The sequence below is a fragment of the Spirosoma flavus genome (assembly GCF_054778555.1).
The window spans coordinates 1-57671 of record NZ_BAAGZL010000004.1; the positions used below are offsets into that span (position 1 = coordinate 1).

Genomic DNA, 57671 nt, shown 5'->3' on the forward strand with positions numbered 1-57671 from the left:
GTGAACACCTCTTCCATGTCGAACAGAGCCGTTAAGCCCCGTACTGCCGATGGTACTGCTGTCAAAGGTGGGAGAGTAGGTAGGTGCCACCGTTGATCTAACGAAGAGTCGTTAACCACGTGTTGACGGCTCTTTTGTTTTTATACGTACTGCATTTATAACCTAGTGAAACCTAAAAATTTAAGGGGTCTAGGTTTTTAAAATGTCCATTCATTTTGATACGTTGCTTGGTACGTTCTATATCCGAAACTACTGGCATTACTCTATCGATATGCTGAATTAAAAACAATTGACGTTCAGCTTCACTAGTTATAGTTAATAATTCATATTCTTGTTCAATGGATAACCCTACTTTATGAGCGACTTTAAAAGATAAATTTTCGGTCGATATCGAAAAGTTGTTCTCAATCTGAAGTAAGTTATACAGCCGCTTGAGCCGCTCAAGTAGCGCAACTGAATGGGCACTGAATCCATCGCCGGAACTTATCAACTCTACATCGCCACCTGCGTACAATTTATCTGCAAGAGGGTTTTCGAAATTAATAAGTCGGAAAATAGTAAGCCCTTTAGTTTTGATGTCCATTCGCCCGTCAGGATATCGCTTGTGCAGCGTCGTTACGTGCATTTCTGTTCCATAGCCGGGAAACTTGTTATTGATAAATGTTGGAATCCCAAAGGTTTTTTCGTCTTCTAAACACTCATTGATTAACTGACGGTAGCGAGGTTCGAAAATGTGCAGATTCAAATCTTCACCGGGATACACAATTAAATTGAGTGGAAATAATGATAGTTTCTTCTCCATATAAAAAAACAATAAGCTAGTTGAATATTGAAGCTGATTCCATGAAACGCACTTGTCTCAACTTTGCTTCAGCATAAATGGGTTCTCCTAAATAACCCAGTCCCGTTACGTCTGACATACAATCCGTTACAACAACAGTTTTTGCTACCAATTCAGGCGCAAAGTCTAAAAGTTGCTTCAGGCTATTCGCTACACAATGCGATTTAGCTTCACCCATTAAGTAAACTGTATCAAAGCGGTTTAAATCGTCAATAAGGGACGTATTTAGTTGAGTTTCCGCTACGTTTGGATCAGGTACTTGGGCCTGAAAAATTCCAAAATGTTCAGATAATGGATATAATCCCTTCTGCACGGCGACGTAATCCATGTTACGTTCTCGCGACCAATCTTTCAGTGCAGATAACAAGTCACCGTGCAAGGCCGCGCCTTTCGAACCAATTAAACAATGCTCGGGCCAGATGAAATGCGCAAACTGGCCGTCGGCTTCTAAATCAGCAATGTATTTGCGCGCTTTTTCCGCAGAAAATCGAGGGAGCCATTCCCCTGCTTCAACTTCAGCACTCGTTATTTGCGTAAACGGTTTGGGATGTTCGCCATATGGATTTTGCCAGAAAAGAGGGTGGGCAATATCCATAATGTGGTGCGTATCCAACGTAGCAACGATATAATCAATATCAGCAGTGTGTTTCCGAATTAGGGTAGCGATACGTTCTATATCCTGATCAGCTCCCGGTACAAACAAGGTTCCATCAGGATGACAGAAATCAAATTGTGCATCGATAATTAAAAAAGCATTTTTCATAAACAGCACCAACGTAGCATTTTACTATCTGGGAAAGGCAAAGAAACGAACTTGATGCGAGAAAAGAACCCCTGTAAATAAGTGTGCGCCCAGTAACTTTGTTTTTGTTACTTTGATACTATGAATTACAGTGAACTAACATTGCGTTTATCGCCCGATTACACGGAAATATTGATGGCCGAACTGGCGGAGATTGGCTTCGACTCATTTGTTGAGACGGACGAAGGACTCATGGCATATATTCCCGAGTCTGATTTGGACGAGTCCGTTTTACAAGAAGTAATTGCTAAATACAGCGCTCAGACTGCAATAGCCTATGAGCTCAGTTCGTTAGAAAAACGTAACTGGAACGCCGAGTGGGAGCGTGAATATGAGCCGATTGAAGTGGCGGGCCAGGTCCAGGTCCGGGCGTCCTTCCATGCGTTGGACGCCCGGTTTCGTTACGATATCATCATCAATCCAAAGATGTCGTTCGGAACGGGCCACCACGAAACTACGGCCATGATGCTCGAACAACAACTTGGCCTTGATTTTGCCGGAAAAACAGTACTTGATGTAGGCAGTGGTACCGGTATTTTGGCGATTCTGGCAGCGAGAATGGGAGCGAAGGGAGTTTTGGCTTTCGACATTGAGGAGTGGGCTGTAGAAAACGCCCGCGAAAACGCTGAACTGAATGATTGCCCACAAATCACTGTTTTTCAGGGCACAATTGACGATCTAAACCCACCGAAAGATTTACTGAACCAGACGCCCAAAACGTTTGATATAGTGTTGGCTAATATCAACCGCAATGTGCTTTTACGCGAGATACCAATTTATACGGATTTATTGCCGGCAAGCGGTTATCTGATTGTGAGTGGTTTTTACGAGCATGACGCGCCAGATATTGAGCAAAAAGCCATTGAAAGTGGTCTTGGAACGATAAAGACAATGTCAAATCGGGAGTGGACATCGCTGGCATTTCAGAAATTATAATTGAGCAGGTCAAACTGTTACGTTAACATTTTCACAACAAGTACGTGATGAATCGCATTTACACCATCGTTTTTATTAGTTTTCTCGGGCTCAATGCTACGTTCGGGCAGGCAGTTCGTATTTCGGACAAACCCGACCAATTTATGTCTGATGTTCAGAAGCTGATGGCTTCGGGCGGGGCAGGAGCAGCCAGAGTGGGCACGAATTTACAATCACTTTGGTCGGAGAATAAGCTGTCGGCAGCCCAGCAGGAACGCATCATGGCGCTGAGCCGTAAAATGAATCAGAAACGGTGGCAGCCGGCAACGCAATTTGCCCCACTTTATGAGTCACTCTATCAGGCCGTAAACTCACAACAGCAGCCTACTTCTCCTACAAGCGTCGATGAGATTTTGACGATTGCCGAAAAGCTGTTTGACGCAAACGACCCCAAAACGTTCTCGAAAAGTCTGGAAACGATACGTCAGTTTTTAGAGAAGCGGGAGTTGTACGCCAGCAAATACAACAAGTTATTGGCGAATGGAGGAACGTATCAATTTCGCTACGTTGAAGGTGGCCAACCAGTGAGCAAACCCGGCCAGCCGCAAACAACGGCCGATTCGCTAGCGTCGGCAAAAGCATCAGCTGAACGTTCTCGTTTCGATGGTTGGGATGTACCTGCTACGTCTGATTCAACTCAGCCGCGCCAATACGGTCCTCAGTACATTCCACAGCGTCGCCCAATTCCTTCGGTTTTCGGGCCGGTTATTACGTTGAAGGACGTATCGCTGGCTATCGTTGCCAACGGCGATTCAGCGATTCTCTCAAATACGTCGGGAGACGTAATGTTGAAAGATGGGATTCTTGTAGGTCAGGGGGGGAAATTTACCTGGGCTACGGCGGGCCGTCCTGACATTTTCGTTACGTTGAGTGAGTATGCACTGACGACGATGAATCCGCGTTTACAGGCCGACGACGTGACACTCACGTACGAAAGTCGTCCCGGAACGCCCACGAAACCTACCAAGGGGGTTTTCGAATATGTCAGTAAGAAAAAAGGTGGCCCCGTTACGTATCCTCGATTCATGTCATGGCAGAACGATGTCAAGTTACCTGATTTGGGCGCAGATATTGATTATCGGGGTGGATTGGCATTATCTGGAACGCAGATGGTGGGTGCATCAGCAAGTGGACAGCCAGCGCAGATAACTGTTAAACATAACGGCAAACCCGCGTTTAAAGTCAGCAGTCGCCGGTTCGATTTCAGCAACGATGCTACGTCAATGCCAGTCGATTCGACGCAGGCTGGATTGGCTCAATCGGGTTTTAATACGACAGAACCCGTAAAACAAACAAAAGCGGGTGCAGCTGCTAATCCAATGATTTCGGCAAATTCGGCGGCTTTCGTTGGCTACGTCGATACCGATTCCGTCAGCCATCCGTCGGTTAAATTCCGGTTCGATAAAAACCAGAAAATTGCCTGGCTCGATCGCGAGCAACGTACCGACTACGCCAGAGTTCCCTATGCTGATTCGTACCATAAATTTTACATCATGCCCGAAGTGGTACGTTGGGATTTGCCGCGTCGCAAAGTTGATTTTTATCAGGTGGGAGCTAAACGCGAAGTGCCGGTACGTTTCGAATCGTTCGATTATTTTCAGCCGCAGCGCTACGCGGATCTGACGGTCGATTACGGTTTTCACCCCCTGCAAATCGTAGCGAACTACGTAGCAACCAAAAAACAGCAGACGTTTCTGGACGAAGATATTATCCAGTTTGCCAGCGCCAATAAAGTAAGTCCGGTGGCACTACGTGGTGCGCTCAGTCGGATGGTGCTGGAAGGCTACATGACCCGCGATCCTAATACGCAGGTTATGCGGTTGAGTCGTAAAGGTATTCTTTACGTACTGGCTTATGCCGACAAGAGCGATTACGACAATTTTCAGATACAATCGCTCTTTGCTTCCAACGACAGCATCAAAAACGCGACTATAAATCTGGACGATAAAATGCTGACCATTCGGGGCGTTGAACGGTTCACGATTTCTGATTCGTTGAAAATCTTCGGATTCCCTTCCGATAAAGTGCTACGTGTTGGCAAAGGCCGTGATTTTGCTTTGAATGGCCAATTGAAAGCCGGAACGCTACGTTACGCCGGTCGCGATCTTAAATTCAATTACGACAAGTTCGCGATGAGTCTGAACAAGATTGACTCCATTACGTTCTCGTCGCAAAAATTGGCAGCTCAGGGTAAGGACGGCGAAGTTGGGGGCGATATCAAGTATGAAAATCCGGGTATGGTTTATCTGGCCGGAGCCGATAACAAATCGGGACGTATCGCCGGTAAGAAAACGACTCAGCGGCTAGTGATGCCCGAAGGCATGACCGTTTACTTTAATCAACTGGTTCGCGGAAATATTACATATAATGAGAAAGTCTATTTCAAAATTCCAGCAGTCGACAACGATAGTCTCGGTAAAGGCGACATCTCATTTATGGGTACATTCTATTCCGACGGTATTTTCCCACCATTTAAAGCTGAGTTGAAAACTATGCCCGACAATACGTTGGGTTTCGTTCATAAAGCGCCGGCAACGGGTTATCCAGTTTACGCAGGCAAAAAGGGCGGTGGCGCTTCAAATGTGAAGTTTACCGGTGATTTAACAATGGATAAAGGAGGTTTGAAGGCAGACGGGATCCTGAGCCATTTGACTGCCAGCCTGAATACAAAAGAAATACTGTTCATGACCGATTCGTTGTTGGCATCGGGTGAGAAAGGCGAAATTAAAGAAGGCTTGACGGGTAAACCCGGTGGCTCACAGATATATTTTCCAGCGGTGCAGTTGAACAACTATGCGTTGAAATGGTGGCCGAAAGCTGATAGCATGGTCATTTCGACGCAGAAGAACAATTTCAATTTCTATAACGCCACGACCAATCTCGAAGGTGGCCTGGTGCTACGTTCGGTAGGGTTGTTTGGAAACGGCACGCTACGTCGAAAAGATTCGGAAGCTATTTCAAACAGCATCAAGTTCAACAAAGACGGATTTATCGCGAGCAAAGCACAGTTTAAGGTTCTTTCCGATAAACAGGACGCCCGGCCAATTCTGCTTGGTAATGACGTGAATGTCGATTTCAATCAGGTTAAAGGGATCGTTGGATTGGCGATTAACAAGAAAGAAAGCCTGGATGATACGGTTAGTTCAAGCATGGAATTCCCGTTTGCGGCCTACAAAACCAGCATCAACCGCGCCCAGTGGAACCTGAATGCCAAAACGATTGCCATGAAAGGCGATGTGAAAACATCTACGTTTACGGCAACGGCGCAGGAGCAGGAAGGACTGACCTTCAATGGAGGATCAGCCCTCTACGACGTAGAGAAAATGATTCTTAACATCAGTGGCGTTCCTTACGTTACGTCGGCGGATGCACGGATTTACCCCGATAAAGGCGTAGTGACGATCAAACGTAACGGCGAAATGCTGGCCCTCAAAAACGCTCGCCTGGAACTGGATACAATCAGTTTGTTTCATAAGCTGAAAAATGGAAATATTCAGGTGCTCTCCCGCACGCGGTTTACGGGCGATGCTACGTATCAGTTCGCCACAGCCAAAGGCGATACGGCCAGCATTAAAATGGGTAGTTTCGAGTTGAAAGAAGCTCCCGCTTCGGCTTCTCCTGCGTTGACTGCCGATACCAAAAAACCAGCCAAGGGCAAACGGGGCGCTAATTCAGGCGCAACGACGACTTATTTTACCGTAGCACGAGCCGAAGTTGACGAAGCTGATAATCTGCAACTGGCCCCTAAAATGCTGTACAAGGGCTCTATTTCGATGCAGGCTCCGCAACCTGATTTAGCTATGGACGGATTTATTAAACCTGCTCTGAAGAAACGACAGGATTTGGTTGCTGGTTGGATTCCGTTTAAGGAAAAAGTTGAGGAACGGCTTGAAATCAAAGTTGATAAGAATCTGAAAAATGAAGGTGGTCAGCAATTAGTGGCTGGTATTCATTTACGATCCGATGGTTCGGGCCTTTACCCAACCTTCCTGTCGCCCAAAGAAGATTCGCGCGATCAGGATTTGTTTTCGGCGACGGGCGTGATGCGCTACGATGAAAAAGACAAAGTGTATCGCATTGCTTCGAAAGCCTCCGACCTTGCCACCACAGCCACCGCTTCGACCGATAGTACTGCGAAAGTTGATAGTAGCGATGCCGAAGCTGATGTTGAAAATGCGTTTACCTTCAACGACGCCCGTGGGCTGATGACGTTTAAAGGTAAAATGAATTTGCTTCACGCTGGTGCGAATGAATACCTGTTGTCGGCGGGTTCTGCACGGGTGAACATCGATAGCGCGCAGTATCGGTTCAATACGTTGCTGGCCTTTGCCTTCCCTATTCCTGAACAAATTAGTGCTGCGATTTCCGACAAAATCGTTAAAACGAATCTGGAAGAGAAAAACGACGAAGCGGCCGACGATGACCTGAATCGACTTTCGGACAAGCTGGTGCCTCTGATTGGACAACAAGCCGTAGATGCCTATCGGACAAAAGCGCAAAATTCACACGTAGCGCTTAATCTGGCTTCTCCGAAACTGAACGCGATGCTAGTACTGGCCAACGCCAATTTGCGCTGGTCGCCAAAATATAACGCCTTCTATAGCACGGGCCAACTGGGCGTATCGAACATGATGGCGACCGACATCAACGCCCAAATGGATGGTTTCGTCGAAATCCGCAAAACAGTTAATGGCGATGAGGCCAGCATTTACTTGGAATCGTCGCCGGACGTGTGGGTATTCTACGATTACAAACCGGGTAATGGTCCGAACGCTCTCGGTCAGTTAGCCATCATTACGTCGGAGCAGGACATTAACGACCGCCTGCTGGCTAGTTCGAAGAATTCCGGAAAAGCAACGTTAGAAGTTTTGGCCGCTACTGCCGACGAAAAAACGCTTTTCGTTGATCGCTATCTCGACCAATACAAGACCAAAGCCAAAACTCCGCCAAAGCCGAAACCACAACCAGGCCAGAAAGTGGTGAAGGAAGAGAAAAAGAAAGAGGAAAAGAAAAAAGACAAAGAAGCCGAGAGAGAAGGATTTTAATGACGTTTTTTGTTGTCCGGTGAGAGCCTACTTTCATCGGACAACGTAACACTACATGAAAGCCTTCTTGCGTGATTTGCGCGACCACTTTCGCGCTGCTTTTCAACTCAACCTCTACCTAGCAACCGGGCTCTGGGCTTTCTTACTGCTGGTTGTCAACTACACCTTCGACCTCGAAGATTCTTTCATTGATAGCTATCAGGGAAAACCGCTGTGGGGCGTTCTTTATTTTTGTCTGTATGCCACTGCCTACTACGTCAGCGTTGCTATATGGACGTATTTCAAGCGACGTACCGACATCTGGCGCAACCGCGAATTCTGGCTACGTAGCGGTATGGCACTGGTTTGTTACTCAGCCTACGCTGGTTTCTACGCCGATAGTGACTGGGCTCGGCAGCTTTTCGATGGGCAGATTTTTGTTTTCGCTTATTACTGCCTCCACAACCTGCAATCCGTTTTAACAATTGTCCTGCCGTTATTCCTTTTCTACAAACTGATCGAAACCCAACGTAACAGTTTTTATGGCATGGCACCGAAACGGAAAGGATTAATTCTCTACGTTACGTTGCTGGCCTTGATGATTCCGCTCATTACGTTGGCGTCGTTCCAACCAGATTTTCTAGCTTCTTATCCGACGTATCGCGACACCAACGCCAATGATTTTCTTGGTGTACCAGAGTGGGTTACTGTACTGATTTACGAACTCTGTTATGGATGGGACTTCGTTCCGACTGAACTGCTTTTTCGAGGGTTTCTGGTGATTGGCATGAGTCGCGTTCTGGGACCGGGAGCTATACTACCGATGGTGGTTTGGTACTGCTCCATTCATTTTGGTCGACCCTTGGGCGAGGCTGTTTCATCCATATTTGGCGGTTATTTATTAGGCGTATTAGCCCTGACAACACGTAGCATCTGGGGCGGTTTACTCATTCATATCGGGATTGCCTGGGGAATGGAAATAGCTGCTTTTCTTCAGAAGTGATACGTTGCTGACGCTGGTACGAAATGATGCTTGCATCATTCTCTGCGAGTACTACGTTATTCGAATGGACCCTTTCCAAATTATTTATCATGAGCCAGTATACTTACTCTGAACCACCTATTCCGTCAGGTAAAAAATTTGATGCTATTGTCGTTGGCTCGGGTATCAGCGGAGGTTGGTCGGCTAAAGAGCTTAGTGAGAGAGGGTTGAACGTATTGCTTCTGGAACGTGGTCGTATGATTGAGCACGTAACGGATTATCATACGGCTACCAAAGCGCCGTGGGAGTTTCCGCACCACAACCAGCAAATGCCGCTTGATCTGCTCAAAAAATATCCAGTTCAGAATCGCACCGGTTTTACCATAACAGAGGCCACACATCATCATTTTGTGAATGATCTGGAGAATCCGTACGTAGAAGAAAAACCGTTCGACTGGATTCGTGGCTATCACGTGGGTGGAAAATCGTTGATGTGGGGACGTTACTCCTTCCGGTTTTCAGATCTCGATTTTGAGGCAAACGCCAAAGAAGGCATCGGTACCGATTGGCCGATACGTTATAAAGACCTCGCTCCCTGGTACGATTACGTCGAAAAATTTGCGGGAATTGCTGGCGACCGCGATGGGTTGCCGCATCTGCCTGATGGTCAGTTTCAACCTGCCCTGCCCGACAATTGCGTAGAAATGCATTTCCGGAAAAGCGTTAATACGTTGTTTCCGGATCGAAAGGTCATTTCGGCGCGAGCGGCTCATTTGACGGCTCCTACGCAGCAGCAAATGAATTTGGGACGGGCTAAGTGCCAGTTTCGAAACCTATGTATGCGGGGTTGTCCGTATGGCGCATACTTCAGTACGCAGTCTGCTACGTTGCCAGCCGCTCGACGTACCAAACGACTGACGGTACGTCCGCACTCGATTGTCAATTCAATTATTTACGACGAGCAGAAAGGGCGTGCTACGGGCGTGCGAGTTATTGACGAGCAGACGCACCAATGGCATGAGTTTCGGGCTAATATCATCTTTCTAAACGCGTCGGCGCTGGGTTCTACGTACATTCTGATGAATTCAAAGTCGAAGCGTTTCCCGAATGGAATGGATGACAGCGGTCAATTGGGTCGCAACCTTATGGATCACCATTTTCACGTCGGTGCCACCGCCGATTATGAGCACGATCTCGATAAATATTACTACGGTCGACATCCGGCAGGTCTCTACGTTCCCCGCTTCCGAAACTTGCCCGGCCAGCCTAAGCAGGACTTTACACGTGGCTATGGTTTTGAAGTGTATACCAATCGCGAGAATTGGGAGCATGCGTTCGGAGAAGAAGGTTTTGGGGCTGACTTCAAAGAAAAAGCGACGCAGTTTGGCAAATGGAAAATCACGCTGGACGCGTTCGGCGAGTGTATGCCCTATGCAGATAACCGGGTTTATCTGACCGACGAACTGAAAGACAAGTGGGGTCAGCCGGTGCTGAAAATGGATGTGCATTATCGGGAAAATGAAATGCTTATGCGGAAAGACGCCCATGATCAGGCTGTTCAGATGCTCGAAAAATCGGGCTTTTCCAACATAAATGGTTTCGACGCGCAGGCACATCCCGGTTTGAGTATTCACGAAATGGGTACGGCTCGCATGGGTACAAGTCCAAAAAATTCGGTCTTTAATAAATTCAATCAGCATCACGTCGTGAAAAACGTGTTCTGCACCGATGGCGCCTGCATGACTTCATCTCCCTGCCAGAATCCATCGCTTACATACATGGCTTTGTCGGCGCGAGCGGCCGATTTTGCTGTGAAAGCCCTCAAACGGGGCGATATTTAATTCTTATAACAGTAAGAGTTTTAAGAAGCTATCTTTTGGTTTTACGCTTAACGTAGTAGTATGAGAAAGGTGAATGCCAGTCGGTTTTTCTTGACGATAGGTTTCGTAACGAGTGTTTCTGCTACGTTGTTGGGGCAGGCCAAAACTACGACTTCTGGTTTGCGCCAGGGGGCTTACTTTACGGAACAGCAAGGCGCTGAAGCACTCAAAACGTTCGCCCAGACGTTTCAGGATAAAGCTTCATGGGAAGCTCGTGCTACGTTAATTCGGCAGGGTATTCGCGATGGCATGACACTACCCGAAAAACCAGTCTTTGCCCCACTCGCGCCCATACGTCACAGTGTGCGCGAACTGAACGGCTATACGGTTGAAAACGTAGCGTTTGAGAGTTTGCCCGGCATCTACGTAACGGGTAATCTATATAAGCCACTCAACGTAACGGGAAAATCGCCGGGAATCCTTTGTCCGCATGGCCACATGCCTTCGCAGGATGCACGCCTGAAAGAGTATACCCAGCAGCGTTGTGCTACGTTGGCCCGTATGGGCGCGGTCGTATTTACGTACGACATGCTTGACTACGGCGATTCGAAACAGTGCAGTCATCAATTACCATCTGCGCTGAAACTCCAGACGCTCAATGGCCTGCGTTCGCTGGATTTTTTAACCAGTTTACCTGAAGTTGATACGTCGCGAATTGGCATGACGGGCGAATCGGGTGGCGGAACGCAGACATTTATTCTAACCGCCCTTGATCAACGTATTAAAGTTTCTGTGCCGGCCGTTATGGTTTCCTCTTACTTTTTTGGGGGCTGCACCTGCGAAAGTGGAATGCCCATTCACAATCGCCCTACCCACCAGACAAGTAATGTTGAGATTGCCGCGCTGGCTGCTCCCCGGCCTATGCTAATGATTTCGGATGGGAAAGACTGGACCAAGCACACGCCCGATGTGGAGTTCCCATACATCCAGACTATTTATAATTACTACGGGGCTAAAGAACAGCTTGAGAATATTCATATTCTCAACGAGGGTCACGATTATGGCCCTACCAAACGGGCGGCTGCTTATGCTTTTTTAGCTAAAAAACTGAATCTGGATGTAAATCGAGTACTCAGATATGGCCAGATTGATGAAAATCCGAATCAGATTCTTGAGCCTGCCATGTTGCAGGTTTTTAACGCAGAACACCCCCGCCCAAAGAAAGCTGTCATGGGCGATGAAGCCGTAATGCTTCTACTGAAATAGATAAAACGTTTAAACCTGAACTCTCCACTTTACCTTATGCACAATTTCAATATTAATCGACGACGTTTCTTAGAGGGATCTACCGCTGCATTGGCACTTTCTACGTTTGGCGCCAGAGGTATGGACCTTATTAATCCGCCAAAAGCCTATCGCGTGGCCCTGATTGGTACGGGTTGGTACGGCAAAAGCGATTTATTCCGTCTGATTCAGGTGGCTCCCGTTGAAGTTGTAGCGCTCTGCGACGTAGATAAGCGCATGATGGAAGGAGCCGCTAAACTCGTTAGCCAGCGCCAGAAATCAGGAAAGACGCCTAAACTATACGGCGATTACCAGAAAATGCTTGCCGAAAATCAGCTGGATATCGTGCTTATCGGTACCCCCGACCACTGGCACGCGCTGCAAATGATTGACGCCGTAAAAGCGGGAGCCCACGTCTACGTTCAGAAACCCATTAGCGTCGACGTAATGGAAGGCGAAGCGATGGTAGCTGCAGCCCGGAAATACAACAAAGTAGTGCAGGTTGGTACGCAGCGTAAAAGCACTCCCCACCTGATCGATGCCAAAAAAACGGTTGTCGATGCGGGGCTGCTAGGGAAAGTCTCACACGTGGAGATGTGCTGTTATTTCCATATGCGCAACAATGGCAATCCACCTGTGCAGGCTATTCCTGATTTTTTGGATTATAATATGTGGACAGGTCCAGCCCCATTACGTCCCTACGATGGCCTGCCGCACGTTCGCTGGTGGCGTACGTTTAAAGAATATGGCAATGGTATCACTGGCGATATGTGCGTACACATGCTCGATACCGTTCGCTGGATGCTAAACCTCGGCTGGCCCAAACGTATTTCGTCGGAAGGGGGTATTTACGTGCAGAAAGACGGAAAATCGAATATTTCCGATACCCAGTCGGCGGTGTTTGAGTTCGATGAATTAAACGCGGTCTGGCAGCACCGTACCTGGGGGGCGCCCAATAATCCAGAATATCCCTGGTCGTTTACGCTCTATGGCGATAAAGGTACGTTGTGGGGCAGTACGATGCAGGCCGATTTTATTCCTGAAGGCAAGGATGGCAAGAAAATTCATTTCGATGTCCTTTACGAAAAAGAAAAATATCCTGAAGACGTAACGGAACCCACAGAACCCAAAATTGAGCTAAATGCTGCGCCCGCAACACGTCTGCATATGCTCAATTTCCTGGATGCTATTGAGAAAAATAGTCGTCCGGTTGCCGACATTGAGCAAGGCCATATTTCTACCGCTAGTTGCATTCTGGCCAATATGTCGATGGATTTAAAACGGCCAATGGTGTATGACCCACAGAAACGGGAGGTTGTAGGAGACAAAGAAGCGACAAAGATGCTCGCTCGCTCCTACCGCGATCCCTACAAACATCCAGATCCAAATAAAGTATAGAACGTTTCGATAGCTGACTTGCCCGTTTTATCACTGATGGCGCTCAATGAAAATCCGAACAGGTTTTCGTTGAGCGCCATCGTTTTATGAGGAAATGGCCAGCCGTTCCAAAAAAAGCGTAAACAAAATTTAGGTAGGAGTATTTTAAAATAATGCTGTCTTTGGGCGGCATATTTTTTGACCTATTTCCCTGGAACAACAGCAAACGTTATGGAAACTATACATGTACTGGCAGAAGGGTTGAAATTTCCGGAAGGACCAACATTTGACTCCTCCGGAAACTTGTGGTGTGTGGAACAGGAAGGAGAAGGGCTATTTTGCCGAATGGCCGATGGAACAACCAAACGTATTCATACGGCTGGACGGCCCAACGGTGCTACGTATCATCAGGATTATATCTGGTTCTGTGATTCAGGAAATAATAACATCCGGCGCTTAAACTTAGCCACCGAAGAAATTGAAACCATCATTAGCCATGTAAGCGGGCAACCTCTCAATAAGCCCAATGACCTCCTTTTCGACGCGCAAAATAATCTGATCGTTACGTGTCCCGGCTCGCCCGACGATGGTCTTCAGGGGTACGTAGCCGTTTATTCACCCGATGCTTCGATTACTATTATTGCCGATGGATTATCGTATCCGAATGGGCTGGCTTTTCTACGTGATGGCCAAACACTCTTGATTGCTGAAACGCACGAGCAACGCATCTGGAGCGGTTATTGGGACGTAGATACCTTAAGTTGGGAGAGTATTCGCGTCTGGACAGACGTAATAGAAGCGCCAGATAAAGCCACAACACCTGGCCCAGATGGTATGACTTTGGGGCCAGATGGTAACTTGTATGTAGCCGTTTATGGCGCAGGAATCATCCGGGTTTTTTCGCATGAAGGTAGTTTTATTCGGGATATAAAATTGCCCGGTCAGAATCCCTCAAACTGCATATTTGACTCTACTGGAAAACTTGGATTAATAGTCACAGAAACCGAACGTGGTGAACTGCTAAGTATTCGAGTATAATATTTGCCCGGCTTCGTCAGCAGAACAAAAACAGAGTTCATGACTAAGAAATAGATAAGGGCTGAATTTGAACGTAGCATTTGCTACGTTTAAATTCAGCCCTTATTATCATTTCGGTACTTACTAAGATTCTGGCAGTTCAGCAATTACCGTTACGCCACCTCGTGTTACGTCGCCAATATTTACGTTGATTTTAGCATCCAATGGGAGAAATACATCAACGCGGGAGCCAAACTTGATGAAACCAAACTCCTCGCCCTGATTGACGGGTTGGCCTTCTTTTACGTACCAAATGATACGTCGGGCAACAGCGCCGGCAATCTGACGTAACAACACCTCTACCCCATTTTTTGACTGAATAACGACTGTAGTACGTTCGTTTTCGGTGCTCGATTTTGGGTGCCAGGCAACCAGGTATTTGCCTGGAAAATACTTGAAATAACGTACAATGCCCGAAATCGGATTCCGATTGACGTGCACGTTCAGGGGCGACATGAAAATGGAAACCTGCCGACGCCGGTCTTTAAAATATTCGTGCTCAGTCGTTTCTTCAATAACCACTACCTTGCCATCGGCAGGTGCGATTACTTGTAAATCACCTTGCGTCAACTGACGGTTTGGTACGCGAAAAAACTGAACGATAAGTCCAAATAGAATCAGGCTTACGACAAGCAATAGGCCAATGGCAACTGGGTTGTCGGAAAATAAATAAAAGTAAGCCAGCAAGTTGAGAGCTAGCAAAACCAGCCCTGTTGTTAGCATAATGGTATTCCCTTCGCGGTGAAAGCGCATAATTTGATGTATGATATATGAAGTATGATGTATTCTCGATGTATCAAGGACGAACAAAATTATACCTCATACACCATACATCATACATACAGGCTAATATCCTCCCCGGAATTTGTACGTACTGGCAACTTTATCGATGGCTACAATATAAGCGGCCAGACGCATCGGTACCTGATAACGTTGTGATGTTTCGAATACGCGGTCAAACGCATCTTTCATCACCCGGTCAGCCCGGCGGTTAATACGGTCTAGCGTCCATTTATAACCGATACGGTTCTGTACCCACTCAAAATACGAGACGGTAACACCACCTGCATTGGCCAGAATGTCGGGCACGACTAGAATGCCTTTGCTGTTAATGATTTCGTCGGCACTGGCCGATGTTGGGCCGTTAGCGCCTTCTACAATCATTTTGGCCTGAATAGACCCAGCGTTGTCATCCGTGATTACGTCTTCTTTGGCAGCTGGTACTAGTACGTCTACGGCCAACGAAAGCAACTCTTCGTTTGAGATTTTTTCGGCTCCGTCGAATCCTTCCAGCGTACCTTTGTTACCGTTCCGATAATTAACCGCAGCGGTAATGTCGATGCCCTTTTTGTTGTAATAACCACCCGAAATATCGCTGACAGCTACAACTGTAACCCCCCGTTCGTGTAGCAGTTCGGCAGCAAATGACCCCACGTTGCCAAAACCCTGAACAGCCGCTGTGGCTCGGTATGGATTCATTCGTAACTTATCCATAGCGGCTAGCGCGGCAACCGTAACCCCTCGGCCAGTAGCTTCGGTACGTCCTAATGACCCCCCAAGAACCAGAGGTTTACCGGTCACTACGTTGTTTACGGTCATACCTTTCGCTTTCGAGTATTCGTCGACAATCCACGCCATTTCGCGCGGGCCGGTACCCATGTCGGGGGCCGGAATATCACGATCTGGGCCAATGACGTCGAGCATGGCTACTGTGTATTGCCGAATAAGCCGTTCGATTTCACCGGCCGACATTTCGCGTGGATTACAGGCGATTCCGCCTTTTGCACCACCGTATGGTATGTCGACAACGGCGCATTTCCAGGTCATCCAGGCGGCCAAAGCACGTACTTCGTCGAGGTGAACGGCCGGATCGAGCCGGATACCGCCTTTGGCTGGACCGAGAATGTTGGAGTGTATAACCCGATACCCCTCAAATACTTTGATAGCGCCGTTATCCATCGTAACGGGCAGCCCGACAATAACCTGACGGGCAGGTACTTTGAGAATGTCGTACATCTCATCGGAGATGCCAACCAGTTTTGCAGCCGCGTCAAAACGCGACATCATTGATTCAAGCGGATTCTCTTTATCTTTTATTGGAGCTGGCTCAATATATCCCATGATTTTACCGTGTACTTCTGTCTAAAAACAATTTTACTGATAAAGTGTCCCGCAAACTTAATAAATCATATAAGATATTGCGAAAGGTATATTTTTTCTAAGATTAATATAATATTAATAATCAGTATAATCGTTTACTATACATGTTACCTACAGAAGACTTTTTTGTTGTAAATAACTTATTACGAAATATTCATTGGTGAAATTATAAATCGCCAGTTAGTCAAAATTTTACAAAATCAGATTTATATTTTAATCGGGGGTTGAAATACCGCTTAGAAAGCATTAATTTTGTGGCCAAAATAAAGCACCCCATCTTAACATAGTATTAGCTATGGTTCAGGAAGAAAAAAAGCGCTATTCAGAAGAGGATTTGAAAGAGTTCGAGGAGCTGATTAGTAAGAAACTCGACGACACACGTAGCGAGCTAAACTATATCAAAGAATCGCTCAGCAAGCGCAACGACAGTGGTACCGATAATACGTCGGGCAACTCCAAATTACTTGAAGATGGAGCCGACACCAGCGAACGCGAAAACCTAAGTCAATTAGCGGCCCGTTTGCAAAAATTCATTCAGCAGTTGGATGCAGCTATGGTACGTATCAAAAACGGAACTTATGGCGTCTGCAAAGATACCGGCAAGCTGATTCCGAAAGAGCGTCTGCGGGCTGTGCCTCACACTCAGCAGACTATTGAAGCAAAATTGCGGCAGTCGCGTTAGGTAAGGCTGCTGAAGTGAAAGTTAGTTCCGATATAAAGTTTTCTGAATGGATAAACTCTTTACCGGGTAGTTATTCTTGTGAGTACCAAGTACTACGTTCGAAAGCATGCATCAACAAACGTAACGTTGTGGCTTTTCTGAATCAGTAGAAAACACTACGTTGTTCGGCTTGAATAAAACAGCTCCGCACCTGCCGGAGCTGTTTTATTTTATCCTCTTTCTAAAACAAATCAGGCGTTTTTTGGTAAATAACGTAGCGTGAAAAATAAACATTAAAAATATGCTGGAACGCTTGGATGAAATTCGGGAAAATATATTCCGCTATCTGGAAGCCCGTATCGAATTATTTACGCTGGAAAGCCGGGGAAAAATTGAGGAGGGGGTTGTTATTGGTATTCATGGTATTGTGCTGGCCTTGCTGGGCACTATGACAACCTTATTTATTTTTATTCTGCTGGCCGCTTATATTAATGAGGTAACGGAAAGCCGTTACCTAGGTTTTTTAATTATGACCGGTTTCTTTCTTTTGCTGACAATAATTTGGGCAGCTGCGAAAGGCTTTTTTAAAGATAAGATTCGTGTGATGGCTTACAGCGCTATCAAGAAAAGTCAGGAAAAGAAAATTCATGAAAAGTCAGAAGCCGTTGAAGAGTTAATGGCACAAACCCGCTCGTCGATGAGTAACGCTGGCCGGGACGTTTCATAAATTTGCCAAACCGAGTAAAAACCTGATAGTTATTTCATATTAACGATTTATTTACCCACTTTTTAGCCAGATAAAAAATGGAAGATCCCAAAGTACCATTTGCTGATACGACGGCTCGGCGTGCCCAATTAATGGCTGCTACAGAGCGATTTAAGACAACAATTAGTGACAGTGTCGACAACCTGAAAGACGATGCCGTCGATGTTGGGAAAACAGCTGCATTTGTAGCGGGTGCTGCTTTAGCCGTATATTTGGTAGTTAATGCCATTCTGCCAAAGTCTGATGAGTATCGGTATGCCGAAAAATACGGCGAACCCGACGACTGGGATGATGTGTATGATGAAGAAACGTCATCCTATCACGAACCAGTTTCTTTGAAAGATCATTCAGAAAAGATACAGAAGGAAACAGCAAAAACGTCGGCAGCCGCGGGTTTGGTTAGTGGGCTCCTTACATCGGTTCTCACAAACATTGCTCGCGAGCAGCTAACTGGATTTTTAGCCCGCATCCGTACAAATAATGCCATCAATCCAACCGCTGAACCCACAGAATACCACAAACAAGCTCCCGTCGAGCCTGTTAAATATACTCCGTGATTTCAGACGCACTGGCCGGAAAGCCTTTGCCGTTCTCATCGACCCCGATAAAATCGATGAGAACGGCCTTTTTGATTTAGTAGCACGTACAAATAAGTACCCTGTCGATTTTTTCCTGGTTGGCGGGAGTCTGGTCACCGATTACGTTCACAAAGAGGTGATCGCTTTGATTCGGAAACACAGTCAGGTACCTATCATTTTGTTTCCGGGTAATCCGCTTCACATTGAGTCGTCGGCCGACGCTATATTACTTCTATCACTTATTTCAGGTCGAAATCCGGAATTTTTGATTGGTCAGCACGTTATTGCCGCCCCGCTTCTGAAAAAAAGTGGATTAGAAATTCTGCCTACAGGCTATATGGTTGTAGATAGTGGTACGCAAACCACGGTTTCCTACGTAAGTGGTACGATGCCCTTACCCCGTGATAAACCGGCTGTTGCTGCGTGTACAGCTATGGCGGGCGAAATGCTGGGGCTTCAGTTGATGTATCTGGATGCTGGTAGTGGCGCTCGTTGGCCTGTATCGCCGGAGATGATTGCCGCCGTTCGATCTGTGGTCGATGTACCCTTGATTGTGGGTGGTGGATTGAATTCAGGAGAACGCGCTTACGAAGCCCTCAAAGCAGGTGCTGATATGATTGTTGTGGGAAACGGTATCGAACAAAATCCTGAACTCCTGCCACAATTGTCGGCTGTGGTGCAGGAAATTAATCAATCGGTCGTGCAGGCCTAATCTATGAAACATCTTTTTTCTGTCGGGCTTGTCCTGGTTTCTATAGCAATTGCTACGTCGGTATATAGCCCTAAAGCTTTTGCCCAAATTGACAATCGCAAGGTATACACAGTCGTTGAGCGACAGCCCGAATTTCCAGGTGGGAGTGTTGCCCTAAGTAGGTATCTGGCGGCTACGATTAAGGTACCGAATTCACTGGTGCGGAAAAATAATAATACGGGACCAGTGGCGGCTAAATTTATCATTGACGAACTCGGATACGTCCACGATGTGCGCGTAACGACAAAGCCGCTCGATAAAAAAGCAAAGAAAGGAATGGAAGCCTTTATGGCGAATATTATTGCTGCCGTCGAACAAATGCCCCGCTGGGAACCTGGCCAGGTCGATGGAAAGCACGTAGCAGTATTTTATACGTTACCAATTGAGGTAAACATGCAGTAACTGATTCTAGGATAACGCAGATGAAAATAGAAATGGGGAAGGCTTTGACGTATCAAAGCCTTCCCCATTTCTATTTTTTAGAAAACCCTATACATTCATTAGCGACTCCCGACGGCGCATTTTACCGGCCGGAATACCGAACATCATTTTAAAGCGACGGCAGAAATAAGCCGTATCCTTATAGCCCACTTCGGAGCCGATGGCCCGAATGCTCTTCTTGCTGGTACGTAGCAAGCCAACGGCGGCTTCCATACGTTGATATTCAATGTAATCCTGTGGATTGATGCCAGTCAGCATTTTAAAATACTGACCTACGTAATCTTCTGATACGTTCGCTACGTTGGCCAACACTTTATTCGACAGATCTCCGCCCAGATTTTCCTTAATATAAGCGAAAATATCAATTAAGCGAGGGTCTTTAAAATACGTACTGTTCGTGACCAATTGCTCGACGAACAGGTGATTTTTAAGAATATACCGAACTACTTCGATAACGATTTCTTCCGTTTTGATCTTAATGATCCGGCCTTTGCCTGCCAAATCGGTCATATCTTCGGCCAGAATCTGGTCAATAGTCGTAGCCAGATGTTCTTCGCGTTTGATGATGAACGGTGGTACGTCGAGCGAATTGAAAAAGTTGACGGAATCGAAAACTTTTGCTTCGAACGATACGTAGCCAAATGAATTAGGCAAATGCCCAATCAATTTTGGATCGTGATTGCCCTCCCAATACGATTCGCGATGGGTCATAAACTCTTCGTTCGAGACCGTTTTTGCGTTCGAAGGGTCTCCGTAAGTGACTGTTACGTGTTTCCCGCCGGGAATAAACAACATGTCACCGACGTCAACTTTTATCTTTTCGTCACCAATAGATACTTCACCATTAAATAAAATCAGTAACGTATTTTCTACGTCATAGAAATTCTTTATCGTAATAGGCTGTAGAATCCGAATGTTACGGGCTTTGATAAATTTCACGCCCAGTGATTCGATTATTTTATTGTAATCTTCCATAGCTGAAAGGTTGTATCGCTAAAATATACGTTTTGCTCAAAGTTGCACAAAACTAATAATTTGTACAAAACTAATACAAGTATAAAAATTTCCAAAAAATAAAAAAAATAGTGCGTATTCAAGCTGAACACACACTATTTCTGTAGAAAAATTCTATTTTACCAAGAATTGCCTTATCGAATGAGCTCGCGGGCGATAACTAATTTTTGGATTTCGGACGTACCTTCATAAATCTGAGTAATTTTTGCATCACGCATTAGCCGCTCTACGTGAAATTCTTTTACATAGCCGTAACCACCATGAATCTGTACGGCTTCGGTAGTGGCCCACATTGCTACGTCGGAAGCGAACAATTTAGCCATTGCAGCCGCCTGAACGTAGTCTTTTTGCTCGTCTTTAAGTCGGGCAGCTTTATAAACTAATAAGCGGGCAGCTTCGATTTTAGTCGCCATTTCGGCCAATTTAAACTGGATAGCCTGGTGGTCAAATAGCTGTTTGCCAAATGCTTTACGCTCCTGACTGTATTTTAAAGCTAATTCGTAAGCTCCAGCCGCAATGCCCAAAGCCTGAGCCGCAATGCCAATTCGCCCGCCGTTGAGCGTCGACATGGCGAATTTGAATCCGAATCCGTCTTCGCCGATTCGATTGGCTTTAGGTACTTTTACATCCGTAAATAACAGCGAATGTGTATCGGAAGCCCGAATACCCATTTTGTCTTCTTTTTTTCCAACAACAAACCCAGGCGTGCCTTTTTCAATAATCAAGCAATTGATTCCACGGTGTTTTTTTTCACGGTCGGTTTGGGCAACGACAAGGCAAACCCCTGATGAGTTACCATTAGTGATCCAGTTTTTAGTACCGTTAACTAAATAATGATCGCCTTTGTCTTCGGCTGTAGTGGTTTGCGACGTAGCGTCCGAACCCGCTTCTGGCTCCGACAGGCAAAAAGCGCCGATGATTTCTCCGGTAGCCAAGCGAGTCAGGTATTTTTGCTTTTGTTCTTCAGTTCCGTAAGCCTCCAGCCCGTAACAAACCAGCGAATTATTAACTGACATGATCACCGAGGCCGACGCATCAACTTTCGATATTTCCTCCATCGCCAATACATAGGAAACAGCATCCATGCCTCCCCCGCCGTATTCGGGCGATACCATCATACCTAGAAAACCCAGCTCACCCATGCGCTTTACCTGCTCGGCGGGAAACCTGGCTTCGTTGTCGCGCTCGATAATGCCCGGCAATAATTCATTTTGCGCGAAATCGCGGGCGGCTTCCTGTACGGCGAGGTGTTCTTCCGATAAGTTAAAATTCAATCCCTGTAATTCAATTGCTGCTGATGCCATATCAATTGCCTTGTTTGGGCCTTTACGTTACGTTTGCAATACGAGGTAAAGATAAAAAATGCTACGTTAATAGTATGCATGCATACGGTATGCTACGTCTGATTTTTGCAATTTTACCGAATGAGTACCGAATCCATTTTCTCGTTTGAAGGTAATCAGTTTGCCTATCGCAAATTCGGGAATGGGCCATCAATTTTGCTGGCCTTTCACGGGTTTGGGCAAACTAGCCAGGTTTACTCACCTACAGCGAATCAGATTGGACGGCAATATTCCGTTTTTGCCATTGATTTATTTTTTCATGGTCAGAGCCAGTATGTTGTGAGTCAATTGCTTACAAAAAAAAACTGGAATAAATTACTCAAAGCATTTCTAGACGAACAAAAAATTCACCGCTTTTCCTTGATGGGATTTAGTTTGGGGGGTCGGTTTGCCTTGACGATGGCTGAGGAATTTGCCGACCGCTTAGATCAGCTTATTCTGATTGCCCCCGACGGTATCACCCGTAGCAACTGGTATGAACTGGCAACTAGCTCAGTTCTAGGCCGTAAAGCATTTCGCTACGTATTAGCGCATCTGCCGGTGCTTACTACGTTTGGTCATGCTCTAACACAACTTGGATTGTTAAACCGAACTGTGATGCGTTTTGCTGAAATCTCGCTCGGTACGTCGGCCCGACGTGAATTGGTCTATAAAAGCTGGACGCAGTTCAGGCTTATTCATCCTGATCTGAGTTTAGTTAGTAAATCATTAAATGATAGTGTAGTACGTATCCGGTTCTTCACCGGAGTCTACGACCGAATTGTGCCAGGTTCGTATATTCTTCCGTTAACCAAACGCCTTCGGAGATACGAATTGACGATTTTAGAGACGGGTCATAACCACTTGATAGAGATGACGATAGATCTTCTGTGAGTTGTTACAAAACAACTACTTCAATGATTTATTTATAGCATGCCAAAGGCCGGCAATGGAAACGATAACCAGCGCAATAACAATGATTTGCGTAGACGAACCCTGATTCGGGTTTTCGAGTAGTGTTCGAATTTCGCGGGCTTCGTGCCCCGTCCAGATAGCCAGGATTGTTCTTGGTGTCATCCCTAGAAAACCGCCCAGCAGAATATTTTTCAGCTTCGCCCCAGATAAGGCAAACAACAAATTAGTGAGACCGAAGGGGAGGATCGGCGATAGTTTGGCGAAAAAAATTACTTCCAGCTCGTTATTCAGGATACGATCCAATACCGATTGCGCTTTTGGATTTCGTTGGATGAACGCCAGCACTGAGTCATGATCGAGCCATCGAACCAAGCCATTGATAAATAGAATTCCTCCGAAATTGACAACAAACATAGGCAGAACGGCCTGCCACCCCAGAAAATAACCAAAAATCAGGGCAAGCATGGTCGGTGGCGTTAACCCAGCCGACGTAATTGCGCATAGCAACGTAATACCGGCCCACTGCCAGGTCGTAAATTGAGCGATTACGTTTTCGTAGACAATAGAGTAGTAAGTCAGTACGGACGTAAAGACAACGGGAGTTATAGAAAGGACGATGCCCGCAATGGCAGGGCCGGTAAAGGCTTTAGAAACGTGACTCTTCACATTCTATCAAACTTCGGGAGGGCGGTTGTGGTTTTCGGAAAGAACGTGAATCCCTATTTTCGCTACTTTTGACCATGAAATTTGGAACCAAAGCCATCCATGCCGGCATTGAACCGGACCCCACTACCGGCGCTATCATGACGCCTATTTACCAAACTTCGACCTACGTACAGGAGTCGCCGGGCAAGCATAAGGGATACGAGTATGCCCGCACGCAAAATCCAACCCGAACCGTTCTGCAAAATAACCTGGCTGCGCTCGAAAACGGAAAACACGGTATTTGTTACTCATCTGGCTTGGGAGCCACCGATGCCATTCTAAAACTGTTTAAACCTGGCGACGAGATCATTGCCAGCAACGATTTATACGGCGGTACGTATCGAATTATGGTACGCGTTTTTCAGGAGTTTGGCCTAATATTCAAATTTGTCGATTTATCGAACCCCGCGAATCTGGAGACGGCCATTACGTCGGCCACAAAAATGGTCTGGATCGAAACGCCGACAAATCCACTGCTACGTCTGGTTGATATTTCTGCGGTAGCCGCTGTTACAAAACAACGTAACATTCAACTCGTTGTCGATAATACGTTTGCGTCGCCGTACCTGCAAAATCCGTTGGATTTAGGCGCTGATATTGTGATGCATTCCGTCACCAAATATCTGGGCGGGCATTCCGATACGGTGATGGGAGCGATCATCCTGAACGACGACGACGTAGCGCAACGGCTGGCTTTCATTCAAAACGCTTGTGGTGCCGTTCCGGGTCCGCAAGACTGTTTTTTGGTGCTACGTGGTATCAAAACACTTCATGTTCGAATGCAGCGCCATTGCGAGAACGCCATGCACGTAGCAAAATACCTGCAACAGCACCCCAAAATAAGTCAGGTGTATTACCCTGGTCTGGAGTCGCACGTGGGTCATGAGTTGGCGAAACGGCAAATGCGGGATTTTGGGGGGATGCTTTCGTTTGAACTCAAAGGCGATTTGATGACCGATGCTGTTCGGGTTATGGAAAGTTTCGAAGTGTTTTCACTGGGTGAATCGCTGGGTGGGGTCGAATCCTTGTGTACGCACCCGGCTAGCATGACGCACGCCAGCATTCCGAAAGAAGAACGGCAACGGAACGGTTTGAAAGATACTCTGATACGCTTGAGCGTGGGCATCGAAGACGTTGACGACCTGATTCAGGATCTGGAACAGGCGATTGGGTGATACGTTAATTGAGTTAAAATTCTAGTCGAGACAGGACCTTTAGCCTAACCAAGTCGGCTTTGAAAATTAGATTTCACTTGAGGGAGATACATAGTTATGAGTTGACCGGTTCCCGCGTATAAGAGTCTAAAGTGTTAACTTACAGACCCGTTCTGACTGTAAATGCGCTTTATCTACTCGTTTTTACTTCTTTTCTGCCTCCATTCGGTACGGGCGCAATTACCTCCAGGTTTTGTGCAACGACAGGTAGCAACTAAGCTGAATCCAACCGCATTGACGTTTTCGCCGGACGGTCGCCTGTTTGTGGTAGAAAAAGATGGGAAAATTCGGGAAATCATAAACGACGTACTGGCACCCGACCCATTCCTGACTATTTCGACTATTGACGTAACTAACGAACGGGGTTTGTCGGGCCTATGCTTTCATCCCGATTTTCCACAGAAGCCCTACTGCTACGTCTACTATACCGTAAAAAATCAGAACCGAAATCGGCTGAGTCGCTTTCGGGTTTCAAATGGCGTCGCTGATCCGCAAAGTGAAACAATACTGATGGCGTTTGACCCGCTGCCGGGTACCATTCACAATGCGGGAAGTTTGAGGTTTGGATCTGATCGAAAATTATACGTAGCAACCGGCGATGGAACCAATGCCCGAGCCGCTCAGCAGCTGACAAGTTTATTGGGGAAAATACTACGTCTGAACGAAGATGGCAGTATTCCGACTGATAACCCTTTTGCGAGCCAGTTGGCGGCTCCCTATAGTGCCATTTATGCGCTGGGTTTGCGTAATCCATTTGCAATGGACATTGACCCCATAACAGGACGTATCCTAGTGGGCGACGTAGGTGGGAATAATTTTGAAGAAATTAATGAGATAAAACCCGGTCAGAATTACGGCTGGCCGCTTATTGAGGGGCATAAAACGAATCAGACGGCACCTGAACAGTACGTCGACCCAATTTATTGCTATAGCCATGACTCAGGTTGTGCCGTAACAGGTGTCGCTTTTTATAGCCCAGCTACTATCCGCTTCCCCGATGAATACAAGGGCAATATTTTCATCTCCGATTATTGCAACGGTACCATTTCAACCCTGAATCCTACGAATGGTCAAATAACCAGCACGTTTCTGACGAAGGTTGATCGGGCATTATCCATTGCCACTAGTCCTGATGGGTATTTGTATTATATCGCCCGAGGAGGACTTGGCAGTGGGAGTCAACAGGATAATACGTCAACCTGGAATGGCTCTCTGTATAAAGTATCGTTTTTTGATTCGGGAAGCCCCTATATCAGCAGCCAGTCGTCAGGAAAATTAGTGCCTACTGGCGAAGCCGTTACGTTCGATGTTAACGCTGTGGGCCAAAAACCGCTAACGTATCAGTGGTACCTAAATGGAAACCCGATAAACGGGGCTGACCAACGTAGTTATACAATTGGCGCCTGCGCCCTGGCTGATAACGGTGCTACGTTCTCCTGCAAAGTTGCCAATGGTTTAGGGAGTGCTACGTCGGCGAACATATCCCTGAAGGTGGTGCAGGCGCAGCGGCCCGTGGCTCGAATTCGTCAGCCCGTGACGAACACAACGTATCGAGGGGGCGATTTACTATTATTTGTTGGCGACGCACTTACAAATAATCAACAACCACTTGTTAATGCGAAGATGACCTGGTGGATCGATTTTCACCACGATGAGCACGTACACCCGGCACTTGATCCCATAACTGGAGTGAATGCAGGCAGCTATCGCGTACCGCGTGTGGGCGAAACCGCTACGTTAGTCTGGTATCGGGTACATTTGCTGGTTACGGACGTATCGGGGCTAACGAACGAGACGTTTGTGGACGTAAAACCTGAATTGGCAAGTGTTACGATTGGCAGCAGTTTAACCGGCGTGCGCGTCTATCTGGATGGCGAACCCAAAGATGCGAACGTAACATTCAATGCGGTTGTAGGCATGCTACGTCGGCTGGAAACCAAACCTTATCTGGCCGCGCCCGATGGTTTTCGTAAGTTTCTGGGATGGGGAAATGGGCAGAACGCACCTCTAGTCACGTATGAAGTACCAGCCGGGGGCGGCAAGCTGGATATGCACTATGAATCCTTACCCGCTTCTGCTGGCAATGGCCTCTGGGGCGAATATTATAAAAATACGGATGAAATAAGCGGAAGCCCAGCGCTCAGTCGCACAGATGAAACCATTAATTTTGATTGGGCCCAAAATGAACCGGCTCCAGATATTGGGTCAGATAAATACACCGTGCGCTGGACTGGTAAAATAATCGCCCCGCTTACGGATACGTATAGTTTTTTTACCGAAACCGACGATGGAGCCCGACTTTGGGTAAATAATAAATTATTGATTGACCATTGGACGTATCAACCTTCCAGAGAATGGCTTGGTCAGATTGATTTAGCAGAAGGCCAATCGTACGATATCCGAATGGAGTACTTTGAAAATGAAGGATACGCCAATGCTCATCTGTTATGGAGTTCACCCCAATTTGAACGGGCTATTATTAGTAAAACTCAACTGCTTAACGACAAGGTTGTTACGTCGATTCAGCCTGAAACAGAACGTAGCATAACCGTTTTTCCTGTTCCTGCTCATGATCAGCTAACCGTTCGCTACGTAGCAACAGCGTCTGGTAACGCCCAACTCGAAATTACCGATTTACTGGGACGACGTATCTACGAACGTCCGGTTCGCTTTATAATCGGCCAAAACGAATACCGAATAGAAAGTAGAGACTGGTCAGCGGGTTTGTATCAGGTTAACTTGAAATCTGCCGACCAGCCAGTGTTGTATCGGCGGGTGCTGATCCGTTGAAATGTCTGAACCGGGATTTAGCAGATTGATGGATTTTCTGGATTTTGTTTTTCGCTTCTTCGAAGCGCATTAATTTAATCACAACAAAATCGTGAAAATCCATCAATCTGCTAAATCCAGGTTTAGACGAGCTTCTTATACTTAATCCGCGTTGGTGTTGCGTCGGTACCCAAGCGTTTGCGTCGATTTTCTTCGTATTCCGAGAAATTACCTTCGAACCAGTATACTTGTGAATCGCCTTCGAAGGCCAGAATGTGCGTCGCAATCCGGTCGAGGAACCAGCGGTCGTGACTGATGACTACAGCGCAACCGGCGAAGTTTTCCAACCCTTCTTCCAAAGCACGTAACGTATTGACATCAAGATCGTTGGTTGGCTCATCGAGCAAAAGCAGATTAGCACCTTCCTTGAGAATCATGGCCAAGTGAACCCTGTTACGTTCCCCACCCGATAACGTACCGATTTTCTTCTCCTGGTCGGCACCGGCAAAATTAAACCGACTCACGTATGCACGCGCGTTCGATTGTTTGCCGCCCAGCATAATCCATTCATTACCGCCCGCAATCGTTTCAAAAACGGTTTTGTTGGGGTCGAGCCCGTCGTGTTCCTGATCAACGTAAGCCACTTTCACGGTCTCGCCCACGTCGAACGTACCGGTATTTGGTTTATCACGGCCCGTAATCAGCTTGAAGAGTGTCGTTTTACCCGCTCCGTTGGGGCCGATAATTCCGACGATACCGCCCTGCGGCAATCGGAAACCCAGGTGCTCAAATAGGAGTCGGTCGCCGAACGCTTTTGATACGTCCTCGGCCTCAATCACTTTCGCGCCCAGTCGTGGCCCTGATGGAATAAAGATTTCTAATCGTTCTTCTTTCTGGCGATTGTCTTCATCAAGCAGTCGTTCGTAAGCGCCCAAACGGGCTTTCGACTTAGCCTGACGCGCTTTGGGGGCCATACGTACCCATTCCAACTCGCGTTGCAGGGTTTTCTGGCGCTTCGATTCCGACTTTTCTTCTTTAGCTAAGCGCTGCTGTTTTTGATCCAGCCACGACGAGTAATTTCCTTTCCAGGGAATACCCTCGCCCCGGTCGAGTTCAAGAATCCAGCCTGCTACGTTATCCAGGAAATACCGGTCGTGCGTAACGGCGATAACCGTGCCGGGATATTGCCGCAAATGTTCTTCCAACCAGAGAACCGATTCAGCATCAAGGTGGTTGGTGGGCTCGTCAAGAAGTAATACGTCGGGTTGTTGAAGCAATAATCGACAAAGGGCAACCCGACGTTTTTCACCGCCGGATAGGTTATCAATGATCGCTTCCTGCGGTGGACAACGTAGCGCGTCCATCGCCCGTTCGAGTTTCTGGTCGAGTTCCCAGGCGTTGTAATGATCTAGTTTTTCCTGTACTTCTCCCTGACGCTCAATTAGTTTGTCAAAATCAGCATCGGGGTCACCGAAGGCTTCGTTGATCTCGTCAAATTCTTTCAGAAGGTTAACTACTTCCTGCACGCCTTCCTCTACTACCTCACGAACCGTCTTGCCCAGTTCGAATTTTGGCTCCTGTTCGAGCATGCCCACAGAATATCCTGGCGAGAAAACAACTTCTCCGGTATAATTTTTGTCTATACCTGCAATGATGCGGAGCAATGTAGATTTCCCCGAACCGTTTAATCCTAAAACGCCTATTTTGGCACCATAAAAAAAGGAAAGGTATATATTCTTTAGGATTTGTCGGTTTGGCGGAATATTTTTACTCACGCCTGCCATCGAGAAAATTATGGTTTCCTGACTCATTAATTTCTAATAGATTTGTGGTTGGCAACAATCCTCAAAATTAACCTACAGCGCAGCCTTAACCAAGTACATTAATGGAAAACGCTTCACTGGTAGACGAATACGGTTACGTCAAAGACGGAAAGGTATTTTTGAAAGGCTACCTGGAATATGAAGACCGCCAGATTGGCGAAGTAAAACGCACGGAGCAGGAAGCGCTCGATTATTTTAAGAACCGCTTCATCATTGCGGAGAACAAAGTTAGTCAGCTCGAAAAGGACATCGAAGAAGCCCAGAACAAGGGCTCTTATCTGACAAAACTGGTTCAACTCCGCAAAAAACTCATCGGCTTCGATGCGCTCGGCGACTTTTTGCCCCTGCTCGACCGATTGGACGAGCAAGAAAAACTGTTAGCAGATCTAATAACAGTTAATCAACGCAAAAATCTTGAGATTAAGCAGGCACTAATCGCCGAAGCAGAAGCCATTGTCGATAGCAACGACTGGCGACCAACCGCTGATGCCTTGCAGGAAATCAAGACGAAATGGATCAAGACGGGACCTGTTGAAAAAGCGTCGGATGCAGAAATTGAAGGGCGATTCCAGCAATTGCTGGACAGCTTTTTCCAGCGTCGGCGCGAGTTTTTCAATGAGCAGAACAAGATTATTCAGGAACGTCTGGATAAGTACGATGAACTGATTCGGCTGGCTTTCCGAGCGAATCGACTGGGCGATCTGGATGCTGCTTTTCAGGAAGTACGCCGGTTGAACAACGCCTGGAAAGCAGTGGGCGAAGTGCCCATTAAGAAAAGTGGCAAACTGTATAAGCAGTTCAAGAAAGCCACAACAATGTTCTACACGAAGTACAACGACGCGAAGGGCATAGTTATCGAGAAAAAAATTGACCCGCGGATCGAAGCGCAGATGAAAATGGCCGACGAGGTCGAAAGACTGTCCAAACAGTCCGACATTTTTGCGGCTGCCGAACGGGCGAAAGTGTTGCTCAATAGCTGGAAAGAGATTCGGGTTCCGTTCAAAATGCAGGATAAAAACCTGAACGAGCGTTTCCGAGCGGCTTGCGACAAGATTTTCGAGCTCAGCTATCTTGGTCGGGTCATTACCCGAAAATACCCTGCTTTCGAGCTTAAAAGCCAGAGCGAGCAGATTCGGACCAAAATTCGGGAAATGGAATACCTCGTCAGACGGGAGAAAAGCGACTTACAATTTGCGCTTCAGGATGCCGACGGCCTCGATCCGAACAACGATGCCGATAAGCAGGTGCTAAACAAAATTAATACCCAGAAACGTAAAATCGCGATGAAAGAAACTATTCTTCGCGAGTTGCAAAAACAACTGGAAACGGCTGGTTATTAGTCTATACGTATCAATAAAAACGAAACGTGCCACGTAGTATTACGTGGCACGTTTCGTTTTATGAACTTGTTATTGAGGTATGGAAACGAACCTGAATAACTTTGCTACGTTGCCTTCAGATGCCGATTTTCGTTCGGCTATTATTCCCGGCAAATTCGTCCGGCTTGAGTACCTAACCGACCTGAACGAGTTTATCAAAACAGACGTGCTGATTAAACAACTCACCTGGGCCGACGGTGCGGAATGGCTCGAACTGGCTACGGGCGAAACCATTCCGCTCGACCGCGTCATCAGTATTTCGGGTAAATTATCGCCCCGTTATCCAGGGTACGCAAATTACTCTTGTGATTGTTAGTCGATAACGTCAAATCCACAATAGGGCACCAGCACTTTCGGGATACGAATGCCATCTGGCGTCTGATTGTTTTCCAAAATCGACGCCAGAATCCGTGGCAGCGCCAGTGCTGAACCATTGAGCGTGTGCATAAGCTGCATTTTTCCTTCGATTTTAGAACGTAGCTTGAGCCGGTTGGCCTGATATGTTTCAAAATTAGATACAGAACTCACTTCCAGCCACCGCTGCTGAGCCGCCGACCATACTTCCATGTCATACGTCAGCGCCGACGTAAAGCCCATATCCCCCCCACAGAGACGTAGCACCCGATACGGCAATTCCAGTTTCTGGAGCAATCCCTGAACGTATTGACTCATTTCTTCCAATGCTGCGTACGAATTTTCGGGCTTCTCAATGCGAACAATCTCTACCTTATCAAACTGATGCAGCCGATTTAGCCCGCGCACGTGTGCACCCCAGGAACCCGCTTCGCGCCGGAAACAGGGGGTATAACCCACATTCTTAACCGGCAACTGGTTCTCAGGCAAAATGACGTCGCGATACAGATTGGTAATTGGAACTTCGGCTGTGGGAATCAGATATAGTTTGTCTTCAGTAACGTAGTACATTTGACCTTCCTTGTCCGGCAACTGCCCCGTGCCGAAACCAGAATCTTCATTGACAACAATCGGCGGCTGAACTTCAGCGTAACCCGCTTTCAAGGCTTCGTCCAGAAAGAAGTTAATCATGGCCCGCTGGAGCCGCGCACCTTTTCCCCGATATACCGGAAAGCCCGCACCCGAAATCTTAACGCCTAACTCAAAATCAATGAGTGGTCCGCCATCGGGTCCGTATTTTTTGATTAGTTCCCAGTGAGGTTGTGCGCCGTCATGAAGCATAGGTTTCTCGCCGTGCTCTAAAACAACCTCGTTATCATCGGCGCTATGTCCCGCTGGTACGCTGCTATGCGGAATGTTCGGAACGGTAACCAATACGTTCTGTAAATCAGCTTCTACCTGACGTAGCGATTCAGCGAGATCTTTAGAACGTACTTTCAATTCGGCTGTTTCAGCTTTAGTCGCTTCTGCACCAGCCTTGTCACCACTTTTCATCAGCGCCCCAATCTGGCTCGCCTTCGCGTTCGACTGAGATAATACATCGTCAAGTTCACGTTGGGTATCGCGTCGTTGCTGATCGAGCGTTAGTAGCTGCTCAACGACGTCGGGCGCATTGGCAAAGTTCCGTTTTTGAAGACCGGCCAATACGGTTTCTTTGTTCTCACGAATGAAAGCAAGTTGAAGCATCAGGTTGTAATGATAAGGCGTTTTATAACGTCAATAAATTCTTCGGCCTTGGGGTATAATGGTGTTACGTCTTCTTCGGTGAAGATGGCAAAATCTTCATAATCGCTGTCATTACGTTCATTAAATAACTCTGCGTAAAATTTGCCCCACTCAACCGATAGAAATCCAGTTTTAACAAAATGCAACTCCAGCATGGCTTTTGCCCCGGAATGTGCTCTTACTTTTATGTCATTCTTGAAAAGTAAAGCAGACACGGCGTGGAAAGCGGCATAATACAAACGATTAATGGCAACTTCCCAATCTTGAGCTGCCATCAACGTTTTAGCAGCCTTTAAATCTTTATCCGCTTTTATCAAGCGAAAGGCAATAATGTCATCTTTAGTTTTACTCATAATATCCGTCCATCTTGACTGACATTTTGATAGAGATGCGTTACTGCCAGATCGTTCCAAGCAGCTTTATTTTGAATGACGGTTCCAATGACACGTTCACTATTTAATCCCAAAAAAAACAGATTATCCCGAACAAGTTTTTTGTAGGATCGATTAACTGCTTTATTAGTAAGCACTAAAAAGTCCCAATCGGAATCTTTGCGGGCGTCGCCACGAGCTCGCGAGCCAAACAACCACACTTCGGCCTGTGGATCGACTTCCTGAACGTATCGCTTCACTTCCTGTAAGAACACTTCGTCAGTCATGCTTGTTAGGCTTTAATGAATTCACTAAGATAACCACAAGTGCTACATTACGTAGCAAATTTATACCGAAAATAAACCCTCATTCAACGCATTTAGCGCGTCGGCTTTATATTTTCCATGCACCAATAAGGACAGATTACTTTCGGTGCCGCCATACGAAATCATCCGAATCGGAATGTTTTCCAGGGCGTTAAAAACTCGAACAGCTACTCCCTGATTATCAGCACTAAAATTACCGACTATACAGATAATAGTCTGGTCGTAATCGGGTTCTTCGAGCGTACAGAACGTATTGAGTTCATCCGTAATTTCCTGAATACGTTCGGTATTGTCGATCGTTACGGATACCGACACTTCCGACGTAGTGATCATATCGACGGGCGTCTTGTACTTCTCGAAAATCTCGAAAATCCGACGTAGAAAACCATACGCATTCAGCATACGGGTCGAGTGAATGTACAGAGCCGTAATGCCATCTTTGGCTGCGATCGCTTTGAACACTTCGCTCGAGGTGCGGTCGGCAATTAACGTACCGGGCGCACTGGGCTCCATCGTATTTTTCAGACGTACCGGTACGCCAAACATCCGGGCGGGCGTAATCGTCGATGGATGCAGAATTTTTGCGCCAAAATACGCCAGTTCTGCCGCTTCATCGAAAGTCAGTTCACGAACCGGGAACGTATTTTTCACGATACGTGGGTCATTGTTGTGCATGCCATCAATGTCGGTCCAGATCTGAATTTCTTCGGCTTTAATAGCGCCACCAATCAACGAAGCCGTATAATCAGACCCCCCCCGCTTCAGGTTATCAACCTCACCACGCGGATTCCGGCAAATGAAGCCCTGCGTAACAATGATATGTTTATCAGCATGCTGCGATAATAATTCAGCCAGTTTATTCTGCGTAAATTGAATTTCAGGCTCATTATCAGCATCGATCCGCATGAATTCCAAAGCGGGTAACAACGCCGATGAGACGCCTTCTTCAACCAGATATGCCTGAAACATTTGCGTACTTAGCAGTTCGCCCTGCGCGACAAGTTCTTTCTCCTGCTTCAGCGTGAAGGGTTTGATCGTTGCCAGCGAGCGGATGAAAGAAAACTCATTCTCAATTATTTTCTGCCCGGCAGCCTTACCCGCTTCCGTTTTATATAACTCACCAATAAAATTATCGTAGTGAGCTTTCAACGTATCAATCTTGGCCTGAGCGTCAGCATCATTGTTCGCTTTCAACGATTCGCCAATAGCCAATAAAGCGTTGGTTGATCCAGACAGCGCCGACAGAACAACAATCTTGGATGTGCTGTCTTCAGTAACCAGACTACGTATCGACTGCATGCGCTCGGGCTTTCCGACCGACGTACCACCAAATTTCCAGACTTGCATTTCTAAAGAGTGAAAGAGTGAATGAGTGAAAGAGCGAATGAGTGGTTGGCATCTAAACGCTCTTTCACTCTTTCGCCCTTTCGCTCTTTAAAACTTACTATAAACCTGTTGTTGTAATCCAATCATTTTGATGGCGGTAATGGCCGCTTCATCGCCTTTATTTCCGTGAATACCGCCCGCCCGGTCAAGAGCTTGCTGCTGGTCGTTGGGGGTTAAGACACCAAAAATGACCGGCTTTCCAGTTTTTAATCCAACATTCGTAAGCCCTTGAGCTACAGCATGGTTTATATAATCATTATGCTTTGTTTCTCCCTGAATGACGCAACCAATAGCAATCACGGCATCAATATCATCGCGCTGAGCAAACCACTGCGAACCAAGACTTAATTCATAACTACCCGGTACGTTACCCCGAATTACGTTCTCAGGCTTAGCTCCATGTTGAAGCAACGTTTGATATGCTCCCGAAAATAGCGCTTCAGTAACTTCACTGTTCCATTCGGAAACCAGTATAGCAAACCGGCGATCACTGATATCCGGTAATTCGTCCGTTGAAAAGACACTCAGGTTTTTTTGGGCAGAAGCCATAATTCTGAACCGCTCCGGCGGCCCGGCGGGATTTTAAGGATTGTAATGATTTTCAGGATTGTCTGAACCGGGATTTAGCTGATTTAAGGATTTACACGATTTTGTTTTTCGCTTCGTTGAAGCGCAATAATTGTAGAAGGCAAAATCTTTTTTAATCCTTAAATCAGCTAAATCCCGGTTCAGAAATGAAAAAAGGACAAAACCGGGGTCGGCTTTGTCCTTTTGCAGTATTGAAAGTTCAAGTACGCTTACGACTCGCCGACCGTTGCTTCGAGCATGGATTTATACTTCTTGGCATTGACCGCTTCTGACGACTGGCCGTACTTTTCAATGATTTCGTCGTAAGCCTCGATAGCTTTGTCATTTTGCTTGGCTTGCTCATAAGCAACCGCCAGTTTCAACAAATAGCCGGGCGTAAAATATTTATTAGCTTTATAATCAGCTGCTTTGCGGTAGTAGCTGGCCGCTTCTTCGAAGCTTTTCTTCTCCATGTTGGCATCGCCAATAAGGGCATAGGCACGTGCCTGCACCAGCAGATCCGACGAACTGAAATCACTCAGATGAGAGATAGCGTCGTCGTATTTACCTTGTTTAAGCAAGGCAAGGCCAGCGTAAAACTCAGCCAGATTACCACCGGGGGTAGAACCGTAATTTTCAGCTACTGAAAGTAACCCCGCCGTTTTGCCATCGCCATTCAACGCTTTCTTAAGCGAGTCGGCTTCGAGTTGGTAAACCGCTGGGAACATTTCGGTTTGTGCAGTTGAATCCTCAGTACTGATGTAGTAGCGATAGCCAAAGAAGCCAACAACCAACAGCACAATACCACCCAACACGCCTAAAACGATATTTCGGTTCTGGTCAAAAAAATCTTCAGCCCGCTCAAACTGGCCGGCTAATGCATCCGGATCTTCCAAAAACTCCAATCCGCTATTCTTCTTGCTCATGCTTTTGCAATTTGGACTGCAAAATTAGGAATATTTACTTTCGTGAAAAAGCCTAAGTCTGAAATATTTACGTTTTTTAGTCGGCATATACCGCCATATCGCGTACTGCCAGCACCTCAGAAGCTCGCACAGGTCTGATTTGGCTAGCCAATAACGTTTCAATGGCAATAGCTTCGCCCGTAAGCGTCACAAACTCAACCTCATACGCCTGACCATTATTATATACGGTCAGAATAGTACCTACGTCGCCTACTTTCAATCGTCCGTTGGCGATATCTTCCTGTAATACAACCAAATCAAATTCGCTCATACGTAGTGATAGGTGTTTAATAAAGTAACGGTCGATGTCTGGACTTGTTTTGTTAAAAATAATTTACCTTTGCCGCAGCTAATCTTCTTAGGGGTGCCCTAAAACAACGGGCTGAGATTATACCCATTGAACCTGCGCGGGTAATGCTGCGAAGGGAAATGTGCTCACAGATGTAACTCTATGAGCTTTTGCAAAAACTATACCAACCAAAGGTAGGTTTGGCCCCTTGCCTATCGTAACTCTTTTTCAATGATGAAAAAAGGTACGATTGCGCGATTTTTCGCTTATTTATTGCTGACGGGCTTATTTAGCCTGTCGACACTGCCCGCCTGGGCGCAATTAACCATTTCCGGTACGGTCAACGATGCTGATGGCGGTACGTTGCCCGGTGCCGCTATTGTTATCGAAGGAACATACAAAGGCACGTTTACAGATGCCAGCGGTACGTTCCAACTCACCAATCTGAAGCCGGGGAACGTATCGCTACGTGTGTCTTTATTAGGTTACGAGCCGCAAGTGCAGGTCGTCGATCTCACACAAAATGCTACGTTGTCAGTTAAATTGTCCAAAACGGCGGTGGCTGTCGATGAAGTAGTAGTTAGCGCCACGCGGGCCAATCAGAAGTCGGCGATTGCGTATACCGACGTAACGCGGCAGGAGTTGAACAAACTGAATCTGGGGCAGGATATTCCGCAACTGCTCAATTTTACGCCGTCCATCGTCACTACGTCCGATGCGGGGGCGGGTGTGGGCTACACGGGAATCCGGATACGTGGGTCCGACGCGACGCGGGTTAACGTAACGCTCAACGGTATTCCGTATAATGATGCCGAATCGCAGGGGACGTTTTTTGTGAACATGCCCGATTTTGCGTCGTCAGTCAGTACGGTGCAGATTCAGCGGGGCGTCGGTACGTCGACGAACGGGGCGGGTGCGTTTGGTGCATCCGTAAACATTCAGACTAACAAACTAGAAGAAAAGCCGTATGCCGAAACCAACGTATCGGTCGGTTCGTTCGGTACGCGAAAAGTGAACGTACTAGCCGGAACGGGGCTGCTGAATGGACATTTTGTGCTGGATGCTCGCCTGTCAAAAATCCACTCCGATGGCTACGTTGACCGCGCTTTCTCTGATCTCCGTTCGTTCTATATTTCAGGCGGTTATTACACCAAAAAGAGTTTTTTCCGGTTAAACGCTTTTTCGGGACAGGAGCAAACGTATCAGTCGTGGGGCGGTGTGCCGGAAAGTTTGTTAAAAACGAACCGTACGTATAATGGTTACACGTACGACAATGAAACCGATAACTATCAACAGGATAATTATCAGCTCATTACGTCGCACGAACTGAGCCGAAACTGGCGGTTGAACGTATCGTTTTTTTATACGAAAGGCCGCGGTTATTATGAGCAATTCAGACCCGACGACAGCTACAGTAAATACGGCCTGCCGAACGTAGTAATTGGCGATTCAACTATCACCAAAACGGACTTCATCCGCCGTCGCTGGCTCGACAATAATTTCTACGGGACCGTTTTTTCGCTCGATTACAACAGCTTCGGTAAACTAACGGCCAACATCGGCGGTGGCTGGAATCAATACAGCGGAAAACATTTCGGCGAGATTATTTGGGCACGGGTGGCCGGAAATACCAACATCCGCCAGCACTATTACGACGATGACGCGCTCAAGACAGATTTTAACCTCTACGCAAAAGCTTTTTATCAGTTCAGCAATCGTCTGAACAGCTTTTTGGATGTGCAGGTACGTAGTGTGGGGTATTCATTTCTGGGATTTAACAGTCAATTGCAGAACGTACAGCAGGAGGCTAACCTAACGTTTTTCAATCCCAAAGCGGGTGTTACGTATACCCTGAACGACCAGGCGACTCTTTACGCTTCGGTAGGCGTGGGCCACCGCGAACCCAACCGAGATGATTATACCCAGTCGACACCGCAAAGCCGACCCAAAGCAGAACAACTCATTGATTACGAAGCTGGCTATAAACTACAGACGGAAAAACTGGCGTTCACGGCCAACCTATATTATATGGACTACAAAAACCAACTGGTTTTGTCGGGTCAGCTGAACGACGTCGGTGCGTATAACCGCATTAACATTCCGGTGAGCTACCGGGCTGGAATTGAACTGGAAGCGGGAGTCCGATTAGCTAAACAACTCCGCTGGAACGTGAATGCTACGTTCAGCCGCAACCGGGTGCAGAATTTCACCGAATATCTGGACAACTATGATGATGGAACCCAAGTGGCTCGCCAATACAGTCAGACGGATATTTCGTTTTCGCCAAACTTGATTGCTGGCTCGCAACTAATGTACACACCCGTTAAAGGGCTGGAATTGAGCTTGTTGTCGAAATACGTTGGCAGGCAATATCTGGATAATACGTCGAATGAGGGACGTATTATAAACGCATATTTTACGAACGACATTCGGGCGATTTATACCCTAAAGCCATCCTTCGCGCAGGAAATCGCCGTTACGTTCCTCTGCAATAACGTATTGAATACGTTGTATGAATCGAATGGCTTCGCATACACGTACTTCTCCGAAGGAAAAGTGGTAAACGAAAATTATTACTACCCCCAGGCCGGACGTAACATTCTGGTGGGACTGCGTTTGCGATTTTAATGAGTGTTGATCAAAGCGTACAACGAATGCCATTTCGGGGACGTAGTGGCATTCGTTGTTTGTACCGATTTTAAACGATTGAAATTCCGGGCGTTCCATCCATTTGACGTACCTTTGCCGCTGAATTGATAGACGACGTATTATGTATTACGGCTATTTCAACGGCACAATTGCCCCAACTGATCAGATCGCGGTGGGCATCACAGACATCGGCCTGCTCCGCGGGTATGGTCTGTTTGATTACTTCCTGACCTATAACGGCAAACCGTTTCAGTGGGATTGGTACTGGGAACGTTTTCAGAATTCAGCCATGCGGATGCATTTGCCCCTGCCCGTTACCAAAAATGAAACCTTCGGAATCATCATGGACCTTATCGAACGTAGCGCCGATGCCGGGGCTCCTGCAAATATGGCGTTTCGGTTTGTGATGACAGGTGGGTATTCTGCCGATGGAATAACTGTCGAACGGCCGAACCTGCTCATTCTGGCCGAAACCATCCACCCGGTTCCGCCTATTCAATACGAGCAAGGTATCAAGGTGATTCTGGACGAATACGTGCGCGAGATGGCGGAGGTAAAAAGCACAGATTACAAGCGCGTTATCCTGATGGCCGAAGCGATACGAGCTGCCGGTGCGTCGGATTTATTGTATCAGAAAGGGGGCGAAATCAGTGAATTGAGCCGTAGTAATTTCTTTATTGTTAAAGGTAATCAGCTCGTTACGCCCAACCGGTATATTCTTCACGGTATAACTCGTCGTACGGTGATGCAGCTGGCACAAGCCGATTTTCAGGTAGTAGAACGGCCTGTTCTGCTCTCCGAACTCTACGACGCCGACGAAGCGTTCACGACCAGCTCCACCAAAAAAGTACTTCCCATTGTTCAAATCGGCGACCTGACCATTGCTGACGGGCACGTAGGGCCAACCTCAAAATTCCTGTTGCAGCAGTTCGATGAGCTGAGGAGAAATTGGTGATTCTGCTTCGTTTCTCAGCATGACAATTCAATTCCAGCAGCGTATCGCTTAATAACTTCAGGCGTAATTTCCGTTTCTTCCTGAATCCTTGCAAGGCAGGGCAGTTTCGTATAGGAAAGAATAAACTCCTCAGTAGCCGGGTTTGAAGGTCCGTTAAAAATGAGTCCTAACAGCGGAATTTGCCGATTTCGGCAGGCTTCAACTGATAGCAGAGTGTGGTTTATACTTCCCAGGTAATTTTTCGACACCAGCACAACTGGTAAACCAAATTTCTGTACAAGATCAATATTCAGGAACGTATCATTGAGCGGCACCATCAATCCCCCAGCCAGTTCAACAACTAATGCGTTATCTGTTTGGGGCAACGTAACGATACTTGGGTCAATTGTGATACCATCCAGTTCGGCAGCCGCGTGGGGCGACAAAGGTTCCTTTAGCCGATACGTTTCCGGATGAAACTGCGAAACCGGATTGCTTATTAACTGACGTACTGTATTTGTGTCTGAGTCAGTTATAGCTCCCGACTGAATAGGTTTCCAGTAATCAGCCTGAAGCGCTTCGACTAGAATTGCTGATGCAACTGTTTTTCCGATTTCGGTGCCAATGCCCGCAACGATCAATTTAAGTGGTTCACTAGTAGGATTCATGGGACTGATAACGTAGCGCAGTTTGTAAGACCGTCAATAATTGATCGATTTCCTCATTCGTATTAAACGCGTGGATACAGATACGTAGCCTTTCCTGTCCAGCCGCAACTGTCGGACTAAGAATGGCCCGTACGTCTAATCCTATTTTCTGGGCTTCATTGGCAACGTAACGCGCTGATTCATTACCCGGAATAATCAGGCATTGAATGGGCGACTGACTATCGGTCCACACACTATCTGGTAATAATTCCCGTGAAAATTTTTGGAAATAAGCGAGCCTGTTCTGCAATAGTTGCCGAGCGTATAGGTTCGTTTTCAGGTAGTTATGAGCGCTACATATCGCCAGCAGGCTATGCGGGGGGAGGGCAGTTGTATAGATAAAAGAACGAGCGAAATTAATCAGATAATTACGTAGCGCGGCCGGACCAACAACAGCCGCGCCATGAACGCCGAGCCCTTTTCCAAACGTGTGCACGCGAGCCAGCACTCGATCCTGCAAGCCTAACGCAACCACTAACCCTTCGCCTGTGGGGCCATAAATGCCCGTTGCATGTGCTTCGTCAACGATCAGGTTGGCCCCGTAATGCTCACAAAGATCAACTAGCTGAAGTAATGGTGCTACGTCGCCATCCATCGAATAAACCGACTCTACTCCAACGAACAGTTGCCCTTCTGGCCGATTTGGGGTTGCTTCCTGAAGCTTGGTTTCTAAGTCTTCAAGATCGTTATGGCGAAAACGATGGCGAGTGGCATAACACAATCGCGCTCCGTCAATCATACTCGCATGTACCAGCGAATCGGTCAGCAACGTATCACCCGCTTTAGGCAGACAGGCCAGCAAGCCAAGATTGGCGTCGTAGCCCGAATTGAAAACAAGCGCGGATTCAGTTTGATAAAACCTGGCTAATTCCTGCTCAACTTCGTCGGCCAAGGTTGACTGGCCAGCCAGCAACCGACTGCCGGTAGCGCCAGTCCGGTCGGTTATTGCTACGTCGGCCTGCTGAATAGCTCTTTTTAATTCGAGTGAACGGGCAAAACCCAGGTAATCGTTTGAACAAAAATCCACTAGCCCATCCGACGTACGGAGCTGACGTAGCAGACCTGCCTGTTCATAATTCGCCAGTCGGTCTGACAGTGTAGTAATTATTGAATCTCTGGAAGGACCCATGTCGCAAAGGTAAAGCGACTAAATGAAATGATCGGGTAAGTATACCCTTGAAATCGGAAAATGTGTGTAACTACAGAGTTATCCACATTCGGGCTGTGGATAACTCTTTCAGATTGTGGATTACGCAATAAAAACTTAGGTAACGGCCTAAAATACTTGTAAACAATTACTTAGGCTATAAGTTAACTGCCAATTTTTAGGATGATTTTACCGGACTGATTTCCCGAGTTCATTTTTTGCATAGCCTGTTCAGTATGGGCTAGTGGTAAAACGGTGTCGATTACAGGGACGATTTTTTTAGCTGCAATAAAAGTCATCATAGCCGCAAATTCAGATTCAGTACCCATCGTGGTGCCGTAGATGGAAAGCTGCTTGAAAAACACCTTGGGTGGTACTACGTCAGTAATATTTCCAGTGGTGCCTCCGAAAAAAGCGATACGTCCTCCCGGTGCTGCTACGTCGATCAGTTTGGCAAAACCAGGGCCACCTGCGCTATCGATAATGACGTTGAAGTAACCGCTACGTCCGCCACCGGTCTGTGCCATTAACGTTTTGTGCCAATCGGGTTCACGGTAGTTAATGCCGCCAACGGCACCTAACGCTTTGGCTTTTGCTAACTTCTCATCCGAACCTGACGTCACCCACACTTCGGCCCCCGACGTTACGGCAAACTGCAGCGCGAACAACGCAGCCCCACCGCCAATTCCCGTAACTAAAACCTTCTCCGGCGACGTAGCATTTCCGGTTTTTAAACCGGCCCGCGTCATAAGAGCTCGCCAGGCGGTCAGACCCGCCAGCGGAAAAGCAGCTGCCTGTTCAAACGAAAGATGTTCGGGTTTAAGGTGAACGTAGCGTGCGTCAATAGCGACGTATTCAGCAAACGTACCATTATCAGGCATACCAAGTATTCGAAAATCTGAACCATAAAACGCTGGATTTCCGCCCCAATGCAACGCTGGGTTGATAACTACTTCCTTCTCCTGCCAAGACGTATCAATATGTTCACCAACGGCTTCTACAATTCCTGCACCATCAGATCCCAAAATCACGGGCAATTTGATAGCCGGATAAAGCCCTTGCTGAACATAAACGTCGCGGTGATTGAGCGCAGCAGCGTGAAGCTTTATCAATACGTCGCCAGCCCCAATAGTGGGCATGGGCCGGTCAGTGTATTGAATGGGTTGGTGAATTCCTTCCAGATAAATCGCTTTCATAATGAGTAATTCAAGCAATAAGATAAATTGGTTACGCCACCGCCGGCCTGTAGATTTGTCGCAAATTAGCGAACGTAATGATAACGTATCGGGAAGCAACTCCAGCAGACGCTGAATCAATAGCGCAGTTGCATAGCCTTAGCTGGCAGCAAAATTACCGAGGAATATGGAGCGATGAATTTCTGGATAACCACGTAGTAGAAAACCGTCGGGTTGTATGGCAGCAGCGGCTGAGTCAACCCAAAGATAACCAGTACGTTATTGTAGCGTCAGATAACGAAACAATTTGTGGTTTTGCCTGCGCTTATGCCCACGACAATACTATCTGGGGAACGTTGCTCGACAATCTGCATGTTCACAAACAGCACAAAGGACGTGGAATTGGCACTGAACTAATTCGGCGAACGGCGACCTGGGCGTATCGCGAACAAGCCGATTCCAGCTTTTATCTGTGGGTGCTGGTGAAAAACACGAGCGCCCGAAAATTTTACGAAGGGCTCGGTGCAGTTAATCAGGAAGAAGTTTCTGTCAAGAATCCTGACGGAAGCTTTACAGACTGCTGCCGTTACGTTTGGCCAGATATTACAACACTATTATGATTCGTTTTTTCAACGAGGACGTACCGTTTAAACTTCCTCAAAAACAGGCCGTTCGTAAATGGCTCAAAGAGCAGGCTACACGAGAAGGTTATTCCGTTGGTGAGTTGAATTACATTTTCTGCTCCGACGACTACGTTCTCCAGGTAAACCGGGACTATCTCCAGCACGATTATTATACCGACATCATTACATTCGATCAAAGCGATGAAGAAGGTAAAATCGAGGGGGATATTTTCATTAGTGTCGAACGGGTAGTCGATAATGCGGCTCAGTTAGGCCATTCGCCCGAACAGGAAATGCATCGGGTCTTGGCGCATGGCTTGCTTCATCTCTGTGGCTACGGCGACAAAACTGATGAAGAAGAAGCACAAATGCGTGCCAAAGAAAATGATTGGATAAGCCATCTAGCGATTTAATAGCCAATGATACATAACGTTCGATTGCTGCTAGCAATGTGGCTAGGAATTACCTCGTTAGGTTATAGCCAAAAACAAATTGCGATTACTATTGATGATCTGCCAACCGTATCGAGCTACTACGTTACACTTGATGGGCAAAAACAGCTGACGCAAAAGTTGCTGGCTCATTGTGCTACGTTCCAGGTTCCGGCCATTGGCTTCGTCATTGCTGGTAAATTACAACATGATGCACAACCAGATCCGAACGCTATCAAACTGTTATCCATGTGGTTGAACGCAGGTTTAGAGCTGGGAAATCACACATTCGCGCACAAAGATTATAATCTCGTTACGTTCGAAGAAATGAAAAACGATGTTATTTCTGGTGAGAATATGGTCAAAAACCTTGTCCAAAATCAGCGTAAACCGTTTCGGTTTTTCAGGCATCCCTATTTGCGAAAAGGCGATACGCAAGCTAAAAAGGATTCACTCGAAGCGTTTTTGAAACAACGTGGCTATCTGGAAGCGCCCGTTACGGTGGATAATTCGGACTGGCTATTTTCCAGAGCTTACGACAACGCATTGCTGCTTGGGGATACGTTGCTGTCGTCGCAGGTGGGTAAACGCTACGTTGAGTACATGACTGACTGCGTGGCCTATTACGAAGCACAGAGCGATTCACTTTTCGGTCGGCCGATTAAGCAAACCTTGCTAATTCACGCCAACACTATCAACGCTGATTACCTGGGCGCTTTGTTTGCACGACTGAAGCAACGCGGCTACAGATTCATCCCATTGAGCGAAGCATTGACTGATTCTGCTTATAAAACAGATGATCGATTTTATGGAAAAGGTGGGATTTCGTGGCTGCACCGCTGGGCGCTGACGAAGGGAAAGAAAGGGGCTTTTTTTAAAGGCGAGCCTGAAGTTCCGGCGATGGTTGATGAGCTGGCGAACAGGAAGTTATAGAGTTATAATCCAATAACCTTATAACTCTATAACTTTTTCAAGTAATCTCCTGATTCAATTACTCTTAATTCATTAGAAGGGAAATTGTACAAATAAATCCAGCAACGTAGCGTTTCGCCAGCACAATTAATGGGAACGATAACTCGAATGTACTCGTGTGGTTGCTCGAACGTAGCACCGATTCCTTCGTACTCATCCAGACGTAGCAATAGCTCAGCCTTATGCTGGCGGATTTCATAAATATCGCCCCGAACAAAACTGCCACTGTCAGGTTGATAAATAGCGCCCGGATACGTACCGATGTCGAAAAGCTGACCAGAAAAATTACCTTCGCCAACGTATTGGCTATGCTGGTGAAGATATTGGGCAAATGGATTCTGGAAGGAGGCACGTAGCGTACCGTAGACAAACAGATAATCAGCGTCCTGCATCATCGAAAACTCAAAAATTTGCGCCTGGCGTATGGACTAATATCACTAATTTAGCGTTACGTTTGAAACGGGTTGATGACATGAAAAAGACAAAAGTAATTCTGATGATAGCCGCGTCGCTGGTGCTGGTAGAGATTCCGTTCGAAACAATGGCGTCTTCCTCGGCTTCGCCCTCTGAAACAGCCATCTTCAAACGCAAGCGGAAAGGCTATAAACCCAAGCGCGGAGGTCTGTTTAACACAGGTCTTTTTCGGAAGAAAAACCCCTGTGGTTGCCCAAATCATTAAGCAACTGTTAAGAAATTGGATTTATATCATAGTAAGGCCCTCAGACGGGCCTTTTTTCGTTTTATTAGTTGTAAAAATCTGTGTTTCAGTGTAAAATTTCGTACCTTTGCGCCCTGAACCAGGATTTTAACAAGATTAGAAAGATTTACAGGACCATTACAGCGTCTGCTAATCTTGTTCAATCCTTATAATCGTGCTAAAATCCTGGTTCTGAGACTAAGACATCGTATGCAATCAATTCGCAATATAGCAATCATCGCCCACGTCGACCACGGTAAAACTACGCTGGTTGACAAGATTATTCATGCGTCCAAAATCTTTCGGGATAATCAGGAATTTGGCGACCTGATTCTGGATAATAACGATCTGGAACGCGAACGGGGTATTACCATTGTGTCGAAGAACGTATCGGTACGTTACAAAGATGTTAAAATCAACATCATCGATACACCGGGCCACAGTGATTTTGGGGGAGAAGTAGAGCGCGTGCTGAAAATGGCCGATGGCGTTTGTCTGCTGGTCGATGCCTTTGAAGGTGCCATGCCGCAAACCCGTTTCGTGCTCACCAAAGCCCTACAACTGGGCCTGAAGCCAATTGTGATCATCAACAAAGTCGACAAAGAAAACTGCCGTCCCGATGAGGTGCACGAACAGGTGTTCGATTTGATGTTCAACATTGGTGCTACCGAAGATCAACTCGATTTCCCAACGGTCTATGGTTCGTCGAAACAAGGCTGGATGGGCCCCGACTGGCAGAAGCCAACCGATAACATTACGTATCTGCTCGATACGATTATTGAGACAATTCCGGCTGCACCGGTGAACGAAGGTTTACCGCAAATGCAGGTTACCTCGCTCGATTATTCGTCGTTCGTGGGTCGTATCGCTATCGGCCGTGTACATCGTGGTACGTTGAAAGAAGGTGCCAGCATGGGCCTGATGAAAGCCGATGGTACGGTGAAGCGGGTACGTATCAAGGAACTGCAGACGTTTGAAGGACTGGGTAAACAGAAAGTTGCCGAAGTAAGCAGTGGCGACATCTGCGCCGTAACGGGTCTGGAAGATTTCGAAATTGGTGATACGTTGACCGATTACGATAATCCAGAAGCACTCGACCGGATTTCGGTTGATGAGCCGACGATGAATATGCTCTTCACCATCAACAACTCACCGTTTTTCGGCAAGGAGGGCAAATTCGTTACGTCGCGCCACCTACGTGATCGGTTATACAAAGAGATCGAAAAAAATCTGGCGCTACGGGTCGAGAATACTGACAGTGAAGATCGCTTCCTGGTGTATGGCCGGGGTATTCTGCACCTTTCAGTATTGATTGAAACCATGCGTCGCGAAGGCTACGAATTACAAGTTGGCCAGCCGCAGGTGTTGTATAAAGAAGATGAGAACGGCCAGAAACTCGAACCCATCGAAACACTGGTTGTTGACGTACCGGAAGAAACCGCCGGTAAAGTGATCGAACTGGCTACCCAGCGCAAAGGCGAACTGCTGATTATGGAGCCAAAAGGTGATTTACAGCACCTTGAGTTCGAAATTCCGTCGCGCGGCCTGATCGGTTTACGTTCGAACGTACTGACCGCTACGTATGGTGAAGCTGTGATGAGCCACCGATTCAAAGAATATCAGCCATTTAAGGGCGTTATTCCAGAGCGTATCAACGGTTCGATGATTTCGATGACGACAGGCCAGGCAACGGCTTACTCGATTGACAAACTGCAGGATCGGGGCCGGTTCTTCGTAGAGCCAGGTGAAGAAATCTACACCGGCATGGTTATTGGCGAACACAATCGGCAGAACGACATCGTGGTGAACGTTCAAACGGCGAAAAAACTGACGAACATGCGTGCGTCGGGTTCGGACGATAACGTAAAAATCGCGCCAAAAATCAGTTTCTCGCTCGAAGAGTCGATGGAGTATATTCAGAAAGATGAATATCTGGAAGTTACGCCCAAATCGATTCGAATGCGTAAGATTTTCCTCGATGAAAACGAGCGGAAACGGAACGAAAGTAAATTCGCAATGGCTTAAAAATTTGCCATGCAATGCATAAAAAAATCCCCGGCCATGTGGTCGGGGATTTTTTGTATAAGTCAATCAAATTAGAAAACCCAGATTCAACAGATTTAGTAACTACTTCCTCCAGCCAGTACTACCTAAACTAAATGCAAATGTTGGACGTGAACTAACAGGAACAACTAAGGGAGACATTACGGTTACAGGTTTTACCTCTGCATTCTGAGCGGCCATATACTCCGCCTGCCGACGTTTGTGGTAGTAGCCTGCCACAAAAAGTGAGATACCAATGAGGGCCATCATAATCTTTTTCATAACGGTTGTTTTGCTTACTAAAAAGTGCAGATATGCATGTGTTGATCCAGAAATCTGTTAATTCTGCACCAAGTTATAGATACGTTATGCATATGCTACAGACCACTTATTGAACGGTTTCCTATCGCTAAACTGTTCAGCCACGTTGAGACTGCATTACTCCCCAAAAGGTGACACTTTGTCTATTAAATTTTTATGACGTAGTGTAAAAAAACTGCAACCAAGGAGATAGTATGGATGAAAACAGATAAGGTAAAAACTAATCAATTCGATAGAGTTTTCAACGTTTGATCGATAAGATAACCGGCCGCCCTACGAATTGTTAAGAAATTTAAGATACTACCAACCTAGATTTAAGGTTTTCATTCAGAAACTAACTCCTAATCGAACTGCCACACGATTGTAAACACGCGTTTCATGTTTAGCTAATTCGTTAACGAACAAGGCTTTATCTGCTTCTGCTTCCTGCCGTTTGTAACTTAGGGCCATCACGAAGTTAGAGTTTGAAATTTTTCCAATCCGGAAGCCAATTCCTGGCGAAATGACCCAGCCGCCCGTTGTTTTATAACCCGCTGCATCCTCATTGAGCCAGGTAAAGCCCCAACCCGTATCCAGACTGGCAAAAACGCGTAAGTTTTTATTATTGGGGCGGGCGAGGTCGTAACGGGCACCGGCGCAAACAGGCGTCAGTAAAGCAGCATTATACCAGTCGACACCAACCGTAGCGCCAACCGCCAGTCGTGGATTCAGTTGGATTCCGTTAAACGTCTGTGCCGTAAGATTGACCCGTTTCGATACCGTCTCTGCGCCCTGAGTACCAAATTTCACCTGTCCGAACAGCGCGCCGATTTCGGTCATGTTGGTAAATACAGGTTTAAACGGAGTCGTTTGTCCCATGGCCATAACAGGAACCAGCCAGCCCAGAATGAGTGCTATTTTTCTCATAATACAGGATGGTTTATAAAGCATAGGGCCGGCTGACCATAATTTTGCTGAGCTGGCGTAATTGGGCTGGGTTCGTGTAGTCGAACTGGTAGAGGCCATCTTTACCAATCATCAGAAGTGTTTTATTCAGCGGAATCACATCGTAAGCATCCTGGCCAGTCAGATGCTCCATTTGCTTAACATCGAGCGCCGACGTAGCATCGAACGTTTTTAGACCGTACTTTCCTTCACAGATGAATAGATTTGGGAAATCGACACCCAGGCCGTGCGGATTCTCCATCGGATAGCTTTTAATCAGTCGAGGAGCCGTTAAGCTGCTGATATCTACTACGTCGAGCTGATTGGTATAACCTCCGCACTGGGTTCCATTACGTAACGTTACGTAGGCAATATCGCCGTTTACAGCTACCGGATCGCAGACACGCGCGTGCTGGAACGTAGAAAGGCGGGTCGGATTGGCCGGATTCGAATTATCGTAAATCAGCATTCCGGTTTGTGAACCGATGAATAGCTTGTCTTTATACGGGAAGATAGTTTCGATGCCTGTGCCCAGATTCACACGGCTGCTCTGCTTCGGATTCGCTGCATTCTGGATATTAAACAACTGCATGTCCGACTGACTGACCGTGTACAGAAAGTTGTTGTATAGGGCAAATCGCGCCATCGAACCCGCCGTACCATTGTTGCCCGGTGCTACTTTGCTGTCGGAACTAGCCGATGCAAACACCATGTCGATCATACAAGTTGGGCAACTAGACCAGCCTGACGAACCCGCTACGTCGCAGTCGGTTTTTCTTGTCTCCGTTACGTAATCCACCCGTTGATCGCTCAGTGTCAGCGTTTGGGCATTTACGTTCCACCAGCCTCCTTCAAACTGCCCATTCGTAAATACCGACTGTACCCGGTTTACTTCTTTAGGTTGTGCCGGATTGGTGATGTCGAAAGCTACTAAATCCATATAGCTATCGGCATACAGAATGTTGTCGCGAACGGCCATATCGCCATTGCCTGGAATCCGCAAAAAAGCAATCTTCTTAGGGGCAGACGGGTCGCGGTTATCAATGATGTGAATCCCTTCTTTTAGTTCATTGATAAACAGGTAGCCACTTTTGGTGTAGATTTTCCCGGGCTGTTTCAGATCGCGGGCTTCTTCAACCCGAACACCTTCACGAACTTGGGTTAAGGTTAACGTAACGGGCGTATATCGGCGAAACGTGCGCGTTTCCTCGCAACGGTCAGTACAACTAGTTTGACAAAACAGGGGAACAATAAGCAGGAAAAGTAGACGATTTGCTTTCATAGCGCCAAAAGGTGAGGTTATGAATGTAAGATTCTCAATACGTTAAAAGCGTTGGAAGACGTAGCAAAAAAATTACCCGGCTGTCTTAACTACGGCCGGGTAATGTTAATCTTACACAAAAAGTTAAGCAATTATTGTCGTTGATACTGATACGTTGCCCCATCGGCAATTGTGGCTCCTTTTGGGACACGTTCCGATAAATACAGTGTCTTGTCAACCCGGCGGAAAGGTTGCTCCGTCGAATCGATTGAGTAAAAAATAGTGCCTTGAGCATCGCTGCCACCAGATAGCGAAAATGACGTCGATGGTTTAGCAACTCCGTTACGTACCTGTTGAAACGTACCCCCTTCGTAAGAGCCCGTAAACGTCAGCGTTTCTGAATAACCGGCTTCGGCTGCTGTAACCGTTTTGTTGGTCATCGGATACGTAATACTAACTAGCGTCCATTCTCCAGACAATGGAGAAGGAATTACACAGCCACACATAGGCCGTTCACAGCTGAAGACCAGCAGGATTAACAAAAGGCTGGAAGAAGCTAGTCGGTATCTTTTCATCGCTATTTCACTCGTTTATAAACCAGCTCTCCCGGTTTGTCGCCACCGTAAGTCAGCTTGAGTTGATCGGCTGTTAACTCGTACCGAACAACGGCTTTCAGGTTCGTGTAATACGCTTGCTCAAACTGCATGGCGGCTGGTTCGCCCCCTACTTTGGTTGAGCTAATGGGATCAACGACCATCATGCCATCAATCGTAGCGAAAAAACGCGCACTGTATTCATTAACCGGCGAACGGCCGCCCCCAAACAGGGGCGTTACGTCGTTAGGCGGATTTTTTTCGTCCAGCGTGAAATTCAGGTTTACTTCATAGGCCGACGTTGGGTCTACCAGTTGCCAGTTGCCGAGCAGGGTGGCAATTTTCGGCGATAGGTCATCATTTTTTTTGCTGCACTGAGTGAGCGTGAGCAGGCTGATCAGCGAAAGAAGTAGAAACGATGCACTTCTAAATGACTTCATGACTTTCATAGTTTATGGCAAAAAATAGTTGGAGTTATAAAGGTACAACTGCTCAACAAGTTGAATGGTTGACTTTTAGTGTAAGGCCAAACAACCTTCTTGCCAAACCTCTATTGCCTTAGTTATCAAGCCGTTTTTTGTTATGCGGACGAAAAACAAATTAATTTTTCGATACGGTTGGATTCGCGATTTTCCCAACGAACAAAACCGTACCCGACGTTTTTTCGTGAATAACAAACACAAACGGACGATTACACAGCGTTGGCATAGGCACCGACGTAGTGACAACCCCGACGCTGGTAACTGCGGCCGCTTCGGTTCCCTTTTCGTCTACCGCAACGAACGTATTCTGCTTCACGAAACTGAGTTTTAAGCCGGTGGCCGTGCTTATTTTGCTTAAATCAGCTCCATCGGTGAATGCAGTGGGCATACCCATACCCTGCAATACGTCGTTCAGCGTAATTTCATAATCCATCGTAAACTTCGGCAAACCAAAATCGACGGTGGCTTCTGTCATGTCTTTTTGCAATTGCGTCCAGTCGGATTCAGTGAAGCTGGCCAGCAAAGCGTCGGCCGATGAATTTTCGGCGGGCAGTAATACCGTCATGGCATACTTATCAGAACCGTAAGGAAGCTCGAAGGCGCCGTAAGTGGGATGAAATGCCCGACGCATAGCCATGTTCTGACGCATCATTTTCACCGTCGTCTGACCACCCGAAGCCAGTTTAAAGGGCGAATCGACCGTTAACTCTGGCTTGAACTGCGATTTCCAGTCGCCCTTGAAATACAGCGCGTTCAGCAGAAACAGTACGTTATCCGGATTGATCTGGTCAATCACTTTTGGAATTTTACCGTTTGTTTTCTGACTCGCCCAACTGTTAATATCACTTAGCGTGGATGGGCTATTGAAATCTTTGGCAGCAATCTCCGCCTTGAACGACTGCTTCAGCAAATCCTGATACGTAGTAGACACCGGATACGTATTGCGATACCAGACCGAATTAGCCAGACTCAATGTCACTTTGGGGTCCACGCCGGGCAGATTCTCCATCAGATTCTGATACGTCTGATTGGCTTCGGCCAGCGTCTGCGCATCCAGTTTCAGCGTTTTCTGAATCTCCTGCGCCGTTTGACCGTTTGCTCCATTCAGCACCATGCCCAGCGCGATATGAAGACTCAGGGGCGAAATAAATACGTTTTTAGCAGTACCTTCCTTCACGCTTACACGCTTGGCCAGGTCGAACGCGAATTGCGTTGTCTGATTCGCAAATGGGGTCGAAACGCGCAAATTCTCTGCCGTACTAGTACCTCCGTCCCCCGGTGATACGTCGGCGTTTTTGCAACTCACCGCCAACAGCAACAGACTGCCTGTCAGTACGGTTACGGCCGAAAAAAGATTCGTTCTCATGGTTCATTATGATTTGTTGTTATTGACACGCTGCCTTCGTCTCCCGAAGCTTCCGCAGGTTTTCAACAAGTCCCTCGAAACCAGGGATTGTTCCATTATAGGGAAACGTAACCCGGTGTTTCTGGCCGCTGAGCTCCAGTTCGATGTACTCCGCACCACCGTCGGCGCAGTCCGGGCAACCAATTCGTTCGGGTTGTTTGTTGAACTCATCCACGTTAGCAGCCGCTTTTACGGCATTCCAGTCGGCTTCGCTAATGGTAAACGAGCAATTTCGAGGCTCAAGTGGAGTTGTCTGACGACCTCCCCCGATTTCGTTGAGTGTTACGTTGGTTTTATCGAAAACGTAATTCTTATAACAATAGCCAACGCAGAAGCCAAACGATGTGCCACTACGGACAATTAAATCTGTATTGAGATTTTCTGGATTCAGAGAATCAACGTTACTGCTGCATTGAACGAAGAGCAACGTTACGGCGAAAAGATTTCCAAGACGTTTCATAATCGTTGTTTGTTTAAAAATTATAATCAACTCCAAAACTCATTCCCATCACGGTCGGATGGCTTTGTATCTGCGATTCGGCTGGCGTGCTGGCTACGATAGAAGGTTGATAAACACCGGCTAGTGAAGCAGACCACTGACCCGACGGCCGGTATCGAAAACGGGCACCCATGGTAGCAGCCAGCGAAAGCGGCCGATAAACACCATCTTTTGCTGTCACTACCACATCATTACCAACCGTGTTCCTGACGAAAATGTTGGTCAGAAAACCGCCTAGTAAGGCCAATCCCAGACGTTTACGCGGACGTAGCTGATAGCCCACCTGCACCGGAACCTGCACATATTGATAGTTGTTGGTCAGCACCTGCTGGTTGCGCTCGTTGTAAACAGCCTGGTTGACGTAGTTGATGCTGGCACCTGTCATCTTGTCGGCAGCTACAGCGGCATAACCGCTATTGTGGCTGCTTGTATTACGTAGCGCATCCAGAAACAGGTTGCTACTTGTAGTAACAGGCGTGGTGTTTGTACTGACCAGGCCAGAAACGCTCCCCGCCGATTGGATAGGCGTTTCCACCGTTGAACGACCCGCCAAATAACCAACCCCCGACTCAATTGACCAGTGCTCGGTTACCTGAACCCCTGCGCCAGCCTGATATGCCACCGAAAAATTAGCCCGGCTATTGACCGAGGGCTGAACGGCCTGTAACGTATTGGTTGGTGTATTCTGATAAGCGTTATTGGCCAAAGCCAGCACCGGGGCCGACTGTACCGACACCATCGGATTAAATGTTCCCGACATCATACCAACCGAAGCCCACATTTCCTTACGGTCGCGTTTGCGCGTCGCTACGTCGGCTACAAGCGGTGCTTCTGCCGGACGGAACCAGACAATTCGCTGAATTGGGCGCGCACCACCGATGCGAAGCGGTTTATTCCGCAACTGACTGTAAGACGTCACCAGGTACGTATTTTCATTCAACGTTACGTTGGCAGTTGCCTCTGCACCAGCGTTGGCAGACGTAGCAGGTAATCCATAACCCGTGGCCACTCTCTGGAACGAGGCATCTGGAAATGAAACAAATGCAGGCTGGCTTTGAATCTGGCCAGACCGGGTAGAACCAGCAGCGAGTTTTTGCTGGGTAGCTACAGTTGCCGCAAACCGGTCAGAAACAGACGTAGCAGGTGCCGAAGCAACCGCGTTACGTTGCAGTTTCGTTCTGGAAGCGATCCTATCGGAAGCGTTTTGATCAGACGTACTGACCTGATTCACTTTATATCGACGTACTGTTTTATCCGTTGACTTTTTTGTTTCCAGAGTTGCTACGTTATCAGAATCGGTTTTCCTGTCAGAATTCGCTACGTTATCTGTTCCACTTTGTTCCGATTGTTTGTGTACCTGACTGATACGTTGCTCCGGTTTATCGACCGACAACGTAGTAAACGTCCACCAGCCCAACAGCACCAACATTACTGCAGCCGCCACGCGCATGCCCCACATCAACGACTGCGACGAAGCCAGTCCATTACCCCACAGAGGCAGTATTTTAGGCCCGCTGGATTCGTCTAACCGGCGCTCAATCGTGTCCCACACCCGAGGAGGGGGCATTTCGCTGGCTTCGTCAAATACCTTTCGCCACAGGTCGTCGGGTATGTTCTTGTCTAATTCATCCATTTCGTTCCTTGTCATTAAGAGCGTCCTTGTGCCGGATGCCCATCAGAGTATAATTTTTGCTGTAATAGCCCCCTTGCGCGGGCATACTGCGATTTTGACGTTCCTTCTGCAATGTCAAGTAGCTCGGCAATTTCCGGGTGAGTATAGCCTTCTATAGCGTAGAGATTGAATATGGTACGGCAGCCGGCTGGCAATTCCTGAATCAGCTGCAACAGATACTTATAATTCAGCGTTGGCAAACTTTCATCGGCCTGGGGCAGCACAGGGGCCATTTCCTGAACGTCGGCTGCGTTTTCCCAAGGTTTATTTTTCCGTAATTCTTTCAGTGCCGTATTAATCACAATCCGTTTCAACCACGCTTCCAGCGGACACTCAAACCGAAATGAATCGATATGTCGGTAAATCTTCACAAACGCATCCTGCAACACATCTTCCGCTTCGTCGGAGTCTTTTATGTACCGTTTACAAAGGACAAAGAGCTTACCGGCAAACCGCTCGTAGAGCAGCCGCTGCGAAACCCGGTTCTGTTGTCGGCATCCTTCGACTAGTGCGTAATCATCCTGCATAGCAACGTTGACCTATCTATGACCCTGACTGTCAAGCAAGGGTTGGAAACAGGCCACAAAAAAATAATTTCCTCTTTCAATTATATACGCTATAAGATAATTCATGTTGAATGCTTTATATCGTAGACGGAAGTCGGCAGTCATTCAAAAACAAAATTACTATGAATCGTCGTGATGCACTTCGCTACACCTTGGGCACCGGTTTGGTAACGCTTACAGCGCCTGGCTGGTCAACGATGTTGTTGGCTGAGAATCGTTTCAAAATTGGTGCCTGCGATTGGTCTATTGGCCCGGCGGGCGATATCAATAGCTTTACGGTAGCGAAACAGATTGGCCTCGACGGGGTTCAGGTAAGTTTAAACACCAAAGATGACCATGAGCATCTGCGCAAGCCCGACGTGCAGCAACAGGTTAAAGCCGCATCCGCTCAGTCGGGCGTGGCGATTGGCGGGCTGGCGATTGGCCTGCTCAACGACATTCCCTACAAATCAGACCCTCGTACCGAACAATGGGTAGAAGATAGCGTGGACGTAGCACAGGCGCTGGGCGTGAAAACGATTCTGCTGGCTTTTTTCAACAACAACGACTTACGAAAAGACAAAAAAGGTAAACAGGTTGTCATTGATCGTCTGAAAGCCGTAGCACCAAAAGCCGAAAAAGCGGGCGTTACGTTAGGCATCGAATCGTGGTTGTCGGCTCCTGAACTCGTGTCGATTTTGGACGCGGTTGGTTCGCCCGCGGTGAAGGTTTATTACGATGTCTGCAACTCGACGGTACGTGGGTATAATATTTTTGATGAAATTCGTAGTCTTGGCAAGTCTCGTATCTGTGAAATTCACCTGAAAGAGAACGGCCATCTACTCGGCCAGGGCGACGTTGATTTGAAGAAAGTGCGGCAGGTGCTTGACGAAATTGACTATTCTGGCTGGTTGCAGATTGAGGGAGCCGTTCCCAAAGGCAAGCCGATGCTGGAAAGCTACATCGAGAATAATAAAACGGTACGTTCGCTATTTAGTTGATTTTCTATGAGTTTGCTCTTCTTGCTACAGTAGCATCTAAGAAGAAACCCGTTTACTAATCCTGAAATTCTGATGAAAAAAATCTTATCCCTGAACCCTTTCTCCCTGGCGCTGACAACGGCGGGTCTGCTATACCTGATTGGGCCGGGCATTCAATCGGATAAATTCACTACGTCTCATCAGAATACAAACCTCCAACGTAGCGTCATCGCCGATCCGGATTCAAACCGATTGTATTTGCCAGATGATCTGGACGTTACGCTCTGGGCTGAGTCGCCGATGTTTTTTAATCCGACCAACATTGACGTTGATGCCAAGGGCCGTGTCTGGGTAACCGAAGCGGTGAATTACCGCAAGTTCAATAACAAAGCGCAAAACCGACTGAACCACCCGGAAGGCGAGCGCGTGATGATTCTGGAAGATACCGATGGCGATGGAAAAGCAGACAATAGTAAAGCTTTTGTTACCGATACGTCGTTGGTGTCGCCCCTGGGTATTGCCGTTTTGGGAAACAAAGTCATCGTGTCGGCAGCTCCCAACCTGGTCATGTACACCGATAATAACGGCGACGACGTACCAGACCAAAAAGAAATCATACTGACGGGTTTTGGTGGCTTAGATCACGACCATTCGCTGCATTCCGTTGTGGCTGGTCCCGATGGGAAGTATTATTTCAATACCGGAAATGCTGGGCCGCACGTAGTAACTGACAAAAACGGTTGGACACTACGTTCCGGAAGTTTATACACCGGCGGCACTCCGTATAACAAAATCAATCACGGCAATCAGGTAAGCGACGATGGCCGCGTCTGGACCGGTGGTATGGCGCTACGTATCGATCCTGACGGTTCCAACCTGAAAGTGATGGGCCATAACTTCCGCAACAACTACGAAACGGCGGTTGATTCGTACGGAAATATGTGGCAAAACGACAATGACGATCAGGTAGTTGCGTGCCGAACGAGTTGGTTGATGGAAGGGGCCAACGCGGGCTATTTCAGCACCGATGGTACGCGCTACTGGCAGGGCGACCAACGTCCCGGTCAAACGGTGCCGACGGCTCACTGGCATCAGGAAGACCCGAACGTAATGCCCGTTGGTGACATCACGGGCGCCGGTTCGCCCACAGGTATGGTTTTTTACGAAGGCGATGAACTAGGGCCGCAATATCGGGGCATGCTTCTCAGCGCCGAAGCCGGGCGTAACGTGATTTTTGGCTACAAACCGGAAGTTTCAGGAGCTGGTTATCGTTTGCAACGTACCAATTTTATCAGTAGCGTAGCCGAAGACAACCCAAACTATAAATGGAACGACATCGACAACGATACCCGTAAGTGGTTCCGTCCCAGCGACGTAGCGGTTGGCCCT

54 protein-coding genes and 1 rRNA gene (1 of these 55 running past the window's edge) are annotated in these 57671 nt (G+C 47.1%); 27 read left to right on the plus strand and 28 right to left on the minus strand.

Annotation, left to right across the window (positions count from 1 at the left end):
• A 5S ribosomal RNA gene (gene rrf, locus ACYVF1_RS20490) occupies window positions 1-92 on the plus strand; the annotation flags it as partial.
• A gap of 80 nt (window positions 93-172) precedes the next feature.
• Here rrf and ACYVF1_RS20495 read toward each other — a convergent pair.
• Window positions 173-802, minus strand: a complete 630-nt coding sequence (locus tag ACYVF1_RS20495; protein ID WP_461082318.1) for an LON peptidase substrate-binding domain-containing protein — start codon at window positions 800-802, stop codon at window positions 173-175.
• A gap of 16 nt (window positions 803-818) precedes the next feature.
• A complete protein-coding gene (locus ACYVF1_RS20500) occupies window positions 819-1604 on the minus strand; it encodes a cysteine hydrolase family protein (RefSeq protein WP_461082320.1) in 786 nt (261 codons plus the stop codon).
• Between the two features lie 120 nt (window positions 1605-1724).
• Between ACYVF1_RS20500 and prmA the strand changes: the two genes are divergently transcribed.
• The 7 genes from prmA to ACYVF1_RS20535 all read left to right on the plus strand — a co-directional run bounded on the left by prmA (window position 1725) and on the right by ACYVF1_RS20535 (window position 14143).
• Entirely contained in the window at window positions 1725-2579 is an 855-nt protein-coding gene (prmA, locus tag ACYVF1_RS20505) for a 50S ribosomal protein L11 methyltransferase (RefSeq protein WP_461082322.1), read from the plus strand.
• Between the two features lie 47 nt (window positions 2580-2626).
• Window positions 2627-7663 carry a hypothetical protein gene (locus ACYVF1_RS20510; protein WP_461082324.1) on the plus strand — a complete coding sequence of 1679 codons (5037 nt, stop codon included), beginning with the start codon at window positions 2627-2629 and terminating at the stop codon, window positions 7661-7663.
• Between the two features lie 55 nt (window positions 7664-7718).
• Complete coding sequence (locus ACYVF1_RS20515; RefSeq protein WP_461082326.1) at window positions 7719-8645, plus strand: CPBP family intramembrane glutamic endopeptidase; 927 nt, start codon at window positions 7719-7721, stop codon at window positions 8643-8645.
• 89 nt (window positions 8646-8734) lie between these two features.
• Complete coding sequence (locus ACYVF1_RS20520; RefSeq protein WP_461082328.1) at window positions 8735-10465, plus strand: GMC oxidoreductase; 1731 nt, start codon at window positions 8735-8737, stop codon at window positions 10463-10465.
• A 60-nt stretch (window positions 10466-10525) separates the two neighbouring features.
• Window positions 10526-11710, plus strand: coding sequence for an alpha/beta hydrolase family protein (locus ACYVF1_RS20525; protein ID WP_461082330.1), 1185 nt, complete (start codon window positions 10526-10528; stop codon window positions 11708-11710).
• 36 nt (window positions 11711-11746) lie between these two features.
• The gene (locus ACYVF1_RS20530; protein ID WP_461082332.1) at window positions 11747-13126 is read left to right on the plus strand and encodes a Gfo/Idh/MocA family protein; all 1380 of its coding nucleotides are present in this window, start codon (window positions 11747-11749) and stop codon (window positions 13124-13126) included.
• Window positions 13127-13336: 210 nt separating this feature from the next.
• Window positions 13337-14143, plus strand: a complete 807-nt coding sequence (locus ACYVF1_RS20535; RefSeq protein WP_461082334.1) for an SMP-30/gluconolactonase/LRE family protein — start codon at window positions 13337-13339, stop codon at window positions 14141-14143.
• A 123-nt stretch (window positions 14144-14266) separates the two neighbouring features.
• Here the strand turns inward: ACYVF1_RS20535 and ACYVF1_RS20540 are convergent, their stop codons facing one another.
• Together ACYVF1_RS20540 and ACYVF1_RS20545 are read right to left on the minus strand one after the other, a co-directional pair.
• Window positions 14267-14935 carry a phosphatidylserine decarboxylase family protein gene (locus tag ACYVF1_RS20540; protein ID WP_461082336.1) on the minus strand — a complete coding sequence of 223 codons (669 nt, stop codon included), beginning with the start codon at window positions 14933-14935 and terminating at the stop codon, window positions 14267-14269.
• Window positions 14936-15028: 93 nt separating this feature from the next.
• Window positions 15029-16303 (minus strand): Glu/Leu/Phe/Val family dehydrogenase, encoded by a 1275-nt coding sequence (locus ACYVF1_RS20545; RefSeq protein WP_190888422.1) that lies wholly within the window; start codon window positions 16301-16303, stop codon window positions 15029-15031.
• Between the two features lie 334 nt (window positions 16304-16637).
• On the opposite strand from ACYVF1_RS20545, the gene ACYVF1_RS20550 reads away from it, so the two are divergent.
• From ACYVF1_RS20550 to ACYVF1_RS20570, 5 genes are all read left to right on the plus strand, one after another.
• Window positions 16638-17024: a TraR/DksA family transcriptional regulator gene (locus tag ACYVF1_RS20550; protein WP_190888421.1), complete on the plus strand. Its 387-nt coding sequence runs from the start codon at window positions 16638-16640 to the stop codon at window positions 17022-17024.
• A 280-nt stretch (window positions 17025-17304) separates the two neighbouring features.
• Window positions 17305-17730, plus strand: a complete 426-nt coding sequence (locus ACYVF1_RS20555) for a phage holin family protein (protein WP_461082339.1) — start codon at window positions 17305-17307, stop codon at window positions 17728-17730.
• Between the two features lie 77 nt (window positions 17731-17807).
• Window positions 17808-18326: a hypothetical protein gene (locus ACYVF1_RS20560; RefSeq protein WP_461082341.1), complete on the plus strand. Its 519-nt coding sequence runs from the start codon at window positions 17808-17810 to the stop codon at window positions 18324-18326.
• Entirely contained in the window at window positions 18250-19059 is an 810-nt protein-coding gene (locus ACYVF1_RS20565) for a phosphoglycerol geranylgeranyltransferase (RefSeq protein ID WP_461082343.1), read from the plus strand. The genes ACYVF1_RS20560 and ACYVF1_RS20565 overlap by 77 nt, the downstream gene beginning before the upstream one ends.
• 3 nt (window positions 19060-19062) lie before the next feature.
• Window positions 19063-19500 carry an energy transducer TonB gene (locus ACYVF1_RS20570; protein ID WP_461082345.1) on the plus strand — a complete coding sequence of 146 codons (438 nt, stop codon included), beginning with the start codon at window positions 19063-19065 and terminating at the stop codon, window positions 19498-19500.
• An 87-nt stretch (window positions 19501-19587) separates the two neighbouring features.
• On the opposite strand, the gene ACYVF1_RS20575 is transcribed toward ACYVF1_RS20570, so the two are convergent.
• Together ACYVF1_RS20575 and ACYVF1_RS20580 are read right to left on the minus strand one after the other, a co-directional pair.
• The gene (locus tag ACYVF1_RS20575) at window positions 19588-20514 is read right to left on the minus strand and encodes an AraC family transcriptional regulator (protein WP_190888416.1); all 927 of its coding nucleotides are present in this window, start codon (window positions 20512-20514) and stop codon (window positions 19588-19590) included.
• Window positions 20515-20687: 173 nt separating this feature from the next.
• A complete protein-coding gene (locus ACYVF1_RS20580) occupies window positions 20688-21857 on the minus strand; it encodes an acyl-CoA dehydrogenase (protein ID WP_461082348.1) in 1170 nt (389 codons plus the stop codon).
• Between the two features lie 120 nt (window positions 21858-21977).
• On the opposite strand from ACYVF1_RS20580, the gene ACYVF1_RS20585 reads away from it, so the two are divergent.
• On the plus strand, window positions 21978-22769 hold the full coding sequence (locus ACYVF1_RS20585) for an alpha/beta fold hydrolase (RefSeq protein WP_461082350.1): 792 nt from the start codon (window positions 21978-21980) through the stop codon (window positions 22767-22769).
• Between the two features lie 15 nt (window positions 22770-22784).
• On the opposite strand, the gene ACYVF1_RS20590 is transcribed toward ACYVF1_RS20585, so the two are convergent.
• Window positions 22785-23456, minus strand: a complete 672-nt coding sequence (locus ACYVF1_RS20590; RefSeq protein WP_461082352.1) for a TVP38/TMEM64 family protein — start codon at window positions 23454-23456, stop codon at window positions 22785-22787.
• A gap of 74 nt (window positions 23457-23530) precedes the next feature.
• Between ACYVF1_RS20590 and ACYVF1_RS20595 the strand changes: the two genes are divergently transcribed.
• Together ACYVF1_RS20595 and ACYVF1_RS20600 are read left to right on the plus strand one after the other, a co-directional pair.
• Window positions 23531-24670 (plus strand): cystathionine gamma-synthase, encoded by a 1140-nt coding sequence (locus tag ACYVF1_RS20595; RefSeq protein ID WP_461082354.1) that lies wholly within the window; start codon window positions 23531-23533, stop codon window positions 24668-24670.
• A gap of 162 nt (window positions 24671-24832) precedes the next feature.
• Window positions 24833-27499 carry a PQQ-dependent sugar dehydrogenase gene (locus tag ACYVF1_RS20600; protein WP_461082356.1) on the plus strand — a complete coding sequence of 889 codons (2667 nt, stop codon included), beginning with the start codon at window positions 24833-24835 and terminating at the stop codon, window positions 27497-27499.
• Window positions 27500-27621: 122 nt separating this feature from the next.
• On the opposite strand, the gene ettA is transcribed toward ACYVF1_RS20600, so the two are convergent.
• Window positions 27622-29289, minus strand: a complete 1668-nt coding sequence (ettA, locus tag ACYVF1_RS20605; RefSeq protein WP_461082358.1) for an energy-dependent translational throttle protein EttA — start codon at window positions 29287-29289, stop codon at window positions 27622-27624.
• Window positions 29290-29363: 74 nt separating this feature from the next.
• Here ettA and ACYVF1_RS20610 point away from each other — a divergent pair, with 74 nt between their 5' ends.
• Together ACYVF1_RS20610 and ACYVF1_RS20615 are read left to right on the plus strand one after the other, a co-directional pair.
• Window positions 29364-30641 carry a DUF349 domain-containing protein gene (locus tag ACYVF1_RS20610; RefSeq protein WP_461082360.1) on the plus strand — a complete coding sequence of 426 codons (1278 nt, stop codon included), beginning with the start codon at window positions 29364-29366 and terminating at the stop codon, window positions 30639-30641.
• 79 nt (window positions 30642-30720) lie between these two features.
• Window positions 30721-30996: a hypothetical protein gene (locus ACYVF1_RS20615; protein WP_461082362.1), complete on the plus strand. Its 276-nt coding sequence runs from the start codon at window positions 30721-30723 to the stop codon at window positions 30994-30996.
• On the opposite strand, the gene serS is transcribed toward ACYVF1_RS20615, so the two are convergent.
• From serS to ACYVF1_RS20650, 7 genes are all read right to left on the minus strand, one after another.
• Window positions 30993-32279 carry a serine--tRNA ligase gene (gene serS / locus ACYVF1_RS20620; RefSeq protein ID WP_461082364.1) on the minus strand — a complete coding sequence of 429 codons (1287 nt, stop codon included), beginning with the start codon at window positions 32277-32279 and terminating at the stop codon, window positions 30993-30995. The two genes, ACYVF1_RS20615 and serS, sit on opposite strands and share 4 nt — an antisense overlap.
• Complete coding sequence (locus ACYVF1_RS20625; RefSeq protein ID WP_461082366.1) at window positions 32279-32671, minus strand: HEPN domain-containing protein; 393 nt, start codon at window positions 32669-32671, stop codon at window positions 32279-32281. The genes serS and ACYVF1_RS20625 overlap by 1 nt, the downstream gene beginning before the upstream one ends.
• Entirely contained in the window at window positions 32668-32976 is a 309-nt protein-coding gene (locus tag ACYVF1_RS20630; RefSeq protein WP_461082368.1) for a nucleotidyltransferase domain-containing protein, read from the minus strand. Before ACYVF1_RS20630 ends, ACYVF1_RS20625 begins: the two co-directional genes overlap by 4 nt.
• A gap of 60 nt (window positions 32977-33036) precedes the next feature.
• Entirely contained in the window at window positions 33037-34362 is a 1326-nt protein-coding gene (locus ACYVF1_RS20635) for an aspartate kinase (protein WP_461082370.1), read from the minus strand.
• Window positions 34363-34449: 87 nt separating this feature from the next.
• On the minus strand, window positions 34450-34950 hold the full coding sequence (gene ribH / locus ACYVF1_RS20640; protein ID WP_461082372.1) for a 6,7-dimethyl-8-ribityllumazine synthase: 501 nt from the start codon (window positions 34948-34950) through the stop codon (window positions 34450-34452).
• A 248-nt stretch (window positions 34951-35198) separates the two neighbouring features.
• Window positions 35199-35894: a tetratricopeptide repeat protein gene (locus ACYVF1_RS20645; protein WP_461082373.1), complete on the minus strand. Its 696-nt coding sequence runs from the start codon at window positions 35892-35894 to the stop codon at window positions 35199-35201.
• 76 nt (window positions 35895-35970) lie between these two features.
• Entirely contained in the window at window positions 35971-36204 is a 234-nt protein-coding gene (locus tag ACYVF1_RS20650) for a DUF4926 domain-containing protein (protein WP_461082375.1), read from the minus strand.
• A gap of 252 nt (window positions 36205-36456) precedes the next feature.
• Here ACYVF1_RS20650 and ACYVF1_RS20655 point away from each other — a divergent pair, with 252 nt between their 5' ends.
• Together ACYVF1_RS20655 and ACYVF1_RS20660 are read left to right on the plus strand one after the other, a co-directional pair.
• The gene (locus ACYVF1_RS20655) at window positions 36457-38850 is read left to right on the plus strand and encodes a TonB-dependent receptor (RefSeq protein ID WP_461083563.1); all 2394 of its coding nucleotides are present in this window, start codon (window positions 36457-36459) and stop codon (window positions 38848-38850) included.
• 142 nt (window positions 38851-38992) lie between these two features.
• The gene (locus ACYVF1_RS20660) at window positions 38993-39826 is read left to right on the plus strand and encodes an aminotransferase class IV (protein ID WP_461082377.1); all 834 of its coding nucleotides are present in this window, start codon (window positions 38993-38995) and stop codon (window positions 39824-39826) included.
• A 14-nt stretch (window positions 39827-39840) separates the two neighbouring features.
• Here the strand turns inward: ACYVF1_RS20660 and bioD are convergent, their stop codons facing one another.
• The 3 genes from bioD to ACYVF1_RS20675 form a co-directional block, all read right to left on the minus strand.
• Window positions 39841-40473, minus strand: a complete 633-nt coding sequence (bioD, locus tag ACYVF1_RS20665) for a dethiobiotin synthase (protein WP_461082379.1) — start codon at window positions 40471-40473, stop codon at window positions 39841-39843.
• The gene (locus tag ACYVF1_RS20670) at window positions 40460-41641 is read right to left on the minus strand and encodes an aminotransferase class I/II-fold pyridoxal phosphate-dependent enzyme (protein WP_461082381.1); all 1182 of its coding nucleotides are present in this window, start codon (window positions 41639-41641) and stop codon (window positions 40460-40462) included. Before ACYVF1_RS20670 ends, bioD begins: the two co-directional genes overlap by 14 nt.
• A 182-nt stretch (window positions 41642-41823) precedes the next feature.
• Window positions 41824-42855 (minus strand): zinc-binding dehydrogenase, encoded by a 1032-nt coding sequence (locus ACYVF1_RS20675; protein WP_461082383.1) that lies wholly within the window; start codon window positions 42853-42855, stop codon window positions 41824-41826.
• Window positions 42856-42932: 77 nt separating this feature from the next.
• On the opposite strand from ACYVF1_RS20675, the gene ACYVF1_RS20680 reads away from it, so the two are divergent.
• Genes ACYVF1_RS20680 through ACYVF1_RS20690 form a run of 3 tightly spaced genes read left to right on the plus strand, consistent with a single transcriptional unit; the run spans window position 42933 to window position 44821 of the window.
• Window positions 42933-43454 (plus strand): GNAT family N-acetyltransferase, encoded by a 522-nt coding sequence (locus tag ACYVF1_RS20680; RefSeq protein ID WP_461082385.1) that lies wholly within the window; start codon window positions 42933-42935, stop codon window positions 43452-43454.
• Entirely contained in the window at window positions 43451-43870 is a 420-nt protein-coding gene (gene ybeY / locus ACYVF1_RS20685; RefSeq protein ID WP_461082387.1) for an rRNA maturation RNase YbeY, read from the plus strand. Before ACYVF1_RS20680 ends, ybeY begins: the two co-directional genes overlap by 4 nt.
• 6 nt (window positions 43871-43876) lie before the next feature.
• Window positions 43877-44821: a polysaccharide deacetylase family protein gene (locus tag ACYVF1_RS20690; protein ID WP_461082389.1), complete on the plus strand. Its 945-nt coding sequence runs from the start codon at window positions 43877-43879 to the stop codon at window positions 44819-44821.
• A gap of 26 nt (window positions 44822-44847) precedes the next feature.
• On the opposite strand, the gene ACYVF1_RS20695 is transcribed toward ACYVF1_RS20690, so the two are convergent.
• A complete protein-coding gene (locus ACYVF1_RS20695) occupies window positions 44848-45255 on the minus strand; it encodes a gamma-glutamylcyclotransferase family protein (protein ID WP_461082391.1) in 408 nt (135 codons plus the stop codon).
• Between the two features lie 77 nt (window positions 45256-45332).
• On the opposite strand from ACYVF1_RS20695, the gene ACYVF1_RS20700 reads away from it, so the two are divergent.
• Together ACYVF1_RS20700 and typA are read left to right on the plus strand one after the other, a co-directional pair.
• A complete protein-coding gene (locus ACYVF1_RS20700) occupies window positions 45333-45539 on the plus strand; it encodes a hypothetical protein (RefSeq protein ID WP_461082393.1) in 207 nt (68 codons plus the stop codon).
• A gap of 228 nt (window positions 45540-45767) precedes the next feature.
• Window positions 45768-47582 carry a translational GTPase TypA gene (gene typA, locus ACYVF1_RS20705; protein ID WP_461082395.1) on the plus strand — a complete coding sequence of 605 codons (1815 nt, stop codon included), beginning with the start codon at window positions 45768-45770 and terminating at the stop codon, window positions 47580-47582.
• A gap of 102 nt (window positions 47583-47684) precedes the next feature.
• On the opposite strand, the gene ACYVF1_RS20710 is transcribed toward typA, so the two are convergent.
• From ACYVF1_RS20710 to ACYVF1_RS20750, 9 genes are all read right to left on the minus strand, one after another.
• Entirely contained in the window at window positions 47685-47882 is a 198-nt protein-coding gene (locus ACYVF1_RS20710; RefSeq protein ID WP_461082397.1) for a hypothetical protein, read from the minus strand.
• A 366-nt stretch (window positions 47883-48248) separates the two neighbouring features.
• Complete coding sequence (locus ACYVF1_RS20715; RefSeq protein WP_461082399.1) at window positions 48249-48827, minus strand: hypothetical protein; 579 nt, start codon at window positions 48825-48827, stop codon at window positions 48249-48251.
• Between the two features lie 13 nt (window positions 48828-48840).
• Complete coding sequence (locus ACYVF1_RS20720; RefSeq protein WP_461082401.1) at window positions 48841-50127, minus strand: LVIVD repeat-containing protein; 1287 nt, start codon at window positions 50125-50127, stop codon at window positions 48841-48843.
• A gap of 131 nt (window positions 50128-50258) precedes the next feature.
• Complete coding sequence (locus tag ACYVF1_RS20725; protein ID WP_461082403.1) at window positions 50259-50585, minus strand: hypothetical protein; 327 nt, start codon at window positions 50583-50585, stop codon at window positions 50259-50261.
• Between the two features lie 98 nt (window positions 50586-50683).
• Window positions 50684-51139: an META domain-containing protein gene (locus ACYVF1_RS20730; RefSeq protein WP_461082405.1), complete on the minus strand. Its 456-nt coding sequence runs from the start codon at window positions 51137-51139 to the stop codon at window positions 50684-50686.
• Window positions 51140-51299: 160 nt separating this feature from the next.
• The gene (locus ACYVF1_RS20735) at window positions 51300-52547 is read right to left on the minus strand and encodes a serpin family protein (protein WP_461082407.1); all 1248 of its coding nucleotides are present in this window, start codon (window positions 52545-52547) and stop codon (window positions 51300-51302) included.
• Window positions 52548-52566: 19 nt separating this feature from the next.
• Window positions 52567-53046, minus strand: coding sequence for a hypothetical protein (locus tag ACYVF1_RS20740; RefSeq protein WP_461082409.1), 480 nt, complete (start codon window positions 53044-53046; stop codon window positions 52567-52569).
• Between the two features lie 13 nt (window positions 53047-53059).
• Window positions 53060-54733 carry a hypothetical protein gene (locus ACYVF1_RS20745; RefSeq protein WP_461082411.1) on the minus strand — a complete coding sequence of 558 codons (1674 nt, stop codon included), beginning with the start codon at window positions 54731-54733 and terminating at the stop codon, window positions 53060-53062.
• Window positions 54733-55284 (minus strand): RNA polymerase sigma factor, encoded by a 552-nt coding sequence (locus ACYVF1_RS20750; protein ID WP_461082413.1) that lies wholly within the window; start codon window positions 55282-55284, stop codon window positions 54733-54735. The genes ACYVF1_RS20745 and ACYVF1_RS20750 overlap by 1 nt, the downstream gene beginning before the upstream one ends.
• 161 nt (window positions 55285-55445) lie before the next feature.
• On the opposite strand from ACYVF1_RS20750, the gene ACYVF1_RS20755 reads away from it, so the two are divergent.
• Both ACYVF1_RS20755 and ACYVF1_RS20760 read left to right on the plus strand, forming a co-directional pair.
• A complete protein-coding gene (locus ACYVF1_RS20755) occupies window positions 55446-56303 on the plus strand; it encodes a sugar phosphate isomerase/epimerase family protein (protein ID WP_461082415.1) in 858 nt (285 codons plus the stop codon).
• 72 nt (window positions 56304-56375) lie between these two features.
• Window positions 56376-57671, plus strand: partial view of a PVC-type heme-binding CxxCH protein gene (locus ACYVF1_RS20760; RefSeq protein WP_461082417.1) — the 5' end (the start) only. Its footprint extends 1767 nt past the window's final position; only the first 1296 of its 3063 coding nucleotides appear in the window; it begins with the start codon at window positions 56376-56378; the stop codon falls past the right edge of the window.

Excerpts from the sequence above, each read along its gene's own strand:
- ACYVF1_RS20680 (WP_461082385.1), top strand. The coding sequence starts at position 42,933 with ATGATAACGTATCGGGAAGCAACTCCAGCAGACGCTGAATCAATAGCG.
- serS (WP_461082364.1), bottom strand. The coding sequence starts at position 32,279 with ATGCTTCAACTTGCTTTCATTCGTGAGAACAAAGAAACCGTATTGGCC.
- ACYVF1_RS20715 (WP_461082399.1), bottom strand. The coding sequence starts at position 48,827 with ATGAGAAAAATAGCACTCATTCTGGGCTGGCTGGTTCCTGTTATGGCC.
- ACYVF1_RS20700 (WP_461082393.1), top strand. The coding sequence starts at position 45,333 with ATGAAAAAGACAAAAGTAATTCTGATGATAGCCGCGTCGCTGGTGCTG.
- ACYVF1_RS20735 (WP_461082407.1), bottom strand. The coding sequence starts at position 52,547 with ATGAGAACGAATCTTTTTTCGGCCGTAACCGTACTGACAGGCAGTCTG.
- ACYVF1_RS20730 (WP_461082405.1), bottom strand. The coding sequence starts at position 51,139 with ATGAAGTCATTTAGAAGTGCATCGTTTCTACTTCTTTCGCTGATCAGC.
- ACYVF1_RS20515 (WP_461082326.1), top strand. The coding sequence starts at position 7,719 with ATGAAAGCCTTCTTGCGTGATTTGCGCGACCACTTTCGCGCTGCTTTT.
- ACYVF1_RS20595 (WP_461082354.1), top strand. The coding sequence starts at position 23,531 with ATGAAATTTGGAACCAAAGCCATCCATGCCGGCATTGAACCGGACCCC.
- bioD (WP_461082379.1), bottom strand. The coding sequence starts at position 40,473 with ATGAATCCTACTAGTGAACCACTTAAATTGATCGTTGCGGGCATTGGC.
- ACYVF1_RS20745 (WP_461082411.1), bottom strand. The coding sequence starts at position 54,733 with ATGACAAGGAACGAAATGGATGAATTAGACAAGAACATACCCGACGAC.
- ACYVF1_RS20635 (WP_461082370.1), bottom strand. The coding sequence starts at position 34,362 with ATGCAAGTCTGGAAATTTGGTGGTACGTCGGTCGGAAAGCCCGAGCGC.
- ACYVF1_RS20720 (WP_461082401.1), bottom strand. The coding sequence starts at position 50,127 with ATGAAAGCAAATCGTCTACTTTTCCTGCTTATTGTTCCCCTGTTTTGT.
- ACYVF1_RS20625 (WP_461082366.1), bottom strand. The coding sequence starts at position 32,671 with ATGAGTAAAACTAAAGATGACATTATTGCCTTTCGCTTGATAAAAGCG.
- typA (WP_461082395.1), top strand. The coding sequence starts at position 45,768 with ATGCAATCAATTCGCAATATAGCAATCATCGCCCACGTCGACCACGGT.
- ACYVF1_RS20550 (WP_190888421.1), top strand. The coding sequence starts at position 16,638 with ATGGTTCAGGAAGAAAAAAAGCGCTATTCAGAAGAGGATTTGAAAGAG.
- ACYVF1_RS20530 (WP_461082332.1), top strand. The coding sequence starts at position 11,747 with ATGCACAATTTCAATATTAATCGACGACGTTTCTTAGAGGGATCTACC.
- ACYVF1_RS20560 (WP_461082341.1), top strand. The coding sequence starts at position 17,808 with ATGGAAGATCCCAAAGTACCATTTGCTGATACGACGGCTCGGCGTGCC.
- ACYVF1_RS20540 (WP_461082336.1), bottom strand. The coding sequence starts at position 14,935 with ATGCGCTTTCACCGCGAAGGGAATACCATTATGCTAACAACAGGGCTG.
- ACYVF1_RS20655 (WP_461083563.1), top strand. The coding sequence starts at position 36,457 with ATGAAAAAAGGTACGATTGCGCGATTTTTCGCTTATTTATTGCTGACG.
- ACYVF1_RS20660 (WP_461082377.1), top strand. The coding sequence starts at position 38,993 with ATGTATTACGGCTATTTCAACGGCACAATTGCCCCAACTGATCAGATC.
- ACYVF1_RS20545 (WP_190888422.1), bottom strand. The coding sequence starts at position 16,303 with ATGGGATATATTGAGCCAGCTCCAATAAAAGATAAAGAGAATCCGCTT.
- ACYVF1_RS20650 (WP_461082375.1), bottom strand. The coding sequence starts at position 36,204 with ATGAGCGAATTTGATTTGGTTGTATTACAGGAAGATATCGCCAACGGA.
- ACYVF1_RS20690 (WP_461082389.1), top strand. The coding sequence starts at position 43,877 with ATGATACATAACGTTCGATTGCTGCTAGCAATGTGGCTAGGAATTACC.
- ACYVF1_RS20670 (WP_461082381.1), bottom strand. The coding sequence starts at position 41,641 with ATGGGTCCTTCCAGAGATTCAATAATTACTACACTGTCAGACCGACTG.
- ACYVF1_RS20520 (WP_461082328.1), top strand. The coding sequence starts at position 8,735 with ATGAGCCAGTATACTTACTCTGAACCACCTATTCCGTCAGGTAAAAAA.
- ACYVF1_RS20645 (WP_461082373.1), bottom strand. The coding sequence starts at position 35,894 with ATGAGCAAGAAGAATAGCGGATTGGAGTTTTTGGAAGATCCGGATGCA.
- ACYVF1_RS20575 (WP_190888416.1), bottom strand. The coding sequence starts at position 20,514 with ATGGAAGATTACAATAAAATAATCGAATCACTGGGCGTGAAATTTATC.
- ACYVF1_RS20710 (WP_461082397.1), bottom strand. The coding sequence starts at position 47,882 with ATGAAAAAGATTATGATGGCCCTCATTGGTATCTCACTTTTTGTGGCA.
- ACYVF1_RS20495 (WP_461082318.1), bottom strand. The coding sequence starts at position 802 with ATGGAGAAGAAACTATCATTATTTCCACTCAATTTAATTGTGTATCCC.
- ACYVF1_RS20740 (WP_461082409.1), bottom strand. The coding sequence starts at position 53,046 with ATGAAACGTCTTGGAAATCTTTTCGCCGTAACGTTGCTCTTCGTTCAA.
- ACYVF1_RS20615 (WP_461082362.1), top strand. The coding sequence starts at position 30,721 with ATGGAAACGAACCTGAATAACTTTGCTACGTTGCCTTCAGATGCCGAT.
- ACYVF1_RS20525 (WP_461082330.1), top strand. The coding sequence starts at position 10,526 with ATGAGAAAGGTGAATGCCAGTCGGTTTTTCTTGACGATAGGTTTCGTA.
- ACYVF1_RS20510 (WP_461082324.1), top strand. The coding sequence starts at position 2,627 with ATGAATCGCATTTACACCATCGTTTTTATTAGTTTTCTCGGGCTCAAT.
- ettA (WP_461082358.1), bottom strand. The coding sequence starts at position 29,289 with ATGAGTCAGGAAACCATAATTTTCTCGATGGCAGGCGTGAGTAAAAAT.
- ribH (WP_461082372.1), bottom strand. The coding sequence starts at position 34,950 with ATGGCTTCTGCCCAAAAAAACCTGAGTGTCTTTTCAACGGACGAATTA.
- ACYVF1_RS20500 (WP_461082320.1), bottom strand. The coding sequence starts at position 1,604 with ATGAAAAATGCTTTTTTAATTATCGATGCACAATTTGATTTCTGTCAT.
- ACYVF1_RS20585 (WP_461082350.1), top strand. The coding sequence starts at position 21,978 with ATGAGTACCGAATCCATTTTCTCGTTTGAAGGTAATCAGTTTGCCTAT.
- ACYVF1_RS20580 (WP_461082348.1), bottom strand. The coding sequence starts at position 21,857 with ATGGCATCAGCAGCAATTGAATTACAGGGATTGAATTTTAACTTATCG.
- ACYVF1_RS20600 (WP_461082356.1), top strand. The coding sequence starts at position 24,833 with ATGCGCTTTATCTACTCGTTTTTACTTCTTTTCTGCCTCCATTCGGTA.
- ACYVF1_RS20610 (WP_461082360.1), top strand. The coding sequence starts at position 29,364 with ATGGAAAACGCTTCACTGGTAGACGAATACGGTTACGTCAAAGACGGA.
- ybeY (WP_461082387.1), top strand. The coding sequence starts at position 43,451 with ATGATTCGTTTTTTCAACGAGGACGTACCGTTTAAACTTCCTCAAAAA.
- ACYVF1_RS20570 (WP_461082345.1), top strand. The coding sequence starts at position 19,063 with ATGAAACATCTTTTTTCTGTCGGGCTTGTCCTGGTTTCTATAGCAATT.
- prmA (WP_461082322.1), top strand. The coding sequence starts at position 1,725 with ATGAATTACAGTGAACTAACATTGCGTTTATCGCCCGATTACACGGAA.
- ACYVF1_RS20750 (WP_461082413.1), bottom strand. The coding sequence starts at position 55,284 with ATGCAGGATGATTACGCACTAGTCGAAGGATGCCGACAACAGAACCGG.
- ACYVF1_RS20695 (WP_461082391.1), bottom strand. The coding sequence starts at position 45,255 with ATGATGCAGGACGCTGATTATCTGTTTGTCTACGGTACGCTACGTGCC.
- ACYVF1_RS20630 (WP_461082368.1), bottom strand. The coding sequence starts at position 32,976 with ATGACTGACGAAGTGTTCTTACAGGAAGTGAAGCGATACGTTCAGGAA.
- ACYVF1_RS20755 (WP_461082415.1), top strand. The coding sequence starts at position 55,446 with ATGAATCGTCGTGATGCACTTCGCTACACCTTGGGCACCGGTTTGGTA.
- ACYVF1_RS20535 (WP_461082334.1), top strand. The coding sequence starts at position 13,337 with ATGGAAACTATACATGTACTGGCAGAAGGGTTGAAATTTCCGGAAGGA.
- ACYVF1_RS20675 (WP_461082383.1), bottom strand. The coding sequence starts at position 42,855 with ATGAAAGCGATTTATCTGGAAGGAATTCACCAACCCATTCAATACACT.
- ACYVF1_RS20555 (WP_461082339.1), top strand. The coding sequence starts at position 17,305 with ATGCTGGAACGCTTGGATGAAATTCGGGAAAATATATTCCGCTATCTG.
- ACYVF1_RS20565 (WP_461082343.1), top strand. The coding sequence starts at position 18,250 with ATGCCATCAATCCAACCGCTGAACCCACAGAATACCACAAACAAGCTC.